This window comes from Actinoplanes sp. NPDC049548 (assembly GCF_040676695.1).
GTDB lineage: Bacteria > Actinomycetota > Actinomycetes > Mycobacteriales > Micromonosporaceae > Actinoplanes.
Window position 1 is genome coordinate 225833 of the sequence record NZ_JBFAPM010000007.1, and the last position, 56107, is coordinate 281939.

The window sequence follows — 56107 nt, forward strand, 5'->3', positions numbered from 1 at the left end:
GCTTGTAGATGCCGCCGGGGTGCTGCGCGGCGAGGTCGGCGAAGAACCGGTGGGTGCCTTCGACCGGGATCTGCAGTCCATTGCCGACGATCGGCAGCCCGCGGGGCGCGGGGATGGGGGCAGACATGGCGGGACCTCCTCAACCATACGGTGTATGGCTGCTACCGTACGGCGTATGGGCGAGCGCGCAAGGCCGCGAGACGTCCGTCTCACCCGTGAACTGATCATGAATACAGCGCTGAACATCGTCGATACGCAGGGTGTCGAGGCGCTGAGCATGCGCAAGCTCGCGGCGGAGCTCGGCGTCAACCCGATGTCGCTTTATCACCATGTGGAGAACAAGGCGGCGGTCCTCGCGGGCATCGTGGCCCTCGTGACAGAGGGTGCACGTGACGTCGTGGTCGGCGAGGGCACGTGGCAGGTGAATCTTTACAAGCTCGCGTACGAGTTCCGCGAGCTGACCCTGCGGCACCGCAACCTGGTCCGGCACGCCTTCACCAGCGAGGAGTTCATCCAGCGTGAGGGTCCGATGTGGCACTCGCTGTGCGCGATCCTGCGCCACGCCGGCCTGCCTGAGGCCGAGGTGCCCAAGGTGGGCGCGGTCGTCTCCGCGCTCATCGGCGGCCTGCTGCTCACCGAGGTCAACGGGACCATGCGCCGGCTGCTCGGCGACGACGACGCCGAGGACACCGGGTTCGCCCTGGCCGTGTGGCTGCTGATCGACGGCGTGGCCGCCCGTGTCTGAGGGCGTACCCGTGCTTTGATGGCAGCGATCAGGGGGAGGTCCCTTTGTTCCTCAGTCAGCACGAGCAGGAACGGCTGCTCATCCACGTCGCGGCGGACGTGGCCCGGCGGCGGCGCGAGCGCGGCCTGCGGCTCAACCATCCCGAGGCGACCGCGGTCATCACCGCGTTCCTGCTCGAGGGGGCGCGCGACGGGCGCACGGTGGCCGAGCTGATGGACGCCGGGCGGCGGGTGCTGACCCGCGACGACGTCATGGAGGGTGTGCCCGAGATGCTCGCCGAGGTGCAGGTGGAGGCGACGTTCCCGGACGGCACCAAGCTGGTCACCGTGCACGGGCCGATCTCGTGATCCCGGGCGAGATCATCCCGGGCGACGGCGACATCGAGATCAACCCCGGTCGGCCGGTGCGGAGCCTGACCGTGCGCAACACCGGCGACCGGCCTGTCCAGGTGGGGTCGCACTACCACTTCGCCGAGTCGAACGCCGCCCTGGACTTCGACCGGGACGCCGCGTGGGGCCACCGGCTGGCCGTGCCGGCGGGCACCTCCGTACGGTTCGAGCCCGGCATGCCGCGCGACGTCACGCTGGTGCCGCTGGCCGGCAGACGGATCGTGCCCGGCCTGCGGGGCCTGGCGGGCGGGCCGCTCGACCCGTCGCCGCGCGAGGACATCGAGCCCGCGGGCGCCCTCGACGAGGAGCTGCCCGAGAACGGAAGCGCCCGGTGAGCAGCCTCGACCGCGGCCGGTACGCCGCCCTCTACGGTCCGACCGCCGGCGACCGGATCCGGCTCGCCGACACCAACCTGCTGATCGAGGTCGAGGAGGACCGCAGCGCCGGACCGGTCCCGGGCGACGAGGTGGTCTTCGGCGGCGGCAAGGTCATCCGCGAGTCGATGGGCCAGTCGCGGGCCACCCGGGCCGAGGGCACCCCGGACACGGTCGTCACCGGCGCCGTCGTGCTGGACCACTGGGGCGTCGTCAAGGCCGACGTCGGCATCCGTGACGGGCGGATCGTGGCGCTGGGCAAGGCCGGCAACCCGGACACCATGGACGGCGTGCACCCGGATCTGGTGATCGGTCCCGGCACGGAGGTCATCGCGGGCAACGGCAAGATCCTCACCGCCGGCGCCGTCGACAGCCACGTGCACCTGATCAGCCCCACCATCCTCGACACAGCGCTCACGAGCGGCATCACCACGATCATCGGCGGCGGCACCGGCCCGGCCGAGGGCACGAAGGCCACCACGGTCACCCCCAACGCCTGGCACCTGGCCCGGATGCTGGAGGCGCTCGACACCTGGCCGGTCAACGTGCTGCTGCTCGGCAAGGGCAACACGATGAGCGAGGAGTCGCTCTGGGAGCAGCTGCGCGGCGGGGCCGGCGGCTTCAAGCTGCACGAGGACTGGGGCACCACGCCGGCGGTCATCGACGCGGCGCTCAAGGTCGCCGACGCGTCCGGCGTGCAGGTCGCCATCCACACCGACACGCTCAACGAGGCCGGGTTCGTCGAGGAGACCGTACGCGCCATCGCCGGGCGGTCGATCCACGCGTACCACACCGAGGGCGCGGGCGGCGGGCACGCGCCGGACATCATCACCGTGGCTTCGCACCCCAACGTGCTGCCGTCGTCGACCAACCCGACCCGGCCGTACACCCGCAACACCCTCAGCGAGCACCTCGACATGCTGATGGTCTGCCACCACCTCAACCCGGCGGTACCCGAGGACCTGGCATTCGCGGAGAGCCGCATCCGGCCGTCCACCATGGCCGCCGAGGACCTGCTGCACGACCTCGGCGCGATCTCGATGATCGGCTCGGACTCGCAGGCCATGGGGCGCATCGGGGAGGTCGTCATGCGCACCTGGCAGACCGCCCACGTCATGAAGGCACGCCGCGGCGCCCTGCCCGGCGACGGCGCCGCCGACAACCTGCGCGCCCGGCGCTACGTCGCCAAGTACACGATCAACCCGGCGATCGCGCACGGCATCGCGGATCAGGTCGGCTCGGTGGAGGCCGGCAAGCTCGCCGATCTCGTGCTCTGGGACCCCGCGTTCTTCGGCGTACGCCCGGCGCTGGTCATCAAGGGCGGCATGATCGCGTACGCGCAGATGGGCGACGCCAACGCCTCGATCCCCACGCCCCAGCCGATGCTGCCCCGCCCGATGTTCGGCGCGTACGGGATCGTGCCGGCGGTGACGTCGCTGGCGTTCGTCGCCCCGGCCGCCATCGACGCCCTGCTCGGCGACCGCATCGGCCTCAAGCGGGCGCTCGCGCCGGTGGCGGACACGCGCTCGGTCGGCAAGGCGGACCTGCCGCTCAACGACGCGACGCCGCGGATCGAGGTCGAGCCGGACACGTTCACGGTTCGTGTCGACGGAGAGGTCGTCGAGCCGGAGCCGGTGGACGAGCTTCCCATGGCCCAGCGTTACCACCTGTTCTGATGTCCCTCGCAACGCTGCTGGTGCTCGCCGACGGACGGCTCCCCGCGGGCGGCCACGCGCACTCCGGCGGCCTCGAGGCGGCGGTGTCCGCCGGGCGAATCCATGATATTTCCGACTTGCGTTGCTTCCTCCGGGGTCGGCTGCACACCGCCGGGCTCGTCGCCGCCGCGTTCACCGCCGCAGCCTGTGCGGCGCCGCACCGCTGGGCCGAGCTCGACGCCGGCCTGGACGCGCGGACCCCGTCGCCCGCCTTACGCCGCGCGTCCCGGGCACAGGGACGTGCGCTGCTGCGGGCCGGGCGCGCGATGTGGCAGCCGGCGCCGGTCGGCCGGGAACCGCACCAGCCCGTCGCGCTGGGGGTCCTGGCGGCGGCGGCCGGCCTCGGACCCACGGAGGCAGCCGTTGCCGCCGCGCACGGCACCATCGCCGGTCCCGCCGGCGCGGCCGTCCGGCTGCTGGGCCTCGACCCGTACGCGGTGCACGCCGTGATCGCCCGGCTTGCGCCCGACTGCGACCGGATCGCGGCCGACGCGGCGATCCGGATCGACGACCCGGCCGACGCCCTGCCGGCCGCGGGAGCGCCCCTGCTCGACATCGGCGCCGAGCTGCACGCCACCTGGGAGGTGCGTCTCTTTGCATCCTGACAACCACACCCATCCCCATCCGTCGGCGGACCCGCACGCCCCGCTCGCCGCCGGTCCGCGCGCGCTGAGGATCGGCATCGGCGGCCCTGTCGGCTCCGGCAAGACCGCGCTGGTCGCGGCCCTGTGCCGGACGCTCGGCGACGAGCTGCGGCTCGCGGTGGTGACCAACGACATCTACACCACCGAGGACGCCGACTTCCTGCTGCGCAACGGCGTGCTGCCGGCCGACCGGATCCGCGCGGTGGAGACCGGCTGCTGCCCGCACACGGCGATCCGCGACGACATCTCCGCCAACCTGGACGCGGTCGAGGACCTCGAGGCCGTCCTCGGCCCGCTGGACCTCGTGCTGGTCGAGAGCGGCGGCGACAACCTGACCGCCACGTTCAGCAAGGGCCTCATCGACCGGCAGATCTTCGTCGTCGACGTGGCGGGCGGCGACAAGGTGCCCCGCAAGGGCGGACCGGGCGTGACCACCGCGGACCTGCTGGTCATCAACAAGACCGACCTGGCCCCCCTGGTCGGCGCCGACCTGTCGGTGATGGACCGCGACGCCCGGGCGCGCCGCGGCGACCTGCCCACGGTCTTCCTGTCGCTGACCGAGGACCGGGCGGCCACGCCGGTCGCGCAGTGGATCCGCGAGCTGGTCGCGGTCCGCGCCGGCTGACGGAATGCGCGCCGAGGCGTCGATCGTCGCGGAGGCCGACGGAACCGGTCGCACCCGGCTCGCCGTCCTGCGCGGGGAGTCGCCGTTGCTGCTGCGCCGCACCGGTGCGCGTAGTCCCGCCGGCGTCACCGTCCACCTGGTCGGCGGGGCGGCGGGGCCGTTACGCGGCGACGATCTGCGCCTCGACATCGCGGTCGGCGAGGGAGCGAGGCTGACGGTGCACAGCGTCGCCGCCCAGCTCGCCCTGCCCGGACGGCCCGGGCCGCCGTCGAGGCTCACGGTCTCGGCGACGGTGGCGGCGGGCGGATCCCTGCTGTGGTCGCCCGAGCCGTTGATCGCGGCGGCCGGATGCCATCACCTCGCGATCACGGACGTGACGGTCGACGAGGGCGGCACCCTGGTGTGGCGCGACGACCTGGTCTGCGGCCGGCACGCGGAGGAGTCCGGCGACGCCCTTGCGAACGTGACGATCCGCTACGCCGGCCGGACGCTGTACCGGCACGAGCTGGCCGTCGGCCCGCGAGCCCCGGGCTGGTCCGGCGCGGCGGTTCTCGGTGGCGGCCGGTCGGTCGGTGCGCTGGTGCTCGCCGGGGCGTCGCTTCCCGCGCCCGGCCCGCTGGGCGGCGACGCGATGCTGATGCCGCTGGCCGGGCCGGGAATGCTGGCGACCGCGGTGGGGGGCGACATCCGTGCGGTGCAGGCGGCGCTGAATCCGCTCACCGCCCTGCCCGCGGAAAAGGGCTGATCAAGGGCCGGTGTAGAGGATCGCGTCGATCTCGATGTCGAAGCCGACCAGCGGTACGGGCAGCGTCGTGCGTACCGGAAGGTGGTCGCCCTTGATGTACTGCGGGTAGATCTCGTTCAGCTCGGCGAAGTCGGCGAAGTCGCGCAGGTAGACGCCGACCCGGACGGCCTGGTCGAGGCTCGCCCCCGCCGCCTCGGCGACCGCCGCCAGGTTGCGGAACGCCGCGTGTGCCTGGTCGGCGAAGGTGCCCGTCACGCGTGTGCCGTCCGGCAGGGCGGGGATCGCGCCGGCCAGGTAGACGGTGTCGCCGGCGACAACCGCGTGCGAGTACGGGCCGCCCGCCGGGGCCGCCTTGTCGGTGATGATCGCGCGCTTGGGCATGTCAGGTGCTCCTTGTCGTCGGTCTGGGGAACTGTTCGGCCAGGCCGTCCACGCCCACCAGGGGCGTGGCCAGCAGGGCGCGGACGGCGTGCTCGCGGCGGGCCAGGGCGGCGCGCTGGGCGTCGGTGAGCGGGATCCACGGCGGTGAGGGCGCCGGCAGGCGGGCGGGCAGCCGGCGGCCGCCGACGTACGTGGCCTCGTTGGCGAGCCGCAGCGGCGCCTGCCGGACCTGACGGTGGGCGTCCACCACCTCGAAGCGGCCCTCCTCGACCCGGAACACCGCGATGTCGGCGGGCGCGCCCGGGTCGAGGGTGCCGCCCGGCAGCCCCAGCGCCCGGGCGGGGTGCACGGTGACCGCGGCGAGCGCGTCGGTGAGGGGGAGTCCGACGGCGACCAGCTTGGCGATCGTCGTGGGCAGGTCGAAGACCGGGCCGTGCACCGAGCGCGCGTGCAGGTCCGTGGAGATCGTGTACGCCCGCAGCCCCGCCTCCAGCTGCGCCTGCGCCACGTCGAACGCGAACCCGCCCGAGCCGTGGCCGATGTCGAGCAGCACCCCGCGCTCGTAGGCGTCGCGTACCGCCGGCCCCAGCGGCGACGCGATCCCGCTCGCGCAGTGCGTCACGATGTCGCCCGGCCGCAGCAGGTCGAGGACCTCGTCCAGCGTGGGCGGGGTCGTACCGATGTGGACCATGACCGGGATCCCGCAGGCCTCCGCGGCGGCGAGGCCGCGCCGCAGCGGTTCCACGCCGTTGGCGCCGACCGTCTCGTGGTCGATGCGGACCTTGATGCCGCGGATGAGGTCGCGGTGGGCGAGGACCGTGTCGACGGCCAGGCCCACGTCACAGTTGGCCAGGTCGCGGCTCTCGCCGGTGCGCCCCGCCAGCCCCACCGCGGAGATGTTGAGCAGCGCCGGGACGCGCACGCCCACCTGCGCGACCGTGCGGCGCAGACCGTCCATTGTGTACGCTCCCGCCGATCCGGCGTCGACCCACGTGGTGACGCCGGTGCACCAGGCGACGGGATCGGGGTCGATGCCCCAGTATCCGGGGCCGACGTGGGTGTGCAGGTCGATCAGGCCGGGTGTCACCAGGCGGCCGGTGACGTCGTGGACGACCGCGCCGGTGAGTCCGGGGCCGATCGCGGCGATGCGGCCGGCTCGGACGGCGACGTCGGTGGTGCCGTGGCCGAGGACGTCCCCGCCGGTCAGGACCAGGTCGTGGGTCATCGGTCGCCCTTCAGGGCCGCGGTGATCGCCAGCCGGTAGAGCCGCGTCGGCCGGCCCTTGCGATGCACCTGGGAGCTGCCGTCGCCGACGGCCAGGTCGGACTCGCTGAGCTTGCGGATCAGCCGGCGGCCGCTCGGGTCGGTGATGCCCAGCGAGCGGGCCAGGTCGCTGGGGGAGACCGGCCGGCCGGCGAGGGCGCGTTCGATCGCGGCGAGGCGCGACAGCGTCGCCGGGCTCAGCCCGACGCGGCCGGCGAGCGTCTCGATGTCGCCGTGCTCGCGGTAGGTGTAGGTCAGCGGTACGCCGGAGGCACCCATGGGGCCGATCATCATGCCGTTGTCGGAGATCAGGTACGCGCCCGGGTCGGCGTCCTGCTCGGCCCGGGCGGCGGCGCGCTCAGCGAGAGCCACGCAGATCCGCGCGGACCCGCCGAGGCCGAAGCCGGCGACCGCGCGTACCCCGAGGGTGTCGCGGGCCTCGGCGAGCACCGGCAGGCCGACCCAGTGGTGGGTGACCGACTCGAAGAGAGCGGCGTGGGCGAAGACGACCACGCCGCGCCGGCCGCGGTTGTCGATCCACGCGTCGGCGAGCTCGGGGGTGTTGAGCAGCAGGTGCAGCAGCCCCGCCCGGGCACGGTCCAGGTCGGCGATCCGGTCCGGCCGGGCGATGAGGAAGACGGCGGCGGCGAAGCGTTGCCCGTCGGCCTTCTTGTTGCGGACGCGCAGTGCCAGCTCGTGCAGGTCGGCGCGGATCGTGCCCGGGGTGGCCAGCGCGTGGAGCACGGCGACCTCCCCGTCGAGGGCCGCCGCGACGCCGGTGCGGACGCTGATGACGTACGGTGCGCCGGTCGCGGCGACCCGCTCGCGGTGGAAGGCCACCACGTCGGCCACAGGTTGCTCGGGGTCGAAAGGCAGGCAGGCGATCGCGTCGCGGTCGAGGTCGAGCGCCGTCGCCACCTCGTCGACGGTCTCCTGGGTGAAGGTGTCGATGCTGACCGGGGTCGCGGGCCAGCCGTTGCCCCGGGCCCGGGACCAGGCCAGGGCCAGGTCGAGCGCGGCCGAGCGGGTGACCGTCACCGGCAGGGCGGCGGGCAGCAGGTCGCGGCAGCGGGCGTACGGGACGACGCCCAGCAGGATCCCGTCGAGGTGGCCGGCGTCCAGCAGCTCGGCGACGCGCTCGCGGATCTGATCCTCGCGCTCGTAGACGGCCCAGGCGAACGTGACGCCGTTGAGAGTGCGCGTGGCCTGTTCGAACCGCGGGCGATGACCGGCGTGCAACACCAGTCCGATCGTCGTCGCCGCGGGCACGGGTGCCGCCTCCCTTGCAGAACCTGTCGGTTCGTAAGTGGTTCGTAGTAGCTTCCACACCATGCGCGTTGGCGCTCCGGCGGTCAAGGGAGGACTTCCGTGATTCTCGATGTCCCCGACGAGCTGCTCGACTGGCGGGCCAAGGGGTTCTGGCTGCCGCAGGGGGAAATTCCGGTCCGCGCCTTCGCCGCGGCGGGCCACTCCCTCTTCGACGGTTCCTTCACCTGGCCGCTGCTCGTGGTGCGTGATTCCGCGGTACGCGCCAACATCGCCACCATGGCCGGTTACGCGGACCGGCACGGGTTCTCGTTCGCCCCGCACGCCAAGACGACGATGGCCCCGAGCCTGCTGGACGCCCAGCTCGCCGCGGGCGCATGGGCGCTGACCGTGGCGACGCCCAGCCAGGCCCTCGTCCTGCGCCGCCTCGGGGTGCCCCGCGTCCTGATCGCCAACGAGGTCCTCGACCCGACGGCGCTCGGCTGGCTGGCGGCCGAGTCGGCGGCCGGCTGGGAGGTGGTCGTCCAGGTCGACTCCGCGGCCGGCGTGGCGGCGGTGGCCGCGGCGGGTGGGTTGCCCGTGCTGGTCGAACTCGGACATGCGGGTGGGCGCACGGGGTGCCGTACCGTCGCGGAGGTGGTCGAGGTGTCCCGGGCCGCCGCGGCCGCGCCGGGCGTGACCCTCGCCGGGGTGACCGCCTACGAGGGCGCCCTGCCGGACGCCGCGGCGGTCGACGCCTTCCTCGCGACCCTGGTGGAAGCGGTCCGTGCGGTCGCGGACCTGCTGCCCGCGGAGGTGATCGTCTCCGCCGGCGGCAGCGCCTGGTTCGACCGCGTGATCACGGCGCTGGAGGGGCAGTGGCTCGACGGGCACACCGTCCGGGCGGTCCTGCGCAGCGGGGCCTCGGTGACGCACGACGAGGGCTTCTACCGGGAGCGGACGCCGTTCAACCGGGAGCCCGGCGAGGGGTCGCTGGCGTCGGCCCTCGAGATGTACGCCCAGGTCCTGTCCACTCCGGAGCGCGGCCTGGCGATCGTCGGCATGGGCAAGCGCGACGCGCCGTTCGACGAGGGGCTGCCGGTCACCGAGGCCGGCGAGGTGACGCGGATGAACGACCACCACACGTACGTCCACGGCACGTCGGCCGCGGTCGGCGACGTGATCCGTTTCGGACTGTCACACCCGTGCACGGCGTTCGACAAGTGGCGCTTCATCCCCGTCGCGAACGACGACGACGTGGTGGTCGACGTGCTGCACACGTACTTCTGAAAGCGGTGACCGTGATTCCCCGGCCGGGTCTGGTCCGCGAGACGGGCGGCTCCTTCCCCTTGACCGAGCCCGCCGTCTCCCTCGATCCGGCGCTTCCCGCGGAGGGTTACGTGCTGGATGTGGGCGACGGCGGCGTCTCCCTCCGCGGCGGCTCCCCGGCCGGCGTCTTCTACGGGACCCGGACGCTGCGTCAACTCCTGCCGCCGGACTGCAGCACCGGAACCGTGCCGGGCGTGCACATCGAGGACGCGCCGCGCTTCGGGTGGCGCGGTGTGCTGCTCGACGTCGCCCGGCACTTCATGCCCGTGGCAGCCGTCCTGCGCTTCATCGACCTCGCCGCCTACCACAAGCTCAACGTGCTGCACCTGCACCTCACCGACGACCAGGGCTGGCGCATCGAGGTGCCGGGGTGGCCGCGCCTGACCTCGGTCGGCGCCCGGCGACCCCGCACCATGCTCGGCGCCCGGCAGCACGGTCTCTACGACGACCGCCCCCATGCCGGTCACTACACCGACGACGACCTGCGCCGGATCGTCGCGTACGCGGCGCAGCGGCACGTCACCGTGGTGCCGGAGATCGACATGCCCGGCCACATGCAGGCGGCGATCGCGGCGTACCCGCAGCTCGGCAACGGCTTCACCGGCGGCGTCCGGACATCCTGGGGCATCTCGCCGCACGTACTCAACATGCAACCGTCCACGCTGGACTTCTGCCGCCAGGTGCTGGACCACGTCTGCGCCCTCTTCCCGTCACCGCTGGTCAGCATCGGCGGCGACGAGTGCCCGGTCGACGAATGGGCGGCCCACTCGGACGACCCCCACGCGATCCAGCCCCGCTTCACGGCGGAGATGGCCGCCCACCTCGCCACCCACGGCCGTCGCGTGCTCGGCTGGGACGAGATCCTCGCCGGCGGCGCACCACCGGACGCCGTGATCGCGGCCTGGCGCGGCTTCGCCCCGATCGCCGCCGCGGCGGCCGCCGGTCACGACGTGGTGGCCTGCCCCGACGTCGCGCTCTACCTCGACTACCGGCAGTCGGACGACCCGGGCGAGCCGACTCCGGTGGGCCCCCCGCTCACCCTCGCCGACGTGTACGCCTTCGAACCCCCGCCATCGGACCGGCTGCTGGGCGCCCAGGCGAACGTCTGGACGGAGCACATGGAGTCCGCGCAACGCGTCGACTACATGGTGTATCCGCGGCTGTGCGCGTTCGCGGAGGTGGTGTGGAGCCCGCCGGAGCGGGACTTCACGGAGTTCCGCAAGCGGCTCCAACCGCATCTCAGGCGGCTCGACGCGCTCGGCGTGAACTACCGGCCGCTGTCCGGACCGCGCCCGGGCGACGCGCGGCCGGGGGCGCCGGGAAACCCGAGGACCCTCGCGGACCGGCTGGCCGAGCTGCACGAGATGACCGCAGACCTGCGCCGGACGCGGTGAAGGCCGTCATCGTCGGCGGCGCCCAGCCGACGGCGGATCCGGCCCACCCGGGACGCGTCGGTGGGTTGTCGAGCCGGGTGGGCATCGCTGGTTCTGGCAGCAGAGCGACAGCCCGGAGGCCTGGACCAATGCCCGGCCGGGCCGCGGTCCTAGGGCATTTACAAGTAGCCGAGATGAGTGCGCCGGATCCACCATCGACAGTTCTGCGGAGGGCTGCGTTCGCCTTTCCAGGGCGGCCGGCGGCCATTTCGGTGGTCCGGCACGGAAAAGCGTGGAGATGGGATTTCGCCACCATGTTCGGGCGGGTGGAATTGGTGGACAGGCCTTGTCCGCGCCCGTTCGCTGGTCGCAGGGGACGTCCCGCGCAATTCGCGGCTGTCGCTCCCAGTGGGACGTGGCGGGCCGCCCGCCCGCGCCTGCTTCGTCACCACCGCCTCGGGCAAATGATCATCCGCGCCGTCGCCGTGCGCGCTGCCCTTCTGAGGTACGGTGCCTTGCCCCAGCTCGTCGTCCTGGGCTGGGATTTCCGGCCGCACGGGATGATCGGTTGTGTCAGCCGCAGGCGCCATTGTGGACAGCGCCTCGGGGTGGAGGTCACCGTGGCAGCGATTGCCGAGGCGGGCATCGCCAGGGCGGATGTCATCAGGACAGGGGTCAAGGCCGGAATGCGGGTCCGGGGGTTGATCCGCGGACTCGCGCAGCCGACGCAAGCGCCGGGAATGACGTCGTACCAAGCCCCACGCCGCTCATGCTCGCGCCTGAACTCTTCGGCCGCCGGCGAATAATTGCGACGCAGCGCCCGGTCCCGCACATTCTTCGTGGGGAACAATGCGAGCTGCGTCATTACCCTATTGTCCCAGACGCCTCCCGGACTCAACGATGACGACCGCGGATATTTCATATCCAGAAATGGTCCGCGGCCGACTGGACAATCAGCATGTCCGGCATGACGAAAACAGCGACGCGCGGTCGGTGCTACCCCGCACCGGCCCGTGCACCGGCACACGCCGTAGTCGCCCTTGGTGACCGCGCGAGCTGCTCCGTAGCGACGCCGGGCGGGCGGCGGAGGTCGAGCGACGAGGTGACACGCCCCCGGTGTAACGGAATCCGGCTCTGCGGCGCTTGGTCTGGTGGCGGCGGAATGCCGCCGGGGGACATCGTGCGCAGAAAGGGTGCTTCGGGCGGGGATGGAGCAGTCGAAGTGGGACCGGGAAGCACGGTCGCGAGGGACGGAACGGGCGGCATGGGCCGATCTGCTTCCGCACGGCGGCATGGAACGTACGGGAACCGGCTCCGGCCCCCGTCAGCCGGGGACGGCCGAACCGGTGGGTCGCCCCGGCTCGCTCAGGGTGCGGATGGTCACGATCGCCGTGGCCGCTGTCGGCACCCTGACGTTGCTGGCGATCGGTTCGGTGTCCGGCTGGGGTTCCGGCGCCGAAGGGTCGACGTCCCCGCTGGCCGGCTACCAGCCCGCTCCGACCATCGCCTACGCCGGGCCGAGCGCAGCCGCCACGCCATCGGCCCCTGTTCGCCGGTCGAGCGTCGCCGCGGCCGGCTCGTCCGCGCCGACGAAGGTGCCTGCGGTCCTGCCGGCGCGACGGACGAAGGCTGCGCCGACGTCGAAACCGAGCCCCGCGCCGGAGCCGTTCTCCGCCCTGGCGGGCTTCCGCTGCCCGGAGACCTCGAGCAGCGGGTACGCCGAACGCGTCGGCACCGACGGCTGGTACCTGGTCACGGGCGGCGGCTTCACCGGCAACGGCTGCCGGGGCCACATGGTCGCCATGCCGATGTCCGGCGACCGCGATGACGACGACCTGAGCAACATGATGCTGTGGTGGTTCCGGATGTCACCCCGCGCGGACTGCGCCGTCGAGGTGTACGTGCCCCGTACCGGCAATGTGCGGGACGCGGCGGGCGAACCGGCGACCTACCAGGTGTACGCCACCGTGGACGGCAGCGGCTCGCGGACCGGCCGGTTCGTCGTCGACCAGGTCCGCAACCAGGGACGTTGGGTGCCTGCCGGCCGCTTCCCGGCGACCCGCGGGCAGCTGTCGGTACGCCTGATGACCCGGGGCTCGTCGGACATTCGCGGCGCCCGGCTCGGTGGCTCCGCCGTCCGGGTCTCCTGCTGACCGCGTGTCTCAGGCGTCGGGCCTCTCCGGTGCCACGAGCAGGCGGGCGTACGCGGCCATCGAGCGCTGGTAGCGGGGCAGATGCGGGGCCAGCGCGCCGACGGCGATGGAGACAGCCTCCCGTTCCCGGCCGACGTCGGTCAGCGCCAGGGCGAGCACCGTCTTGACCGCGTCGTCGAGCTCGTCGGAGGGCGCCCGCAGCTCCTCGGTCAGCAGGTTCACGCTGCGCTGCGAGTCGCCGACGTTGCGCAGCGAGCTGGCCATCTGGATCACCGCCCGGCGGCGCCGGATCCCGGTGAGGCCGGACCGCAGGGCCTGCTCGTAGAGCGGGACGGCGAGGTCGCTGCGGCCGGTCGAGTCGAGGGAGCAGGCCCGCTCGAAGAGACCCGCCGGGTCTCCGGGCGGAAGCTCCGCGGCGAGCTGCTCGATGCGCTCGACGAACTCGTCCCCGGGCGTGTCCTCGAGGGACGCCCATGCCTGCGCCAGCCGCTGTTCCCACTCCTGCGTGATCATGCGTTGGAGCGTCGCACATCGTCGCGATGCTGGATGTCCCTGGACACTTCCGTGGGATTGACCGGGCTCGAGGAGACCGTAGTCTTTCAGTAGCTTTCGCCCCATACATCCTTTGCCTCGGCGTGAGGAGCCCGCGTGGGTGCTGCTGATCTTCGCGATGTGGTCGTGACCCGGCAACGGGAGCTGGCCTCCCGCCACGACGTGCTGGGGCGCGCCGGGCGGGATCCGAGCCGGTACGAGGACCTGCTGCTGCGTGTCTTCGACGCCACCAACGACCTGATGCGCGACCTCGACCGCATGCGCGCCCGGTCCGCCCGCCGCCGGCGCCTGCTGGCCGCGGTCCTCGCCGCGGTGTCCGTGGTGCCGGGGGTGCTGGTCGCGACGGGTCGCCTCGGGCCCTTCTGGCTCATCCCCGCCGCCGCTTTGCTGGCCGCGGCGATCACGGTGTGGGCCGTGACCGGCGCCGGCTCCCCCCGCCTGGGGCGGACCCGCCGAGGTCCCGCAAAGCCTCCCGCGGTGCCCGGTGCTTCCGCGGTGCCCGGCGCTTCCGCGGTGCCCGGCGCTTCCGCGGTGCCCGGCGCCTCCGGCGCTCCGGCCGCGCCCGATGCCCCGGGCCGGGACGGGGAGGCGCCCGCCGCAGCCCGGCCTCGCCCCGGACCACCCCAGCTCGCCGCCTCGGGCCCGCGGCGGCACGACTCGGAGGCGGGCGCATGAGCAGCAGCACCGACACCTCCACCGACCTCGTCCGCGTCGCCGAGGCGCTGCGGACCGAGTTCAAGCGCAAGCTCACCGCCCTGCGCCTGCAGCTCACCGAGGAGCTTCGCGACGTCGCCCGTACCGCTGAGGAGCGCACCGGTCACCTCGCGGTCCGCGTGGACGAGACCTGTGAGCGGGTCGCCACCCTCGCCCGGGACCACGACGCCCTGCGCCGGCAGACCGAGATCGAGCTGCGGGCGGCGCGGCAGGCGAACGCGCGGCTCACCGGGGAGATCCAGCTCATCGAGGGGCGGCTGCGGCTGGAACACGGCGTCCAGCCGGTCGACCTCGACGCCGTGCCCGAGGAATGGGCCGGGCTCGTCGCCGAGGTGCGCGAGGCCGAGGAGATCCGGTCCGGGATGCTCGACGACCGGACCCGCGAGGAGCACCATGCCGTGCTGGACGCGTACGCGGAGCTGCGACGTCTCGCCGCGGAGAGCCGGTCGCGGGCCCTCGACGCCAGCGCGGTCCTGGCGAACGCCAAGGTCGGAAGCCGGGACTTCCGCAAGGCCGCCTCCTCCTACCGGCGCCACTGGGAGCAGCTGTGTGCGCGCAACGCGGACCTGACCGGGATGCGGGAGGCCGTCGTCGTGGCCGAGCTGGCGCTCGAACGGGACCTGCGCCGGCAGGAGGAGTACCGCACGCACAGCGGCTCGACGGCCGTGGCCGAGCTCACCGCACACCTGCGCCGCCGCATCGACGCCGCCGTGGAGTCGCATGCGTTGTTCCCGCCCTGGTTCACCATCACCGAGCTGGGTCACCGGCCGAGCGCGGTGCTCGCCGGGGTGTGGCGGGACGTGGCCACCCGGGTCGTCCTCTACCGGATCACGTACGCGGTGACCGACGGCGTCTCGGCGCTCGGCGAGCCACCCACCGGCGGCCATCGCGCCCAGCGGTACGCCGAAGTGCGGGAGGCCCTGGCGGAACTGGCCGTCTGATGACACGAAGATGGCGGATCACGACGTCGACCGGCCGATGGCTGGCGGACAGCTGAGAACACGGCGCACCTGATGCGCAGCAGCCACGACGTCGTTCCCGGCAGACGCTCGGGGTCGGCTTCGCCGAAGACGCGCACGAGGCCGTGGGTCCGCATCCGCTGGTAGCGCCGCGCCGCCGTCTGCTCGCCAGACGCCGAGCACCGCGGCCAGCCGGGCGAAGGGGACTCGCGGCGCGAGCTGCATGCCGTGGAGGATCTGCCGGTCCAGCCGGTCAGCGACGGCGGATTGCGCCGTGGAGGGGCCGGGCATGCGCGGATCCTATCCGGCGAGGCGGATGCTCAGCTGCGACCCGAGGTCGCGGAAGCCGAGCGCGGCGGCCACCCGGCGGGAGGCGGCCGGCCGGGCCCGCCACTGGGGGAGCAGACCCTGAGCCAGTGCGTCCCGGACGGCGGCGGAGGCGGCGGCGCGACCGTCACCACGGCCGCGCGCCCCGGTCGCGGTCAGCACGCTGAGGTGCGCTACCCGCGACGGCCAGCGCCGGTATCCGGCGGCGGCGATCACCCGGCCGCCGCCCGGGGCGCGGACCACGAAAGCGGCGGAGTCGATGTCGTCGAGGCCGCTCTCGCCGGCGTCGCTCGCAGGGACGCCCGCGATCAGGGCGCGGACGTCCCGGTGGCCGGCGGGGAGCCGTTCGGCCGGTGGGCCGGAGGCCGGGCGGAACGCGGACACGTCCAGGTAGGCGAGGACCGCGGGACCCAGGATCTCCTCGACCGGCAGCTCTCGGCGTACCCGATCGGGATCGGCGATCTCCGCGACCGGAATGCGCCGCAGCGCCTCGGCCACCGACTCGGCCGGCGCGGGCAGGGTCGCGATCGCGGCGTCGCCCAGGGCGACGATGCCGGCCCATCCCGGCGGGCACAGCTCCGAAGCCGGGGCGGTGACGACAGTGACCTCGCCGGGAGTGAAGTAGACCGGTACGCCGGCCAGCCCGGCCCACAACGCGCGGGCACGTTCCTCGATCCGTGTCATCCGAGGCATGATGCCCGGTCATCCGCGACGGTGATCTCCCTTATCGGGGGATGGGCCGCGAACCACCGGGTCTCGTAGGGTCGATCAGGCCGATCTGCGGTGTTTCGCGCCGATCGTCGGTCCTGCCGCCGCTTGCTGCGAGTGGAGTCGTCCATGCCGGTCTTCCGCGCCTCGAACTCGTCCATCGCCTGGCCCGAGGGCGCCGACCCGATCCCGGACGGGCCCACCGAGCGGCTCGGCGGGGGCGAGGCCGGACCGCCGCCGGCACCGCCGCGCCGCGGAGTCGTGCTGGCCGTCTCCCTCGCCATGCTGGCGCTGCTGGCGGCCGCGGCGTCGGGGCTGCTCGCCTGGCGGGCGCTGGACCGCGCCGAGCAGGCGTACGCGCGGCCGCTGCCCGCCGCCGTGCCCGCGCCCGTGGCCGAGGGCACGTACGGCGAGGAGATCCTCCGGATCCAGGCCGGCTGCACCGGCGTGACCTTCCTCGACCTGGACGAGCCGCGGGTCGACGCCGACGGCTCGATCAGCGATTTGCGCTACGACAGCCGCTGCGGCGACGAGCCACCGCAGGTCACTCTCGCCCCCGGAGCGGTCGGGGGCAGCGACGTCGGCGACGCGGACGTGGACGGTCCCGGGTGCGCCAAGGCGATCCGGACCAGCCCGCTGGGCGGCGGCGTCATCGTGCCCGTCCGCAAGGGGCTCGTCCTGTGCGTGCTCACCGGCACGGGAACGCCGCCGACCACCGGGGTGCGGCTGGTCCGGGTGGAGGTGACCGAGACGGTCGCGGACGGCCGGGCCACCGTACGGGCGACCTCCTGGCCCGCGGCCTGAGCGCCGGGCCACTCCTGACAGAATGGCGGGTGCGCCCCGTGAACCTGTGTGAGGAGACGTTTCCGTGATCCGTACCCATGACGCCGGCAGCCTGCGGGCCGACCACGCCGGCCAGTCGGTGACGCTCGCCGGGTGGGTGGCCCGCCGGCGCGACCACGGCGGCGTGATCTTCGTCGACCTCCGGGACGGCTCCGGCGTCGTGCAGGTCGTCTTCCGCGAGGAGGACGCGCACGCGCTGCGCAACGAGTTCTGCGTCAAGGTGACCGGCGAGGTCACCGCCCGCCCTGAGGGCAACGAGAACCCGGAGCTGGCCACCGGCGCGATCGAGGTCGTGGCGAGCGAGCTGGTCGTGCTCTCCGAGGCCGCGCCGCTGCCGCTGCCGGTCGACGACAACATCGAGGCCGGCGACGACCTGCGCCTCAAGTACCGCTACCTCGACCTGCGGCGCTCCGGCCCGGCCAAGGCGCTCAAGCTGCGCAGCCGGGCCAACCAGATCGCCCGCGAGGTGCTGCACGCCCGCGACTTCAACGAGATCGAGACGCCGACCCTCACCCGGTCCACTCCCGAGGGCGCCCGCGACTTCCTCGTTCCCGTGCGCCTGCAGCCCGGCACCTGGTACGCCCTCCCGCAGTCCCCGCAGCTGTTCAAGCAGCTCCTGATGGTCGCGGGCATGGAGCGCTACTACCAGATCGCCCGCTGCTACCGCGACGAGGACTTCCGCGCCGACCGGCAGCCCGAGTTCACCCAGCTCGACATCGAGATGTCCTTCGTCACCCAGGACGACATCATCGAGCTGGGCGAGGAGCTCGTCAGCAAGCTGTGGGGCGAGCTGGCCGGCTACACCGTGCCGACCCCGATCCCGCGGATCACCTGGCACGACGCGATGAACCGGTACGGCTCCGACAAGCCCGACCTGCGCTACGGCGTCGAGCTGACCGAGCTCACCGACTACCTGCGCGGCACCGAGTTCCGGGTGTTCGCCGGCGCCATCGACGCCGGCGGCTACGTGGGCGCGGTGGTCATGCCCGGCGGCGCCTCGCAGACCCGCAAGGAGCTGGACGGCTGGCAGGACTGGGCCAAGGCGCGCGGCGCCCGCGGCCTGGCCTACGTGGTCCTCGACGAGTCGACCGGGGAGCCGCGCGGCCCGGTCGCGAAGAACCTCTCCGCCGACCACCTGTCCGGTCTGGCCGACGTGGTCGGTGCCAAGCCCGGTGACGCGATCTTCTTCGCGGCGGCGACCGAGCGCCGGGAGGCACAGGAGCTGCTCGGCGCGGCCCGCATCGAGATCGCCAAGCGCGCCGGCCTGATCGACGAGTCGGCGTGGGCGTTCTGCTGGGTGGTCGACGCGCCCATGTTCGAGAAGACCGACGAGGGCGGCTGGACGGCCGTGCACCACCCGTTCACCTCGCCGAACGCGGAGTGGCTGGACCGCTTCGAGGAGGCGCCGGACCGCGCGCTGGCGTATGCGTACGACATCGTGGTCAACGGCAACGAGATCGGCGGCGGCAGCGTCCGTATCCACCAGGCGGACGTGCAGAGCCGGGTCTTCGCCCTGCTCGGCATCACGCCGGAGGAGGCCCAGGACAAGTTCGGCTTCCTGCTGGAGGCGTTCAAGTACGGCCCGCCGCCGCACGCCGGCATCGCGCTGGGCTGGGACCGCACCTGCATGCTGCTGTCCGGCAACGACTCCATCCGCGAGGTCATCGCCTTCCCGAAGACCCGCGGCGGCTTCGACCCGCTGACCGGCGCGCCCACCGCGATCACCGCCGACCAGCGCAAGGAGGCCGGGATCGACGCCAAGCCCAAGGCCGCCACGGCGACTCCGGGCACCGACGGACAGGCCGTACCGGTCGAACGCTCGAACTGATGCGCACGCTGGTCGTCGGCGCGAGCGGCCACCTCGGCGGCGAGGTGGCCCGGCTCGCGTCGGCGGCCGGCGACGACGTCACCGGCACGACGACAACCCCGGCAACGGGCTGGTCACCCTTGGACATCACCGACCGCGCCGCGGTCCACACCCTGATCTCATCGGTACGCCCAGAGCTGATCGTCAACACGGCATACCGGGCCGACAGCTGGACCACCTGCGCCGACGGGGCGGCGAACGTGGCCACGGCGGCGTCCACAGTGGGCGCCCGCCTCGTGCACGTCTCCACGGACGCGGTGCACGCGGGACGCCCCTCCCCGTACGGCGACGACGAACCCCCGACCCCGGTCTCCTTCTACGGGGCGGCCAAAGCAGCCGCAGAGACAGCCGTCAGGGCGATCGACCCGGACGCCGTCCTGGTCCGCACCTCCCTGATCGTCGGCGACGAGCGCAGCAAGCAGGTCCAGCTGGCCCTGGCCCTGGCCACCGGCCGCACCCGGGGCGCCCTCTTCACCGACGAGTACCGCTGCCCGATCGACGCGACGGACCTGGCCGCGGCGATCCTCGAGCTGGCCACCTCCGGCTACGCCGGCATCATCAACGTGGCAGGCCCCGAGCGGATGAGCCGCGCCGACCTGGGCCGCCTCGTGGCCGCAGCCCACAACGTGGACCCGGCAGCGGTCCCCACCTGCACCGCCGCCGAGGGCGGCCTGGGCCCCCGGCCGGCCAACGTGGTGCTCGACTCGTCCCGCGCCACCACGCTCCTCAGGACCCCGCTGCGCCCGGTCGCCGACGCGCTCTCGAAGAGCTGTGTGGACTGAGCGGAACGGACCATCGCCTTTTCGGCCACGGCCCCACCTGGATGGCCAGTCACGAACGGAGCTCTGCCGCCGCTGGTTGAGCGCGTACCGATTGCGGGTGCGGTGAAAGCCGTCATGATGGTTCGCATGCTGGCGGAACCCACCATCGTGGAGCGGCCCGAGCAGGTTTATGTCGGGCGGCGGGAGTCGATCACCATGACCGAGTTCGCCCGGGTCGCCGATCATCTACCGACGATGTTCGGGTGGCTGGGGGAGCGGGGGGTCACGCCCGTGGGGGCGCCCTTCTTCCGTTACCGGGTCATCGACATGTCGGCCGAGCTGGTGGTCGAGGCCGGGATTCCGGTGGCGGCGCCGATCGACGTGGCGGAGCCGATGTTCGTGGACGTGCTGCCGGCGGGGCGGTATGCGACCGTCACGCATGTCGGGCATCCCGACGAGCTCATGGGCGTCACCGCGCGCCTGCTCGACTGGGCGCAGCATCGGGGCCTCGAGTGGGACCGGACGCCGACGCCCGAGGGTGAGGTGTGGGGTGCGCGGCTGGAGGTGCTCATGACCGATCCGGCCCAGGAGCCCGACATGCACAAGTGGGAGACGGTGCTGCTGTTCAAGCTGGCCGGCTGATCAGGTCCGTGGCGTGGCGCCCGGCGACGAGCAGGGCCGGGTCGCCGGTGCCCGTCCAGGACTCGATCGCCGCGTCCGCGAACTTGATCGCGTGGGCGTCGGCCGAGCGGACCGCGGCGTCGATCACGGCGTCCGGGTCCGGCTCCTCGGTGTCCACCGGTACGGGCGCAGCCGTGCGCGGTGAGTAGGCCGCGGTGACCGCCGCGCTCGCCGCCCATGCCGCGGCCAGGCTCGCCGGGTGCAGCGCCGGTGGCAGCGCCGGAAGGGTTCGCAGGACGGCTGCGGGTGCCGTCGCGGCGTGGACGAGCATCACCGGGTTCCCGTACCCGTGGGTGGTGTGCCTGCGGACCGCGGCGGCGACGATCGCCGCGAGCCGGGGTGCCGGGTCGCCGTCGCCGGGCACCGCGCCGGCTGCCCGCGGCCAGTCCGGCAGGTGGGCGAGCTGGGCGAGCCGGTTGCGGATGCCGAACCGCTGATCGGGTACGCGGGGGACGGCGTCGAGTGCCGCCCGGGGGTCCGCGCGGCGGTACGGGCCCTGCCCGGCCGGGGCCAGCGGCTGCCAGCGGGCCGCCCAGTACGCCAGCCCGTCGCCCAGCTCGGCGACGCGCTCGGGCGTCTCCGCGTCGAGCAGGGTGCGGACGGCGTGGCCGACCCGGATCACCCCGTGGGTGGCGCCGGCGGCGATGCCGGGGAGCAGGCGCGGCCACCAGGTGGCGAGCACGTCGCGCCACGGTGCCAGCGCGGTCTCCCGCTCGAAGAACGTGAGCCAGTCGCCGGTGCGTACGGGGTCACCCAGCGGGTCGCGCCACTCCTGGGCCGGGATCGGTGCGACGCCGCGGGGCCGTTCCTCGAGCCGGGACCCGTAGCGGTCCAGCCAGCGGTGGACGGCGCCGGCCCGGTTCCGGCGGACGAGCGCCTCCGCCGCCATCGGGGCGTGGTTGGACAGCCAGCCGTCGCGTTCGGGGCCGGTGTGGTGCAGGCGCTGGAGGGCTTCGTCGAGGACCATGGCGGCACTCTGCGCCTTGAAGCTCAGTTGAGGTCAAGGCGTAGTCGCATCGCCGGGTCGTTCGTGCGGCGGAAGCCGAGGTCGGCGTACAGGGGTTCCCCGTCGCGGGAGGCCCGCAGGTCCACGGCGCGGATGCGGTGGGCCCTGAACCAGCCGATGAGGGCGGTCATGCAGGCCCGGGAGTAACCCCTCCGGCGGTACGCGGGGTCGGTCGCGACGTTGTACACGTACCCCCGCAGTCCGGTCGGGTCCCGCGGGTTCGGGAGCCGCTGGTCCACCGCGCCCACGACGCAGGCCGCGAGCCCGGGGCCGTCGGGGCGGTCGACGACGAAGGCGGCGAGCGTGCCGTCCGCCGCCGCGAGCTGTTTCTGGAGGATCGCGACGCCGGTGCGTTCCCATTCGCCGGAGGGTGCGGGGTCGTCGCCCATGGAGTCGATCATCACCTTGCGGAGGCGGATCAGTTCCGGCGCGTCCGCGGGCGCCGCCAGTCTCGCATCGATCATGACGCCCATGCTTGCACAGAAAGCTTGCACAATTTCTATGCACAAGTATTGTGCAAGGTATGGAGCAAAGGGAAGTGCACCTCGACGCCCGGCAGATCCGGGTGCTGGCCCATCCGTTGCGGTTCCGGCTGCTGGGCCGGCTGCGCCTGGACGGGCCGGCGACCGCCACGCGGCTGGCGCAGGCGCTCGGGACGAACACCGGGGCGACCAGCTACCACCTGCGGCAGCTCGCCGACGTCGGCCTGGTGCTGGAGGAGGAGCGGCCCGGCCGCGGCCGGGAACGCTGGTGGCGCTCGGCGCACGAGATGTCGAGCTGGCAGCGCGACGACTTCGCCGGCGACGCCGACGCCACCGCGGCGGCGGACTGGCTCGAAGGATCCCTGCTGCGCGGCTTCGTCGAACAGGTCCAGGCCTGGCACCGCACCCAGGGCGACGCGCCGCCGGAGTGGCGGGAGGCCGCCGAGTTCTCCGACTACTGGCTGCAGCTCTCCGCCGACCAGCTCAAGGCCCTCAACGCCGAGCTCGCCGAGGTCGTCGAGCGCTATCGCGGCGCGGGTCCGGGCCCGGACGCCCGGCAGATCATCTTCTACCTGTACGGCATGCCGAGAGTGGCCGAGTCGTGAGCGCGCTCACCCCCGCCCGCGTCCAGCGCCGGTTCCTGCTGCTGCTCGCGCTGCGCTGGCTGCCCGTGGGCCTGATGATCCCGGTGATCGTCCTGCTGCCCCTGGAACGCGGCCTGACTCTGGCCCAGTACGGTTCGGCCGCCGCCCTGCAGGGCATGACGGTCCTGCTGCTCGAGCTGCCGACCGGCGGCCTGTCCGACGCGATCGGCCGGCGGCCCGTGCTCCTGATCGCGAGCGTCGTCGACATCGTGGCGATGAGCCTGCTGACCGTCGCCCACTCGGTCGTGCTCTTCGTGCTCTTCTACCTCCTGCAGGGCGTCTACCGCGCCCTCGACAGTGGACCGCTCGAGGCCTGGTACGTGGACCAGACCCTCGCCGCCGACGAGCACGCCGACATCGAGACAGGGCTGAGCCGCAGCGGCGTGGTGATCGGCGTGGCCATCGCGGCCGGCGCCCTGCTCACCGGCGGCCTCGTCGCCCTCGGCCCGTTCGGACCGGTCAGCGCGCTCAGCTCACCGGTGTACGTGGCGCTCGGTCTGCAGGTCGTCTCGTTCGTCGCGGTGGCCGCGCTGATGGCCGAGCCGCGTACCCATCGGGGTGTCGCCGCGCTGACCGCCTCCGTCCGGGGCGTGCCGGCGGCGATCGGGGGCGCGCTCGGGCTCCTGCGCCGGTCGCGGATCGTCGTCGCGCTCATCGCCGTCGAGGTGTTCTGGGGCTTCGGCATGATCGCCTTCGAGAGCCTCACGCCCGTACGCCTGGCCGACGTGCTGGGCGACCCCGACCGGGCGTCGGCGCTGATGGGCCCGGTCGGCTCGGTCGCCTGGCTGGCGTCCGCGGCCGGCGCCGCCCTGGTCCCGGTTCTGGCCCGCCGCATCGGTGCTCCCTGGACCGGGTTCGCTCTGCGGATCCTGCAGGGTGTCACCGTCGCCGGGATGGCGCTGTTCGCCGGGCCGGTCGGGGTGGTCGCTGCGTTCCTGCTCTGCTACACGGTGCACGGCGCCTCCGACCCGGTGCACAGAGGACTGCTGCATCGGCAGGTGCAGGGGCCGTACCGGGCGAGCCTGGTCTCTCTGAACTCGATGGTCGCCCAGCCCGCGGCGTCCCTCGGCCTGATCGTGCTCACCGCCGTCGCCACCCGGGTGAGCCTGGTGGCGTCGCTGCTGCTCGGCGCCGCCGTGCTGGCCGCCGCGGCGCCGCTGTACCTGGTGGCCCGGCGGGCGGTGCCGGAGACCGTACCGTCCACACCGGCCGAGGTGGTCCCGGCGCCCTGACCGGGGGTTTGCGCGCGACCACCCCCGGGGTAACAGCACGCGCAAGTGCTCTCACCCCCCACTGGAGGCCCACCATGCTCGCGATCGCCGCGGCCGTCGTCTTCGGCATCTACCTGCTCCTCGACCTGCTCGACGTGAAGACCACGGACCTGTTCAACTTCCCGACGTTCGCCTCCCTCGGCCTGCTGCTGCTGTCGCTCTACCTGGCCGGCGTCGGCAGCGGCCCGCGCTCCGGCACCGGCAGCGGCCGACGCTTCTACGGCCGTCGGCCCGGACGCGGCTGACTTTCTGTTGTTGCCCGCGTACGCGGGGTCACGACCCGGCCCGCCCGCATTGGTGCATTTCCGGCACCGGAGGGCGGGCCGGTACTGTCGTTGCCGATGGAATTCGACGGACTCTTTCCCCTGACCGGGCCGGGTGGCGTGGGCACCGCGGCACCGGCCGGCGCGGAGTCCGGCTTCACCCGGCCCGCGGCCGACTCGCCGCTGCCCGTGCGCATGCGCCCGGCCACCCTCGACGAGCTCGTCGGCCAGCAGCACCTGCTGGCCCCCGGCGCGCCGCTGCGCCAGCTCGTCACCGGCACCACCCCGATGTCGGTGATCCTGTGGGGCCCGCCCGGCACCGGCAAGACCACGATCGCCCACCTGGTCGCCGCCGCCACCGATCGCAAGTTCGTCGCCATGTCCGCGCTGACGGCCGGCGTCAAGGACGTCCGCGCGGTCATCGACACGGCCCGCCGCGAACGTCGCGCCGGAGGACCCCCGACCGTCCTGTTCATCGACGAGGTGCACCGCTTCAGCAAGACCCAGCAGGACTCGCTGCTCGCCGCCGTCGAGGACCGCACCGTCACCCTGCTCGCCGCCACCACGGAGAACCCGTACTTCTCGGTCATCTCCCCGCTGCTGTCCCGCTGCGTGCTGCTCACCCTCCAGGCCCTCGACGAGAACGACGTCCGCCGCCTCATCCGCCGCGCGGTCACCGACGAGCGCGGCCTCGGCGGTGCCGTCACCCTCAGCGCGGAGGCCGAGGACCATCTCGTACGCCTGGCAGCAGGCGACGTCCGTAAGGCCCTGACGGCGCTGGAGGCCGCAGCCGGGTCCGCGGCGGCCCAGGGCGTCACCGAGATCGACCTGGCCACGGCGGAGAAGGCCGTCGACGTGGCCGCCGTCCGCTACGACCGCGACGGCGACGCCCACTACGACGTGACCAGCGCCTTCATCAAGAGCATGCGCGGCTCCGACCCGGACGCGGCCCTGCACTGGCTGGCCCGGATGCTGGTGGCCGGTGAGGACCCCCGCTTCATCGCCCGGCGCATCGTCATCTTCGCCAGCGAGGACGTCGGCATGGCGGACCCGCAGGCACTGCTTGTGGCGACGGCGGCCGCCCAGGCCGTGCAGTCGGTCGGCCTGCCCGAGGCCCAGCTCAACTTGGCCCAGGCGGTCGTACACCTGGCCACCGCCCCCAAGTCCAACAGCGTCACCACCGCGATCTCGGCCGCGATCGCCGACGTCCGCGCCGGCCGCGGCGGCGCCGTCCCCGCCCACCTGCGCGACGCCCACTACCCGGGATCGCGTGGCCTGGGTCACGGCAAGGGCTACCGCTATCCACATGACGACCCCAAGGGTGTTGTTAGGCAGCAGTACGTGCCGGATGATCTGATCGGCGCCGACTACTACACCCCGACCGACCACGGCGCCGAGCGAGCGGTGGCGGACCGCTTGCCCCGGCTGCGCAGAATCGTCCGGGGCACGGCACCCGCCACGAGCCCGCAGGCCCCGACGACCTCGCAGCAAGACGACAGCGGCGCCGCCGCCGGAGAGGACCAGCCGTGAGCAGGCGCGGTGCCGAAAGGCCCGACGACTACGACGACCGCAGCGAACAGACCGGCCGCGGCCGCCGGCTGTTCGGTCGCGGCCGCCCGGAGCCGGTCGAGCCCGAAGAGGTACCCCGCGAGGAGACCGGCTGGCTCGACGACCTGCGCACGGCCAAGGAACAGGGCGGCGCCATCGGCCCCGGCGCGGCCCCGGGCGAGGCCCGCACCAGCAAGAGCGGCCGGCGCGCCCCGGGCCCGGACGACGCACCCGACGCAGACCCGTTCCCACCCCTGCCGGCGTCCGCCCCGCCCGCCCCGGGCCCACCTCCGCCTGCGCGCGGTGGCGGTCCTGCTTCGGGTGCGCGCGGTGGCGGTCCTGATTCGGCTGCTCACGGGGGTGTTCCCGCCTCGGCGCCGCGGTCGCCCGCTCGTCCGCCGTTCGCCGGGGGGCCGGCTGCGCCGTCCGGCCGCCGGGCCGCCCCCGAGCCGGACGCGGCCGATCCCGGTCACGGACGTCGCCACATCGCCCCGGGTTACGACCGTGGCCCGTCCGGCTCGTTCCCGGCCCTGGGTTCGCCCTCCGGCGGTCACCCGTCGATCGGCGGTCCGTCCGGCGGGCATCCCGTCGTCGGGCATCCCTCCGGTGGTTACCCACCCGTGCGTCCCGCGTCCGGCGTGCCGGCCTCCGGCAACGCGCCCGAGGTTCCGGCATCGCGCCCCGTCTCTCCGGGCAGGCCCCCGCAGGGTGGGTTGCCCGGCCGGCCCGTCTCGCCCACCGGGCGTCCCGTGTCACCGCCGGGACGTCCCGTGTCGCCCACCGGACGTCCGGTGTCTCCGTCCGGCCGCGGCGCCCGGCATCAGCAGCCGGAGGCGTCCGGGCACGGCTACCCCGAACAGGCCGGTCCGGGCAGCCCCGCAGGGCCTGGCCGCCCGGGGCCGGGGCAGCCACGCCACGGCGGTCCGGCACCCTCGGGTCCGGGCGCTGCCGGGGCCGCGCGGCACGGCAGCCATGCCGTGCCCGACCGGGACGCCGGCTACGCCGCGCCGGGCGGCCACGCCGCTTCCGACCGCGTGGGCGGTCACGCCGCGCCTGATCAGGCGGGCGGTCACGCTGCGCCTGACCGGGTGGGCGGTCACGCCGCGCCGGACCGTGCCGGGCATGCGGCTCAGGACCGGTCCGCTGGTCAGGCCGTACCCGATCCCGGTGCGGCCGAGCGCACGGGCGCCTTCCCGCGCGGCGGTCGCCGGAGCGCGCCGGACGAACGAGGCCGGCCCGGGTTCGCTCCCGGCGCACCGGCCGGCCGTCACGAAGGCGGCGGCGCCGCACGCCCGAGCAGCGGTGCCGCCCGGCCCGTCTCCGCCGTACCCGGCGCGGACGGACAATCCTTCGGCGCCCGCAACACAGCCGCCTCCGCCCGCGTGCGCCCGGGCAACCCGCCGGTCGAGCAGGGCGGCCGCCACGGTCGCCCCGACCCCGACGAGCCCTCCGGCCCGATCGGCCGCGGCACCGGAGCGATCCGGCCCGCCGGGCAACGCGGCCCGGACGCCGGAAACATGCCCACCGGCAGGCGCGGACGTGGCGCCCCGGACGGCGGTCCGACCGGGCCGGCCCAACCGGCCCGCGCATCGGCGTCCGTGGTCCCGCCGGTGGTACCGGGCCGGGAAGGCGTCCGAACCCCTCCGGTGCCCGGCCGTGCGGGAGCCATGGCGGGCAGCACATCCGGCGTCATCGGCACCACGGGGCAGATCGCACAGTCCGGAGGCCGCCCGCCGGGTGCGCCGACCCGGGGCACCGGCCGGGTGCCGCGCCCCGGCCAGCCGGGTCGTGCCGCCCCCGCCCAGCAGCCGCCCGGTCAGCAGCGTCCGGGTGCCGCCCAGCCGGGTGGCGCTCCCGGTCAGCAGCCTCCGGGTGCCGCCCAGCCGGGTCGTGCTCCCGGCCAGCAGCATCTCGGTCAGCAGCCGCCCGGTCAGTCTCGGGCGGGCGTCGCGCGGCCGGGTCGTGCCACTCCCGGCCCGCAGCCGCCCGGCCAGCCCGTTCCGGGTGTCGTTCCGCCAGGACCGGGTGCAGCTCCCGGCCGCGCCGGCGCACCCGGACGCCCGTCCGCGCCGCAGGGCCGGGCGGCTTCGGCTCCGGTCCGCCCGCCGGCAGCTCCCGACGGCACGGGTCCGGTGCCGCACGGCACGGGCCCGATTCCGCGCGGTCCGGGAGTCGACGGCACGGGCCCGATTCCGCGCGGTCCCGGAGTCGACGGCACGGGCCCGATCCCGTCCGGCACGGGTCCGATCCCGCGCCGCGCCGGATCAGGTCCGGGCTTCGCCGCCGGCGCTCCGCGCCCGGTCTCGGGCGCCCCCGCTCCGGTCTCGGGCGCTCCACGACCGGTCTCCGGTGGCCCGGTCGCGGGTGGCCCGCGCCCCGTATCGGGAGGTGCGAACCCGACCCTGGGCGCGCCCGGCCCGGCCTCCGGCGGCGCACGCCCGGCCTCCGGCAGCGCGAGCCCGACCTCCGGTGGTGTTCGTCCGACGTCGGGTGCGCCATATCCGTCTACGGGCCAGGCCCGTCCCACCTCGGGTGCTCCGTACCCGACCTCGGGTGGCGTTCGCCCGACGTCCGGGGCGCCATATCCCACTGCGGGGGGCGTCCGTCCCACGTCGGGTGCTCCGTACCCGTCCGGGGGTGGCATCCGTCCCACCTCGGGTGCTCCGCGCCCGGTCTCCGGTGCGCCGAGTGCGGGCCCAGCCGTGCCCGGCGCGGGACCGATGAGCGGGGGCGTTCCCGCCGCGGGTGACCTTCCGAGCCGGGCAGCCGCCGCCGTGCCGCCTGTGCGTGCCGCCGCGAACGTGCCGCCGGGCCGGGCCACCGCCCAGGTTTCCTCGGCGGTCGCCGTGCCGGGCCGGGCCACCGCCCAGGTTTCCTCGGCGGTCGCCGTGCCGGGCCAGGGCACCGCCCGGGTTCCCGGTCAGGAGCCGGCCGACGTCCCCGGCGACGAGCCGTCCGGGCGGGTCACCGGCGCCGTTCGTGCCGCGGCCGCCGCGCGTGTGTCCGTACCGTCGAACGATGATGACCACGACGCGCCCGGCAGCGAAGGTGGTCCGCTGGGTGGTCTTCGGGGTGCCCGGTCGGAGCTGCGCCGGCAGATGCGGGCCAAGCGGCGCCTCCGCGTCCTGACGCTGGTCTCGCTGAGTGTGCTCGTGCTCGGTCTGCTGCCGCTGATCTTCGGGATCCGGTCGGCCACCCGCGACCCGGTCTTCAACTCCCTGGACGCGCTCGATGTGCCTGCGTGGGCCGGCAAGGACGCCGACGACCGGATCAGCGGGAGCCGGTGGTGCTTCTTCGACTGCCGGTTCCGGGAGCGGGAGGCCCAGTCCGAGCGGCCGTTCGAGGAGACCAACCAGGCCTATTCGGCCGCGTTGCGGTCCGCCGGGTGGACGGTACGCGGCGGGCAGTGCACCGACCAGCCGGGCACCGGGGGCAAGTACACCTGCTGGACGCGGGACGAGTTCACTCTGGACCTGTGGGTACGCCAGCCGGAGTGCGCCGTGGACGCCGTCGCCGCGCAGGATCCGGCGACGCTGCCGTCCGCCGGGCCGGACGGGACCGTGCCCACCGCCGATCCCGCGAAGTGTGTCGGGTCGACCGTCACGATCAAGGTGCAGAACGCCGTGATGGACGAGCGGGGCAAGCCGCAGCCCGCCGTCGACCCCTCGCTGATCGGCGAGACGCCGGACCCCGTGCTGACGAATGATCCCCTGCTGGAGCCGACACCCTCGGCGTCGTGACGCGGACCGCAGTGACGGACGGTAGGGTCTGCACGTTGTCACGCTTAGCGGCCCGTCGGTAGAGGAGACGCGTGTAATGAACGCCGGAGAAATCGCAGGCCTGATCGCGGCGGGCGCGTTCCTGATGCTCGTGGTCGTGCTGGCCTTCCCGATTCTGAAGTTGCGGCACACCGTGGACGCGGCGACGCAGGCCATCAACGACCTGAACGACCGCACCGGGCCGCTGCTCAGCGGCGTCACCGAGACGGTGGAGAACGTGAACACGGCGCTCGGTCAGGTGCAGGTCTCTTTGGACGGTGTCAACGTCCAGCTCGCGAAGATCGACACGATGACCGAGCACGCTCAGAACGTCACGGCGAACGTCGCCAACCTGGCCACCGTCGTGTCCGCCGCCGCCGCCAACCCGCTGGTCAAGGTGGCCTCGTTCGGGTACGGGCTGCGCAAGGCCGCCGCCGCCCGCCGGCACGCCGAGGAGGAGCGCGACGTCCGCGCCAGCCTCAAGCAGCGGCGCAAGGCGGCCCGCGCGGCCCGCTGACGCCTGGAGCGCGTACGAAAAGCCGAAGAACCGGAGAGAAGACTCATGAAGCGGTTGCTCTGGCTGGGCGTGGGCCTGGCCGTCGGCGCCATCGTCGTCCGCAAGGTCACCCGGAAGGCCAACGAGTTCACCCCGTCCGGCATCGCCACGTCGCTGTCGGAATCGGCTGGCGGTCTCGTCGAGTCGCTGCGTAGCTTCGTGGAAGACGTGCGCGAGGGTATGGCCGAGCGCGAGCGGGAGATCCACGCGGCCTTCGCCGCTGGGGAGCTCTACGAGGACAAGTTCGCCGAGCTGCGGGACGACGCGCAGGGCGGTTCACACGGGCGGCACGCCCAGGAGGGTCAGCGATGAAGACGGCGGAGATCAAGCGGCGCTATCTGGCGCATTTCGAGGCCAACGGGCACACGGTCGTGCCGAGTGCCCCGCTGCCCGCCATCGACGACCCGAACCTGCTGTTCATCAACGCCGGCATGGTCCAGTTCGTGCCGTTCTTCCTGGGCCAGCGCACCCCGCCGTACCAGCGGGCGGTCAGCGTGCAGAAGTGCATCCGCACGCCGGACATCGACGAGGTCGGCAAGACGTCGCGGCACGGCACGTTCTTCCAGATGAACGGCAACTTCTCGTTCGGCGACTACTTCAAGGCGGGGGCCATCCCGCTGGCGTGGGAGCTGTCCACCAAACCGGTCGAGCAGGGTGGCTTCGGCCTGGACCCGGAGCGGATCTGGGCGACCGTCTACCTCGACGACGACGAGGCCATCGACATCTGGCGGCAGACGGGCATGCCCGCCGACCGGATCGTGCGCCGCGGCAAGAAGGACAACTTCTGGTCGATGGGCATCCCCGGCCCGGCCGGTCCGTGCTCCGAGCTCTACTACGACCGCGGTCCGGCGTACGGGCAGGAGGGCGGTCCGGAGGTCGACGAGGACCGGTACCTGGAGTTCTGGAACCTGGTCTTCATGCAGTACGAGATCGCCGACGTGAAGAGCAAGGAAGAGTTCCGGATCGTCGGGGACCTGCCCAAGCAGAACATCGACACCGGCATGGGCCTGGAGCGCATCGCGTCGATCCTGCAGGGCGTCGACAACCTGTACGAGATCGACGAGGTGCGGCCGATCCTGGCGCGGGCGGCGGACCTGACCGGCAAGCAGTACGGCGTGCACTCGGGCCACGCGGCCAACCAGTCGCACCCCGACGACGTGCGGTTGCGCGTGATCGCCGACCACGTCCGCACGTCGCTCATGCTCATCGCCGACGGTGTGACGCCGTCCAACGAGGGGCGCGGCTACGTGCTGCGCCGCATCATGCGCCGGGCGATCCGGGCGATGCGGCTGCTGGGCTGGCAGGCTCCGGCGCTGCCCGAGCTGCTGCCGGTGGCGCGCGACTGCATGTCCCCGTCGTACCCGGAGGTCGCGGAGGAGTTCGAGCGGATCTCCTCGTACGCGTACGCGGAGGAGGACGCGTTCCTGTCCACGCTGCGCGCGGGCACCACGATCCTCGACACGGCGATCACCGACACGAAGTCCAAGGGCGGCCGGGCGCTCTCCGGTGACAAGGCGTTCCAGCTGCACGACACGTACGGCTTCCCGATCGACCTGACCCTGGAGATCGCGGCCGAGCAGGGCCTCAGCGTGGACCAGGAGGGCTTCCGCCGGCTGATGGCGGACCAGCGGTCCCGCGCGAAGGCGGACGCGGCCGCGCGCAAGACGGGGCACGCGGACCTCTCGTCGTACCGTTCGGTGCTGGACGCGGGCGGCCCGGTCGAGTTCACCGGCTACGCGGAGGTCTCGCGGGAGTCGCGGGTGCGGGCGCTGCTGGGCAGCGGCGGCGCGCGCGTCGAGGCGGCCGGCGAGGGCGACTACGTCGAGCTGGTCCTCGACAGCACCCCGTTCTACGCCGAGGGCGGTGGCCAGCAGGCGGACACCGGACTGATCAACGTCGGCGGCGGCCAGGTCGAGGTCGTGGACGTGCAGCAGCCGATCCCGGGTCTGATCGTGCACAAGGCCAGGGTGCTCCGGGGCGAAGTTCGTTCGGGTGAGGCCGGCTTCGCCGAGATCGACGTGACGCGGCGCAAGGCGATCTCGCGGTCGCACACCGCGACGCACCTGATCCACCAGACGATGCGGGCGTTCCTCGGCGAGTCGGCGACCCAGGCGGGCTCGCTGAACGCGCCGGGCCGGCTGCGCTTCGACTTCAACACCCCGGGCGCGGTGCCGGGCAGCGTGCTGCACGACGTCGAGCAGCAGGTCAACGAGGTGCTGCTGCGGGACCTCGAAGTGCATGCCTTCATCACCTCGCAGGAGGAAGCGCGCCGGCTCGGCGCGATGGCCCTGTTCGGGGAGAAGTACGGCGATGAGGTCCGAGTGGTTGAAGTCGGCGACTACGCGCGTGAACTCTGTGGCGGCACGCACGTCGCCCGCTCGGGCCAGCTGGGCCTGGTGAAGATCCTCACCGAGTCCTCGATCGGCTCGGGCGTACGCCGGGTCGAGGCGCTCGTCGGCATCGACGCGTTCGGGTTCCTCGCCAAGGAGCACCTGCTGGTCACCCGCCTCGCGGAGCTGTTCCGGGTGCCGGGCGACCAGGTCGCGGAGCGGGTCGAGCAGACCGTCACCGCGCTGCGCGACGCGGAGAAGGAGCTCGAGAAGATGCGCGCGCAGATGGTGCTCGGTGGGGCTGGTGCGCTGGCCGCGCAGGCGAGGGATCTGCGGGGTGTGGCGTTCGTGGGCACCGAAGCACCCGAGGGCGCCGCGACCAACGATGTGCGTACCCTTGCGCAGGAGATCCGCGGCAAGATCGACGGTGGTCGACCCGCGGTGGTCGCGGTGGCGGCCCGGTCGAACGGCAAGGCGTCACTGATCGTAGCGGTCAACGCGACGGCGAAGAGTCGCGGCCTGTCCGCGGCGGATCTGGTGAAGGGTGCCCTGTCGGGCCGGGGCGGCGGTAACGCCGACCTCGCGCAGGGCGGCGGAGTGCCCGCTGACCAGGTCCCGGCGCTGCTGGCGGCGGTGGAGAAGGCGGTCGGCGAGGCTGCCTGAGAGGAAGGGCGGCCCGATGAACGCACTGCCGCGGGGTAGGCGGCTGGGCGTCGATGTGGGTAAGGTGCGCGTCGGGGTTGCACTGTGTGACCCCGACGGGATCCTGGCCACCCCCCTGGTCACGGTGCCCCGTGACATGGCGGCGGCGCCCGGCGCCGTCCCCGGCGACATTGCCGAGCTCGTCCGCCTCGTGGGGGAGCACGAGGTGGTGCAGATCGTGGTCGGTCTCCCCGTGCGCCTCAATGGTGCCGAGGGGGATGCCGCCATCGACATTCGTGCGTACGCTGAGCGGCTGGAACGGGCGGTCGGGCCGGTACCGGTCGTGCTGGCGGACGAGAGGATGTCGACCGTGGTCGCAACCCGTAGGCTTGCCGAGCGAGGAGTCCGGGGCAAGCGACAACGGGCGGTCGTCGACCAGGCGGCCGCGGTGGAGATCCTGCAGAGCTGGCTGGACGCACAGCGGAGGCAGACGAGATGATCGACGAGCTGGACCTGGCGTTCGACGAACAGATCGAACGCGGCAAACCCCGCCACCGGCGGGGAGCCCGCGGTGCCAAGGGCGGCAAGGGTAAGTCCGCCGTCGCGTTCCTCATGGTGTTCATCCTGCTCGGCGTCCTGGGCGTCGGCGGATATCTCGGCTACGAGAAGGTCAAGGGCTTCTTCACGGCAGCCGACTACGACGGTTCGGGCTCGGACCCGGTCGAGGTGTCGCTCAGTGAAGGATCGCTGACGGAGATCGGCAACACGCTGGTCGACGCGGACGTCGTGAAGAGCACCGCCGCGTTCACGAAGGCGGCCGAGGAGAATCCGCGCGGCAAGAACATCCAGCCGGGCACGTACAACCTGCGCAAGCAGATGTCGGCCAAGGACGCGGTCGCGCTGCTGCTGGACCCGAAGGCCCGGGTGAACAAGGGCATCACCATTCCCGAGGGCAAGACCGCGCTCGAGATCTACGCGATCCTGTCGCAGAAGACCGGCGTACCGGTCAAGGATTTCGAAACCGCCGCCAAGAACCCGAAAGCGCTCGGCGTACCCGATTTCTGGTTCAACCGGCGCGACGACAAGAAGGCCTCGGGAACCATCGAGGGCTTCCTGTTCCCGGACACCTACGAGTTCAAGCCCAAGGCGACCGCCGAGGACATGCTGCGCGTCATGGTCGGCAAGTTCATCGCCACGACGACGGACATGGACTTCGTGAAATCGGTCGAGCAGAACCTGTCGGTCTCGCCGTACGAGGCCTTGATCGTGGCGTCGTTGTCGCAGGCCGAGGCCGGCATCGCGGCGGATCTGCCCAAGGTGTCCCGGGTCGCTTACAACCGGGCGTACAAGAAGAAGATGCCGTTGCAGTTCGACGTGACGACGAACTATTGGCTGCAGCTTCAGAACAAGGGCAAGAAGCATTCCGGCAAGATGACCGACGCCGAGCTGCAGGACCCGAGGAACCCGTACACCACGGAGCTGAAGGTCGGCCTTCCGCTGGGTCCCATCAACAACCCCGGCAAGGCCGCGCTGGAGGGTGCGCAGAAGCCGGCGACCGGCGACTGGCTGTTCTTCGTCGCCGTCGACAAGACCGGCAAGTCGGCGTTCGCGGTCACCAACGCGGAGCACGACGCGAACATTCAGAAGGCGTGCAAGAACGGCATTCCGCTCTGCTGATCGGCGCGATCGGTGGCGCCCGTACGCTATGACGCATGACCGTCCACCGCCGCGCCGCTGTTTGCGGGAAGCCGATCGAGCATTCGCTGTCGCCGGTTGTTCACGCCGCCGGTTTCGCCGCCGTGGGACTGCTCGACTGGACCTATACCGCCATCGAATGCGGTGAGGATGAGCTGCCCGGCCTGGTGGCGGGCCTCGGCCCGGAATGGGCCGGCCTGTCGCTGACCATGCCGCTCAAGGAGGCGGCTCTGACGCTGGCCGCGGAGGCGTCGCCCGTCGCGGTCGCGACCGGCGCGGCCAACACTCTGGTACGGCGGGACGACGGCACCTGGTTCGCGGACAACACCGACGTGCCGGGCATGGTCCGGGTGCTCAGCGACGCCGGTCTGCGGTCCGCGCCCTCGGTCACCGTGCTGGGCGGCGGTGGCACCGCACGGGCGGCGCTGGCCGCCGCCGCTTCGCTCGGTGCTGCGGCGGTGACCGTGGTGACCCGCCGGCCCGAGGCGCGCGATGAGCTTGCCCCTGCCGCCGAAGCGCTCGGGCTGTCCATCGCGGGGGTCGACTGGGCCGACGCGGCCTCCGTGTTCGACGCCGACGCCGTCGTCTCCACCGTGCCGAAAGGCGCCGCGGACAGCCTCGCGCTTCAGGTCTCCTGGCGGCCGGACACGGTGTTGTTCGACGCCATCTACGATCCGTGGCCGACGCCGCTGGCCGCCTCGGCGGCCGCGCACGGCGTCCGTGTGGTGTCCGGCCTGGATCTGCTCCTGGCCCAGGCGCTGGGGCAGTTCGAGCAGTTCACGGGCATCGCGCCGGCCCCGGAGAACGCTATGCGAGAGGCTCTGGCTGCCGCCGCCGGCGTGAAGTGAGCAGCAGCACCGCCAGCAGCGCGACGACGGCGCACGCGAGGATCGCGACGCCCATCGGCACGCCCTTGCCGGGGTCGCCGAAGCCCACCAGGGGTGTGGCGAGCGCCGCCACCACCGCCTGGATGCCGCCCATCAGCGCCGCCGCCGTGCCGGCTCGTTCCGGGTGCCGGTCGAGCGCGAGGGCGGTCGCGTTGGGCGTGACCATGCCGATGGTTCCCACCAGCACGAACAGGCCGGCGATGAGGCCCGGGAGGCTGCCCGCGGTGGCGGCCGCGAGCACCACACCACCGGCGAGTGCCTGGGCGGCCAGCGTCGCCAGCAGGAGCCGCCGGGGTGCGACGCGGTCGAGGAGCCTGCTGTTCGCCTGGCTCAGCACGATGAGTCCGCACGCGTTGACCCCGAACACGATGCTGTAGACCGTGGAGGACATGCCGTACCCGTCCTGGAGCACGAACGACGAGCCGGAGATGTAGGCGAACAGGGCGGCGAAGGCGAAGGACTGGGCCAGGGTGTAGCCGGCGTACGCGCGGTCGGTGGCCAGGACGCGGGCGGTGCGGGCGATGTCGCGCAGGCTGCCGGGGCTGCGCTTGTCCGTCGGCAGGGTTTCCGGGATCCGCCACGCGAGCAGGGCGGTCAGCAGGGCCGCGATGACGCCCAGCGCGACGAAGATGCCGTGCCAGGACGTCACCTTCAGCACGGCGCTGCCCAGGCTCGGTGCCGCGATCGGCGCCACGCCGAAGATCAACGTGAGGCGGGAGAAGAACTTGGCGGCCGCCACTCCGGCGTACAGGTCGCGGACGACGGCCCGGGCCACGACGACTCCCGCGCCGCCGGCGAAGCCCTGCAGCAGCCGGACCGCCGCCAGCAGCGGCGCGCTCGGGGCCAGGGCACAGAGCACGGACAGGATCGCGTACGCGCCCACGCCGACGAGCATCGGCCGGCGCCGCCCCCACCGGTCGGTGAGCGGCCCGCAGACCAGCTGCCCGAGGGCCAGCCCGATCAGGCACGTGGTGAGCGACAGCTGCACCTCCGCGGCCGGCACACCGAGGTCGTCGGCCACCGCGGGGAACGCCGGCAAATACATGTCCAGCGACAGCGGCCCGACGGCGGTGACGAGGCCGAGCATGACCACCAGCAGCGGGCCCGGCGCCGTTGCGGTGGCAGTGGCGGTGGGCGGGGCGGACACCCGAGGACCATACCGGCTGGCGGGACGGCGGTGGCCTGGCGGCGCGGCGGGGCGTCCGCATGCCAGACTGTGACTCGTGTTGCGCTGGCTTACCGCAGGTGAATCTCATGGTCCGGCGCTCGTCGCCCTGCTGGAGGGCGTGCCCGCCGGGGTGCGGGTGACGAGCGAGGACATCGGCCGTGATCTCGCCCGCCGCCGTCTGGGGTACGGCCGGGGCGCGCGGATGAAGTTCGAGCAGGACGTCGTCGAGATCATCGGCGGGGTCCGGCACGGCGTCACCCTCGGCAGCCCGGTCGCGATCCGGGTCGGCAACTCGGAGTGGCCGAAGTGGGAGACGGTGATGGCCGCCGACCCGGTCGACCCCGAGGAGCTCGCCGCGCAGGCCCGCAATGCGCCGCTGACCCGCCCCCGGCCCGGTCACGCCGACCTGGCCGGCATGCAGAAGTACGGCCACACCGACGCCCGGCCGATCCTCGAGCGCGCCAGCGCCCGGGAGACCGCGGCCCGCGTCGCCGTCGGCGTGGTGGGCAAGGCGCTCATCAAGCAGGCCCTGGGCATCGACGTCGTCTCGCACGTCATCGAGCTGGGTTCGGTCGCCGCGAAGGCCGGGCTGATCCCGTCGCCCGAGGACGCCGAGCGCATCGACGCCGACCCGCTGCGCTGCCTCGACCCGGAGGCCAGTGCGCGCATGGTGGCCGAGGTGGATGCGGCGAAGAAGGAGGCGGACACCCTCGGCGGCATCGTGGAGGTGCTTGCTTACGGCGTACCCCCGGGTCTGGGGTCGCATGTGCAGTGGGACCGCAAGCTGGACGCCCGGCTGGCCACCGCCCTGATGTCCATCCAGTCGGTGAAGGGGGTGGAGATCGGCGACGGCTTCACCCAGGCCCGGTCGCGCGGCTCGGTCGCGCATGACGAGATCGTCCCGACGCCCGAGGGCGTCAAGCGGGTCACCGACCGGGCGGGCGGCCTGGAGGGTGGGATCACCAACGGCGAGAACCTCCGGGTACGCGCGGCGCTGAAGCCGATCTCCTCGCTGAACCGGGCGTTGCAGACGGTGGACGTGACCACGGGCGAGCCGGCCACGGCGATCAACCAGCGCTCGGACGTCTGCGCGGTGCCGGCCGGCGCGGTGGTCGCCGAGGCGATGGTGGCTCTCGTGCTGGCCGAGGCGGCCACGGAGAAGTTCGGCGGCGACTCGGTCGCGGAGATCCGCCGTAACCTCGCCGGTTACCTCGACAGTCTGCTGATCCGCTGATGGCGCCGGCGGCCGTCCTGGTGGGCCCGCCCGGCGCCGGTAAGACGACGGTCGGGCAGGCCGTCGCGGCGCTGCTCGGCGTGCCGTTCGCCGACACCGACCATCTGGTCGAGGAGCGGGCGGGCAAACCCATCCCGGAGATCTTCTTCGACGACGGCGAGGACGAGTTCCGCCGCCTGGAGCGGGAGACGATCGCCGCGTCGCTCGGGTCGTTCGGCGGGGTGCTCGCGCTGGGCGGCGGGGCCATCCTCGACTCCGGCACCCGTGACGCGCTGCGCGCGCACACGGTGGTGTTCCTGTCGGTGGAGCTCTCCGACGCGGTCAAGCGGGTGGGGCTCGGCGCCGGCCGCCCGCTGCTGAGCGTCAATCCGCGGGCGACGCTGAAGTATCTGATGGACCAGCGCCGCCCGCTCTACGCATCGGTGGCCACGCACACGGTGAAGACCGACGGGCGCGAGCCCCAGGAGATCGCCGCGGAGCTCGCGGGACTGCTCAAGCCCGGCTGACCTCCAGCGCCTCGATGCGCTTGATCAACGGCGCCAGCTCCGCGCGTACGGCGGTCAGCACCTCCGGTGCGGGGGTGCTCGCGCGCAGGTGGGCGTAGCCGGCCGTCGCGGCGGCCACGGCGCGCCGGGTCGCGCGGGCGTCGGCTCCCACGTCTCGTAGGGCGCGGCCGCCCAGGCCGTCCGGCTCGGCGGCGAGACCGATGAGCAGGTGCTCGCACCCGACGTAGTTGTGGCCCAGCCCGGTCGCCTCCGTGGCGGCCAGCTCGACGGCGTTCGCGGCGGCGGCGCTGAACCGCAGCCCGGGGCCGTCGCTGCCGGGCTCGGCGCCGTCCGGCACGGTGATCGAGGCCGGGTCGATCTCCATCGCGCCGAGGATCTGCAGGGCCAGGTTGCCGCCCTCGGCGATCATTCCGTGCAGCAGATCCGCGCTGGTCACGGTCGATGCGCCGGTGGTGCGGGCCCGTTCGGTGGCCAGGGACAGCACGGTCACGGTCCGGGCGGTGAAGTGCGGGAGCCGGTTCGCCAGCTGCTCGGGATCCAGGTCGCCGAGCACCGTCTGGCGGATCGCGGAGATGCGGCGTACGGCCTGCTCCAGCGCGCGCTGACAGATAGCCGACACCGGTACGCCGGCATCTCGGACGGCGCCGGCCAGGTCATCGGGCAGGTACACGTTGATTTTCGGCATGCGGCCATGTAACCCCGTATGGGGTTAGCTGTCTATAACCCCATGTCGGCGCGACTAGCATCCTCAAGCGATGAACCACGTGACCCGAATCCCCGTGCCCGGCGAACGGCCGTACGACGTGCTGGTCGGCCGCGGCCTGCTGGGTGCCGTGCCGGGGCTGCTCGAGGGCGCCGTGCGCGCCGCGGTCCTGCACGCCCCGCCGCTGAAGCAGCGCGCCGAGGCCGTCGCCGAGGCACTGGAGGCCGCCGGCCTGCGCCCGCTGCCCATCGAGGTGCCCGACGCCGAGGCCGGCAAGACGGTGGAGGTCGCCGCCCGGTGCTGGGACGAGCTGGGGGCGGCCGGCTTCACGCGTACCGATGCGGTGGTGGGCGTCGGCGGGGGAGCGGTCACCGACCTTGCCGGTTACGTCGCGGCCAGCTGGTTGCGCGGAGTGCGCTGGGTGCCCGTCTCGTCGTCGCTGCTCGGCATGGTCGACGCCGCCGTCGGCGGCAAGACCGGCATCAACACCGCCGCGGGCAAGAACCTGGTGGGGGCGTTCCACCCGCCGGCCGGGGTGCTGTGCGACCTCGACCTGCTCGCCACGCTGCCGCACGACGACCTGGTCGCCGGGCTCGCCGAGGTCGTCAAGTGCGGCTTCATCGCCGACCCCGCCATCCTCGACCTGGTCGAGGGGGACCCCGCGGCGGCCGCCGACCCCGGCAGCGCCGTGCTGCGCGAGCTGGTCGAGCGGGCCATCCGGGTCAAGGCCCACGTCGTCGGCACCGACCTGCGCGAGTCCGGGCTGCGCGAGATCCTCAACTACGGCCACACGCTCGGCCACGCGATCGAGAAGCATGAACGGTACGGCTGGAAGCACGGTCACGCCGTCGCGGTCGGCCTGGCGTACGCGGCCGAGCTGGGCCGCCTCACCGGTCGCCTCGACGACGCCACCGCCGCCCGGCACCGCGCCGTGTTGTCGCTGCTCGGACTGCCGCAGTCGTACCGGGCCGACGCGTGGGACGACCTGCTCGCCGCCATGCGCGTGGACAAGAAGGCGCGGGCCGACACGCTGCGCTTCGTCGTCCTGGACGGCCTCGCGAAGCCGGGCATCCTCACGGTGTCCGACGAGTCGGTGCTGGCGCGGGCGTACGAGGCGGTGGCCGCGTGACCCGGGTGTATGTGCTCAACGGGCCCAACCTCGGACGGCTCGGCACCCGTCAGGTCGACGTCTACGGCGTCACCTCGTACGCCGACCTGGTGGGGCTGTGCGAGGAGGCCGGGAAGGAGCTCGGCCTGGACGTGGTGGTCCGGCAGACCGACGCCGAGCACGAGATGCTGGGCTGGCTGCACGCCGCCGCCGACGAGCAGGCGCCCGTGGTGCTCAACCCGGGTGCGTGGTCGCACTACTCGTACGCGGTCCGCGACGCCTGCGCGATCCTGCGCGCGCCGCTGGTGGAGGTGCACATCTCCAACATCCACGCCCGTGAGGAGTTCCGGCACCACTCAGTGGTGTCCGCGGTCGCCACCGGGGTGATCGCCGGCCTCGGCGTCGACGGCTACCGCCTCGCCCTGCGGCACGTCGCGGGACGGCTCTGACCCGATTCGCCGGGTGACGTCGCGCGCCGGTAAACTCCAGCGGTCACCTCTACGTTTCAAGATCAAGGCAGGACATGGCTTCCACCAACGACCTGAAGAACGGCCTCGTGCTCAACCTCGACGGCGAGCTGTGGGCCGTGGTCGAGTTCCAGCACGTCAAGCCGGGCAAGGGTGGGGCGTTCGTGCGCACCACGCTCAAGAACGTCCTCTCCGGCAAGGTCGTGGACAAGACCTTCAACGCCGGCACCAAGGTCGACACCGCGACGGTCGACAAGCGCACGATGCAGTACCTGTACCAGGACGGTGAGGACTTCGTCTTCATGGACCTGGACACGTTCGACCAGATCACGGTGCCCGGCGGCACGGTCGGCGAGGCGGCCAACTACCTGCTCCCCGAGGCCGAGGCCACGGTGGCGACCCACGAGGGCGTCCCGCTCTACATCGAGCTGCCCACCAGCGTGTTCCTCGAGGTGACCTACACCGAGCCGGGCCTGCAGGGCGACCGCTCGACCGGCGGCACCAAGCCGGCCACCGTGGAGACCGGCGCGACGGTGCAGGTCCCGCTCTTCATCACCACCGGCGAGAAGATCAAGGTCGACACCCGCGACGGCCGTTACCTCGGCCGCAGCTGATGGCCGAGGGCCCCAAGACGCAGATGCCTGCGCGCCGTAAGGCGCGCAAGCGCGCGCTCGACGTCCTCTACGAGGCCGACCTGCGCGACCTGCCGCCGAGCCAGGTCCTCGCCACCTACCTGGACCGGATCGCCAAGCCTCACCCCGAGCACCTGGACTACACGGTCGGCCTGGTCGAAGGGGTCGCCAAGCACCTGGACCGGATCGACGAGTTGATCGCCAGCTACGCCGAGGGCTGGACCCTGGAACGCATGCCGGTGGTGGACCGCAACCTGGCCCGCATCGCGGTGTACGAGCTGCTCTACCTGCCGGAGATCGACGACCCGGTCGCGATCACCGAAGCGGTCGAGCTCGCCAAGCAGATGTCCACGGACGACAGCCCGCGCTTCCTCAACGGCATCCTCGGCCGCATCGCCGAGTTCGCCACCCGCTGAACGCGCACGCAAAAGCCCGCATCGCATCGCGATGCGGGCTTTCTGTTAACCGGCCTGCCCACCACCTGGTGTAACCGCGACCAGGGTCGGATCGCGCCCGTCGTTGTCGAGGGCGCCGAAACGGTGTCCTCGACAACGACCTCTCGCGGCGCGAGCCCGCCGAGCGGCAGTTAAGGCCGAATCAACTCGCGAAGAAGGCCCGGGGGTCGGCTACGAGGACGCCGGCCTCGGTCAGGCGCTCGATCAAGCCCGACGGGGAGATGTCGTACACGATCGCGAGGGCGCGCAGGTCGTCCGCGCGGATCGAGAGGACGCGGCCGTTGTAGTCGCCGCGCTGCTGCTGGATGGCCCGGGCGTAGCGCGCGACGTAGGCCAGGTCCTCGCCGGCCGCGTCGTACAGCTTCTCCAGGTCCAGCACGATCTTGTTGGTGGCCTCGAGCCGGACACCGCTGCCGTCGGGCAGCAGCTCCGAGACGGGCACGCGGTAGAAGTCGGCCAGTTCGGCCAGACGCGAGACGGTGACGGCACGGTCGCCGCGCTCGTACGAGCCCACCACGACGGCTTTCCAGCGGCCGTTCGACTTCTCTTCCACGCCCTGCAGGGACAGGCCCTGCTGCTGGCGGATGGAGCGCAGGCGGGCGCCCAACGACTTGGCGTACTCAGACGGCATTCGGACACTCCAGTACTGTGCTGGCCCGGAGGGTTCTTCCTCCGGATCGCTACGCTGCGTGACGGTACGGAGTTTGCAAGCCCTGGTCAAGTGTCGGTTACCGATGAGTCGCTGAGCCAGGAGGGGACTTGCCCGCATTCGTCCGTCTGGTCCGTGGGTCGGCCACGTCACCATGGTCATCGCCGCGCTCACTGGTAACGTAGCGTCAGCCATCGGGCGGCCCCGGACCGGGGTCGGCCGACCGACATCCTTTAACGACCCGTCCCGTGAGGCGGGGAAGGAGGTCAGCCGTGGCATACCCACGCGCCGACACAGGGTCCACCAAGATCATTCTTTCGGGGTCCGACCTGCAACGGGTCGTCGACCGGATCGCCCACCAGATCCTCGAGAAGACGTCCGGCGCCACGGACACCGTCCTGCTCGGCATCCCGACCCGCGGCGTCCCGCTGGCGCGCCGCCTCGCCTCCCGGATCCACGCCTTCGAAGGCATCGACATCCCGGTGGGCGCTCTCGACATCACGCTCTACCGCGACGACCTGCGGCTGCACGCCACGCGGGCGCTGGGGAAGACCGACATCCCCGGCGGCGGCCTCGACGGGCGCCGCGTGATCCTCGTCGACGACGTGCTCTTCTCCGGGCGCACGGTGCGGGCCGCGCTGGACGCGCTCAGCGACGTCGGCCGGCCCAGCTCGGTGCAGCTCGCCGTCCTGGTCGACCGCGGGCATCGCGAGCTGCCGATCCGGGCCGACTACGTCGGCAAGAACATCCCCACCGCGCTGGCCGAGAAGGTGCGCGTGTCGCTGGCCGAGATCGACGACGGCGTCGACGAGGTCAAGCTGTACGGAGGAGCCGCATGATCAAGCACCTGCGTTCCGCCGCGGACCTGGACGCGGACACCGCCACGCTGATCCTCGACACCGCCGCCGAGATGGCAGCCCTGGCCGGCCGCGAGGTCAAGAAGCTGCCGACCCTGCGCGGGCGTACGGTCGTGAACCTCTTCTACGAGGACTCCACGCGTACCCGGATCTCGTTCGAGGCCGCTGCCAAGCGGCTCTCCGCGGACGTCATCAACTTCTCCGCGAAGGGCTCCAGCGTCTCGAAGGGCGAGAGCCTCAAGGACACGGCGCTGACCCTGCAGGCGATGGGGGCCGACGCGGTCGTGATCCGGCACCCGGCCTCGGGCGCACCGCACCGGCTCGCGTCCTGGGTGGACGGTTCGGTGATCAACGCCGGTGACGGCACTCACGAGCATCCGACGCAGGCGCTGCTGGACGCGTACACGATGCGCTCCAGGCTCGGGAAGATCGACGGCCTGACCGTCGCGATCGTGGGTGACGTCCTTCACAGCCGGGTCGCGCGCTCCAACGTTCTGCTGCTCAGCACCCTCGGCGCCAAGGTCACCCTGGTCGGCCCGCCGACCCTCATCCCGGTCGACATCGCCGCGGCGCTCTCGCCGCAAACGAAAGTATCGTACGACCTCGATAGCGTCCTGCCCGAGATGGACGTGGTGATGATGTTGCGGGTGCAGACAGAGCGGATGCAGGACTCTTACTTCCCCTCCGCGCGGGAATACAGCCGCCGCTACGGACTCGACGCTCCGCGCATGAGGAAGCTGCCGGAGCACGCGATCGTCATGCACCCGGGTCCGATGAACCGGGGCATGGAGATCGCGCCCGAGGTGGCCGACTCGTCGCGCTCCACGATCGTCGAACAGGTCGCCAACGGCGTCAGCGCCCGGATGGCGGTTCTCTACCTCTTGCTGGGAGGCAAGGCGTGACCTCGTACCTGATCAAGGGTGTCTCCGTCCTGGGCGGCGCCCCGACCGACCTGCTGATCCGCGACGGGGTGATCGCCGAGGGCGGCGGCAAGGCCGACGAGACGATCGACGCCGAGGGCCTGGTCGCGCTGCCCGGGCTGGTCGACCTGCACACGCACCTGCGCGAGCCCGGCCGCGAGGACGCCGAGACGGTCGAGACGGGCTCGCGCGCGGCGGCCCTGGGCGGCTACACCGCGGTCTTCGCGATGGCGAACACCTCGCCGGTCGCCGACACCGCCGGCGTCGTCGAGCAGGTGTGGCGGCTCGGTCGCGAGGCCGGCCTGGTGGACGTGCAGCCGATCGGCGCCGTCACCGTCGGGCTGGCCGGCAAGCAGCTCGCGGAGCTCGGTGCGATGGCGACCTCGGCTGCGAACGTGCGGATCTTCTCCGACGACGGCCACTGCGTCGCCGACCCGCGCCTCATGCGCCGCGCCCTCGAGTACGTGAAGGCGTTCGACGGCATCATCGCCCAGCATGCCGAGGAGCCGCGGCTCACCGAGGGCGCCCAGATGCACGAGGGCGAGGTGTCGACGCGGCTGGGTCTCACCGGCTGGCCCGCGGTCGCCGAGGAGGCGATCATCGCGCGGGACGTGCTCCTCGCCGAGCACGTCGGCAGCCGCCTGCACGTCTGCCACGTCTCGACGGCCGGCTCGGTCGAGGTGCTGCGGCACGCCAAGGCCCGGGGCGTGCGGGTGACCGCCGAGGTGACGCCGCACCACCTGCTGCTCACCGACGAGCTCGCCGCCAGCTACGACCCGGTCTACAAGGTCAACCCGCCGCTGCGCACCGAAGCCGACGTGCGGGCGCTGCGGCAGGCCCTCGTCGACGGGGTGATCGACATCGTCGCCACCGACCACGCCCCGCACGCCGTGGAGGACAAGGAGTGCGAATGGGCGTACGCGCGCCCCGGCATGGTCGGCCTCGAGACCGCCCTGCCGGTCGTCCTCAGTGTCCTCGGTGAGCAGTGGGAGCTGATCGCCGAGCGCATGTCGCGGGCCCCGGCCCGGATCGCGGGCCTCACCGGGCACGGCACCGACCTCTCGGCCGGCTCGCCGGCCAACCTCACGCTGGTGGACCCGTCCGCCCGCCGGGTCGTGGACCCGGCGGAGCTGGCGAGCCGCAGCCGCAACACACCGTACGCGGGCACCACCCTGCCGGGTCGCATCGTCGCGACCTTCCTCCGGGGAGAGCCGACAGTCCTGGACGGGAAGGCCGTCAAGTGAAACCAGCCATTCTTGTGCTCGAAGACGGGCGCACTTTCAGCGGAACGTCATACGGCGCCGAGGGGGAGACCTTCGGCGAGGCCGTGTTCACCACCGGCATGACCGGTTACCAGGAGACGCTCACCGACCCCTCGTACCACCGCCAGGTGGTGATCCAGACAGCGCCGCAGATCGGGAACACCGGCGTCAACGACGAGGACGACGAGTCCAGCAGGATCTGGGTCGCCGGCTACGTCGTCCGCGACCCGGCACGCCGGCCCTCCAACTGGCGCGCCACCGGTGACCTGGGGGAGCGGCTCGCCGCCGAGGGCGTGGTCGGCATCAGCGGCGTCGACACCCGCGCCCTGACCCGGCACCTGCGCTCGCGCGGTGCCATGCGGGTCGGCATCTCGACGGTCGACCTCGACCCGGCCTCGCTGCTGCAGCGGGTCAAGGCGGCTCCCGAGATGCTCGGCGCCGACCTGTCCACCGAGGTCACCACCGGTGAGCGCTACACCGTCGAGGCGGTCGGCGAGCACCGCTACACGGTCGCCGCCCTCGACCTCGGCATCAAGCGCAACGTCTCGCGCCGGCTGGCCGAGCGGGGCGTTACCATGCACGTCTTCCCCGCCACGTCGTCCATCGAGGACCTGCTCGCGGTCGGCCCCGATGCGGTCTTCCTCTCGCCGGGCCCGGGTGACCCGGCTACCGCGGACGGGCCGGTCTCGCTGGCCCGCGCCGTGCTGTCGCGCCGGGTGCCGCTGTTCGGCATCTGCTTCGGCAGCCAGATCCTGGGCCGGGCGCTCGGCTTCGGCACCTACAAACTCGGGTACGGCCACCGCGGCATCAACCAGCCGGTGTTCGACAAGACCACCGGCAAGGTCGAGGTGACCAGCCACAACCACGGGTTCGCGGTCGACGCGCCGCTCAACACCGTGATCGACACCGACTTCGGCGGGGTCGAGGTCTCGCACGTCTGCCTCAACGACAACGTGGTCGAGGGCTTGCGGGCGCTCGAGGTGCCCGCTTTCACCGTCCAGTACCACCCCGAGGCGGCCGCGGGCCCGCACGACGCGGACTACCTGTTCGACCGGTTCGTGGAGCTCGTCGAGAAGGTGGATGCCTGATGCCGAAGCGCACTGATCTGCAGCACGTCATGGTGATCGGCTCCGGCCCGATCGTCATCGGCCAGGCCTGCGAGTTCGACTACTCCGGCACCCAGGCGTGCCGGGTCCTGCGCGCCGAGGGGCTGCGCGTCTCGCTGGTCAACTCCAACCCGGCGACGATCATGACGGACCCCGAGTTCGCCGACGCCACGTACGTCGAGCCGATCACCCCGGAGTTCGTCGAGCTGGTCATCGCCAAGGAGCGCCCCGACGCGATCCTGCCCACGCTGGGCGGCCAGACCGCGCTCAACACGGCGGTCGCCCTGCACGAGAACGGCGTGCTGGACAAGTACGGCGTCGAGCTCATCGGCGCCAACATCGACGCGATCCGCCGCGGCGAGGACCGGCAGCTGTTCAAGGACATCGTCGCCAAGGCCGGCGGCGAGACCCCGCGCAGCCGGGTCTGCCACTCGATGGACGAGGTCAAGGCAACGGTCGCCGAGCTCGGCCTGCCGGTCGTCATCCGGCCGTCGTTCACCATGGGCGGCCTCGGCTCCGGCATGGCGCACACCGACGAGGACCTGGAGCGCATCGCGGGCGCCGGCCTCGCCGCCTCCCCGGTGCACGAGGTTCTCATCGAGGAGAGCGTGCTCGGCTGGAAGGAGTACGAGCTCGAGCTGATGCGCGACAGGAACGACAACGTCGTGGTCGTCTGCTCGATCGAGAACCTCGACCCGATGGGCGTGCACACCGGCGACAGCGTCACCGTGGCGCCGGCCATGACGCTCACCGACCGTGAGTACCAGCGCCTGCGCGACCTGGGCATCGCGGTGCTGCGCGAGGTCGGCGTCGACACCGGCGGCTGCAACATCCAGTTCGCGATCAACCCGGACAACGGGCGCCTGGTCGTCATCGAGATGAACCCGCGGGTCTCGCGCTCGTCGGCGCTGGCCTCCAAGGCCACCGGCTTCCCGATCGCGAAGATCGCGGCGAAGCTCGCCATCGGTTACACGCTCGACGAGATCCCGAACGACATCACGCTCAAGACGCCCGCCGCCTTCGAGCCCGCGCTGGACTACGTGGTCGTGAAGATCCCGCGGTTCGCCTTCGAGAAGTTCCCCGCCGCCGACGGCGAGCTGACCACCACGATGAAGTCGGTCGGCGAGGCGATGAGCCTGGGCCGCAACTTCGCCGAGGCGCTCAACAAGGCGATGCGCTCGATGGAGACCAAGGCCGCCGGCTTCTGGACGGCGCCGTCCTTCACCGACCGCGACGAGGCGCTGGCGGCGTTGCGTGTCCCGCACGACGGCCGCCTCTACACCGTCGAGGCCGCGCTGCGCCTCGGTGCGACGGTCGAGCAGGTGCACGAGGCGAGCGGCCGGATCGACCCCTGGTTCCTCGACGAGATCAAGGCCCTGGTGGACCTGCGCGAGGAGATCCTCGCGGCGCCGGTGCTCGACGAGGCCCTGCTGCGCCGGGCCAAGCGGTCCGGGCTCTCCGACCGTCAGCTCGCCGCACTGCGCCCCGAGCTGGCCGGCGAGGACGGCGTACGCTCGCTGCGCCACCGGCTGGGGATCCGGCCGGTGTACAAGACCGTGGACACCTGCGCGGCCGAGTTCGAGGCGCAGACGCCGTACCACTACTCGTCGTACGACGAGGAGACCGAGGTAGCGCCCTCGGACCGGCCCAAGGTGCTCATCCTGGGCTCCGGCCCCAACCGCATCGGCCAGGGCATCGAGTTCGACTACTCGTGCGTGCACGCGGTCATGGCGCTCAAGGGCCAGCACGAGACCGTCATGGTCAACTGCAACCCGGAGACCGTCTCCACCGACTACGACACCGCCGACCGGCTCTACTTCGAGCCGCTGACCTTCGAGGACGTGCTGGAGGTCTTCCACTCCGAGGACGCGTCCGGCAAGGCCGCGGGCGGTCCGGGCGTCGTCGGCGTGATCGTGCAGCTCGGCGGCCAGACCCCGCTCGGCCTCGCCCGGCGGCTCAAGGCGGCCGGGGTACCGATCGTCGGCACGTCGCCCGAGTCGATCGACCTCGCCGAGGACCGCGGAGCGTTCGGCGCGGTGCTCGCCAAGGCGGGGCTGCGCTCGCCCGCCCACGGCACGGCGACCTCCTTCGAGGAGGCCAAGGCGATCGCCGACGAGATCGGCTACCCGGTCCTGGTCCGGCCGTCGTACGTGCTCGGCGGCCGCGGCATGGAGATCGTGTACGACGAGCCGACGCTGGCCGACTACATCGCCCGCGCCACCGAGATCTCGCCGGACCACCCGGTCCTGGTCGACAGCTTCCTCGACGACGCGATCGAGATCGACGTCGACGCGCTCTGCGACGCCACCGGCGAGGTGTACATCGGTGGCGTCATGGAGCACATCGAGGAGGCCGGCATCCACTCCGGCGACTCCTCCTGCTCGCTGCCGCCGGTCACCCTGGCCGGCTCGCACCTGGCCGAGGTACGCCGCTACACCGAGGCGATCGCCCGCGGCGTCGGAGTGCGTGGCCTGCTCAACGTCCAGTACGCGCTCAAGGACGACGCGCTGTACGTCCTCGAGGCCAACCCGCGCGCCTCGCGGACCGTGCCGTTCGTCTCCAAGGCCACCGCGGTGCCGCTGGCCAAGGCGGCCGCGCGGATCATGCTCGGCGCCACGGTCAAGGAGCTGCGCGACGAGGGTGTGCTGCTGCGCACCCGGGACGGCGGGGATACCCCGGCGAACGCGCCCATCGCCATCAAGGAGGCGGTGCTGCCCTTCAAGCGGTTCCGCACCCCGGCCGGCAAGGGCGTGGACAGCCTGCTCGGCCCCGAGATGAAGTCGACCGGCGAGGTCATGGGCATCGACCCCGGCTTCGGCCCGGCGTTCGCCAAGTCGCAGGCGGCCGCCTACGGTTCGCTGCCGACCAGCGGCAAGGTCTTCGTCTCCGTGGCCAACCGCGACAAGCGCTCGATGATCTTCCCGATCAAGCGCCTCGCCGACCTGGGCTTCGCCATCGTCACGACCGCGGGGACGGGCGAGGTGCTGCGCCGGCACGGCATCGAGTGCGAGATCGTGCCGAAGCACTTCGAGAGCCCGGGCCGCAACGCGGTGGCGCTGATCGGCGCGGGCGAGATCGCGCTGATCATCAACACCCCGCAGGGCTCCGGGGCGAGTGCCCGCTCGGACGGCTACGAGATCCGCAGCGCGGCGGTCACGTACGACATCCCGAGCATCACGACGGTGCCGGGTGCGGCCGCCGCGGTGATGGGCATCGAGGCGCTCATGCGCGGCGACATGTCCGTACGCCCGCTGCAGGAGCTGCACGCCGCGCTGCGGGAGACCGAGTGACGATCTTCGAGACCGCCGTCCGCCCGGTGCTGTTCCGGGTGGGCGGCGGCGACGCGGAGAAGGCACACGAGTTCACCCTGCACCGGCTCGCCGGGCTCGGTGCCGGCACCCGCGCCCTGCTGCGCCGCCGGTACGCGGTCAGCTCCCCGGTCGAGGTCTTCGGCGTCCGCTTCCCCAACCCGGTCGGGCTGGCCGCGGGAATGGACAAGAACGGGGTGGCGCTGCCCGCGTGGCCGGCGCTCGGATTCGGCTTCGTCGAGGTCGGCACGGTCACCGCCAAGGCGCAGCCCGGCAACGACAAGCCCCGGTTGTTCCGGCTGCGCGACAGCGAGGCCGTGATCAACCGGATGGGCTTCAACAACGCGGGTGCGGCGGCGCTCGCCGAGCGGCTGCAGGCGCTGGGCCCGCTGGGGATCCCGCTCGGGATCTCGCTCGGCAAGTCCAAGGTGACGCCGCTCGAGGAGGCGGTCCAGGACTACCTGACCTCGTACGAGCTGCTCCACCCGTACGCGGACTACATCGCGGTCAACGTGTCGTCGCCGAACACGCCCGGCCTGCGGACGCTGCAGGACAAGTCGGCGATCGCCGCGCTGCTCGGGGCGCTCGTCGGCAAGACGCCGGTGCTCGTGAAGATCGCCCCCGACCTGTCCGAGTCCGCCATCGCCGAGCTGCTCGAGGTCTGTCTCGCGTACGGGGCCGCCGGGGTGATCGCCACCAACACGACGCTGAGCCGCGACGGGCTCGCCGCGGGTGACCAGCCGCGGGCCGCCGAGGCCGGCGGGCTGTCCGGGCGGCCGCTCACCGAGCGCGCGCGCAAGATCGTCCACTTCGTCCACGAGGAGACCGGCGGGCGGCTGCCGATCATCGGGGTGGGCGGCATCGTGGAGGCAGACGACGCCGCCCGGATGTTCGACGCGGGCGCCTCGCTGGTCCAGCTCTACACCGGGTTCATCTACCGGGGCCCGGCGCTGGTCAGGGCGGCGGCCCGGGCCCGCAGATGAACCTCCTGGCGCTCGACCGGGCGCACGTCTGGCATCCGTACGGACCCATGCCCGGCCGCTCGGAGCCATACGTCGTCCAGAGCGCCGAAGGGGTGCGGCTCAAGCTGGACGACGGCCGGGAGCTGGTCGACGGCATGTCGTCGTGGTGGGCGGCCATCCACGGCTACCGCCACCCCGTCCTCGACGCCGCGCTCGCGGACCAGGCGGGCCGGATGAGCCACGTGATGTTCGGCGGCCTGACCCACGCCCCCGCGGTCGAGCTCTGCCGCACGCTGGTGGAGCTCACCCCGGAAGGGCTGGAGCACGTCTTCCTCGCCGACTCCGGCTCGGTCGGGGTCGAGGTGGCGATAAAGATGGCGCTGCAGGCTCAGCTGGCCGGCGGTCGTCCCGGCCGGCGCCGCCTCGCCACCTGGCGGGGCGGCTACCACGGCGACACGTTCCACCCGATGAGCGTCTGCGACCCGGTCGGCGGCATGCACTCGCTGTGGACCGGCGTCCTGCCCGCGCAGGTCTTCGCGGGGCCGCCGCCCGCCGCTTACGACGAGGCGTACGCCGCGGAGCTCGCGGAGACGGTGGTCCGGCACGCGGACGAGCTCGCCGCGGTGATCGTGGAGCCGGTCGTGCAGGGTGCCGGCGGGATGCGGTTCCACCACCCGGGCTACCTGCGGGTGCTGCGGGAGGTGACCGAGGCGCACGGCGTACTGCTGATCTTCGACGAGATCGCGACGGGCTTCGGGCGTACCGGGGAGCTGTTCGCCGCCGGCCACGCCGGGGTGACGCCGGACATCATGTGCCTCGGCAAGGCCCTGACCGGGGGTTATCTGACCCTTGCCGCGACGCTGTGCACCACCGCCGTCGCCCGGGCCGTCAGCTCCAGCAGCGCCGGCGGGCTGGCACACGGCCCTACGTTCATGGGCAACCCGCTCGCCTGTGCCGTCGCCAACGCCTCCATCGGCCTCCTGACGGCCGCGGACTGGCAGGGCCGGGTGCGGGGCATCGAACGGGCCCTCTCCGCAGGCCTGGAGCCGCTCAGGGGCGCTCCCGGCGTCGCTGACGTGCGGGTCCTGGGCGCGATCGGGGTCGTCCAGCTCGACCACGACGTCGACCTGCCGAAAGCGACCGCAGCGGCCGTGGACGCCGGCGTGTGGCTGCGGCCGTTCCGCGACCTCATCTACACCATGCCGCCATACGTGACGGGCGACGCCGACGTCGCCCTCATTACCCGGGGAATCGCCGCGGCGGTGTCCGCCACCTGACAGAAAGGGAATCACCCCCTATGGAGACCTTCGGACACCGGCTGCGTGCCGCCATGGACGCCAAGGGCCCGCTGTGCGTCGGCATCGATCCCCACGCCGCTCTGCTGGCGCAGTGGGGCCTCTCGGACGACGTCGCCGGCCTGGAACGCTTCAGCTTTACGGTTGTCGAAGCACTGGCCGATCGGGTCGCCGTACTGAAGCCGCAGTCGGCCTTTTTCGAGAGATTTGGATCACGTGGCGTCGCGATCCTTGAGTCAATTATCCGACAGTCACGGGAGGCCGGTGGGCTCGTGCTTCTCGACGTGAAACGGGGCGACATCGGGTCCACGATGGCCGCGTACGCGAGCGCCTACCTGGATCCGGACAGTGCACTCTGTGCCGACGCGATTACTGTGAGTCCCTATCTCGGAGTCGGTTCTCTGCGGCCGGCTTTCGACGCGGCGGCCGCGAACGGTGGCGGCGTCTTCGTCCTCGCGCTGACGTCCAACCCGGAGGGACCGGCCGTCCAGCACGCCCGCGCGGCCGGCGGCCGGACCGTCGCCCAGACGGTGATCGACGAGATTTCCCAGCTCAACAGGGGTGTGGACGGCCTCGGAAGTTTCGGCCTCGTGGTCGGGGCGACCATCGGGGAGACCGGCCACGACCTCTCGGAGGTCAACGGGCCGCTGCTCGCTCCGGGCCTCGGCGCGCAGGGCGGAGACCCCGCGGGGCTCAAAGCGATCTTCGGCGAGAGCCTGCGGAACGTGCTGCCGTCGTACTCACGCGAGGTTCTGTCCGCGGGCCCGGACCCGGTCGCTCTGCGGGCCGCCGCGGACCGTGCGGAGGCCGCCTGCCGGGCGGTGATCGGGTGAAACGGCCTGCTTACCAGGCCCGGTGGCACGCGGGTGGGGGGTACCCCCACGTTGCCGAAAGCGCCGTTGACCGCTAGTTTTCCCGGCGCCGGGAACCACATGCCCCTTTGGTTCCCTGGCACACCACGTTTCACAGATGCGCCGGTATTGGACTACCAGCGCGATAGGGACCTGAGGAGAACTGGTGCCGCTCCCGTCACTGAGCCCCGAGCAGCGTGCAGCCGCGTTGGAGAAGGCCGCGGAGATTCGCAAGGCCCGGGCCGAGCTGAAGGATCAGCTCAAGTCTGGCAAGACCACCCTCGCCGCCGTGCTCGACCGGGCCGAGGGCGACGACGTCGTCGGCAAGCTGAAGGTCTCGGCCGTGCTCCAGGCGCTGCCGGGCATCGGCAAGATCCGGGCCACCCAGATCATGGAGAAGCTCAAGATCGCCGACAGCCGTCGCCTTCGTGGCCTCGGCGAGCAGCAGCGTAAGGCCCTCCTGGGGGAGTTCGCTGCGAACTGACTCACCGGCTCGTGTAGGAATGAGCCGTGAGCATGGATGACGACGCGCGCCCGGCAGCCCGACTCACCGTCCTGTCCGGCCCCTCGGGGGTGGGCAAGGACAGCGTGATCGAGCTGATCCGGGCGCGCTCGCCATGGATCAAGCTGTCGGTGTCGGTGACGACCCGCAAGAAGCGCGACTACGAGACCGACGGTGAGCACTACCACTTCGTCACCCGTTCGGAGTTCCAGCGTCTGGTGGACGGTGACCAGCTCCTCGAATGGGCGGAGTTCGCCGGCAACCTCTACGGCACGCCGCGCGCCCAGGTCGAGGGCTGGCTGTCGCAGGGCCGGCCCGTGCTGCTGAAGATCGACCTGCAGGGCGCCCGCCAGGTCCGCGCCTCGATGCCCGACGCCCAGCTTGTGTTCCTGGCCCCGCCCAGTGTCGAGGAGCTGCGTCGCCGCCTGATCGGCCGCGGCACCGACGACGAGGAGACCATCCGCCGCCGGCTGGCCCACGCGGACGAGGAGCTGGCCGCCGAGAAGGAGTTCGACCGTACGGTCGTCAACGACTTCGTCGAGCGCGCCGCGGACGAGCTGGTAGGATTGCTCGGTTCGTTATATCTGACCCCTGCCCAGGCGCCGGAGTCGTAGCGAACCGCAGGCTCAGCTCCCGAATCGTGAGGAAATCAATTCCGTGGGAACCATCGCCAACCCCGAAGGCATCACCAACCCGCCGATCGACGAGCTGCTCGACAAGACCTCGTCGAAGTACTCGCTGGTGATCTTCGCGGCCAAGCGCGCCCGCCAGGTCAACGCCTACTACAGCCAGCTCGGTGAGGGTCTCCTCGAGTACGTCGGCCCCCTCGTGGAGACGACGCCGCAGGAGAAGCCGCTGTCGATCGCTATGCGCGAGATCAACGCCGGCCTGCTCACCGCCGAGGCCACCGACCAGCCCTGACGCTCTCGCTTCGCCGACCCGCGTCCCGCTCTGCGGGCGCGGGTCTTCTCGTTTCGACAGGAGTGGCTCATGACCGAGGTCGTGCTCGGGGTCTGCGGCGGGATCGCCGCGTACAAGGCGTGTGAGCTGCTGCGGCTCTTCACCGAGTCGGGGCACGGGGTGCGGGTCGTCCCCACCGCCTCGGCACTCAAGTTCGTGGGGGAGCCGACCTGGGCGGCGCTGTCCGGGCGGCCGGTGACCACCGACGTCTGGGACGACGTCCACGAGGTGCCCCACGTGCGGATCGGACGGCACGCCGACCTCGTCGTGGTCGCTCCCGCAACGGCCGACATGCTCGCGAAGGCCGCTCACGGCCTCGCCGACGACCTGCTGACCAACACCCTGCTGACCGCGACCTGCCCGGTGATCTACGCGCCGGCCATGCACACCGAGATGTGGGAGAACGCCGCCACGCGGGCGAACGTCGCGACGCTGCGTGAGAGAGGTCACATCGTCATCGAGCCGGCCGTCGGACGCTTGACCGGCGCCGACACCGGCAAGGGGCGGCTGCCCGATCCCGAGGCGATCTTCGCGACCGCGTTGCGGGTGCTGCGCAGGGGTGCCGCCAAGGCCGACCTCGCTGGGCGGCACGTCGTGGTGACGGCGGGTGGCACGCGGGAGCCGCTCGATCCCGTACGGTTCCTCGGCAACCGCTCGTCCGGTAAGCAGGGGTACGCCCTCGCGCGGGCCGCCGTGGCCCGCGGAGCCCGGGTGACGCTGATTGCGGCGAACGTCACTCTGCCCGTCCCGGCGGGCGCGGACCTGGTGACGGTCGCCACAACAGAAGAGCTCCGCAAGGCCGCCGTCGCGGCCGCGGCCGGCGCCGACGTCGTGGTCATGGCCGCCGCGCCCGCCGACTTCCGGCCCGCCGACGTGGCCGGTCACAAGATCAAGAAGTCCGACGACGGTGCGGCGCCCAGCATCGCGCTGGTGACCAACCCGGACATCGCCGCCGAGATCGGGTCCGCCAAACGCCCTGGTCAGCTCCTCGTGGCGTTCGCCGCCGAGACCCGCGACGCGCTCGAGAACGCCCGGACCAAGCTCAGCCGGAAACGTGCCGACCTCATCGTCGTTAACGAGGTGGGCGCCGACCTGGTCTTCGGAGCCGACCGCAACACGGTGACGATCCTGGGCGCCGACGGCTCGACCGTGCCGCTCGAGGAACTCCCCAAAGACGATGTGGCGGATGCGATATGGGACGAGGTCGCCTCGCGCCTCGAGCCGCAGGCCAGGCAGGATGGGACGGCGTGAGACCGGACCTGCACCCCCGCCGCGACGGTGACTACACTGCCGCGGAACGAACCTTCGACGAAATCTGAGGAGCACCGTGGCACGCCGCCTGTTCACTTCCGAGTCGGTCACGGAAGGCCACCCGGACAAGATCGCTGACCAGATCAGCGACGGTATTCTCGACGCCCTGCTCCGGCAGGACCCCCGCAGCCGTGTCGCGGTGGAGACCCTGATCACCACCGGCCAGGTGCACGTCGCCGGTGAGGTCACGACCCAGGCGTACGCCGACATTCCCAGCATCGTGCGCGAGACGATCCTCGGCATCGGCTACGACTCGTCGAAGAAGGGCTTCGACGGCGCCTCGTGCGGCGTCAGCGTCTCCATCGGATCCCAGTCGCCCGACATCGCCCAGGGCGTCGACACCGCGATCGAGCAGCGGGTCGGTGAGGCCGGTGAC

General features: G+C 72.5%; 58 protein-coding genes (2 of these 58 cut by a window edge). 46 read left to right on the plus strand and 12 right to left on the minus strand.

Annotation, left to right across the window (positions count from 1 at the left end; genetic code table 11):
- On the minus strand, positions 1-127 hold the 5' portion of the coding sequence (locus tag AB0J80_RS16645; protein WP_364705427.1) for a cytochrome P450. It extends 3038 nt beyond the left edge of the window; only the first 127 of its 3165 coding nucleotides appear in the window; the start codon lies at positions 125-127; its stop codon lies beyond the left edge, outside the window.
- A 99-nt stretch (positions 128-226) separates the two neighbouring features.
- Here AB0J80_RS16645 and AB0J80_RS16650 point away from each other — a divergent pair, with 99 nt between their 5' ends.
- Genes AB0J80_RS16650 through AB0J80_RS16680 form a run of 7 tightly spaced genes read left to right on the plus strand, consistent with a single transcriptional unit; the run spans position 227 to position 5237 of the window.
- Entirely contained in the window at positions 227-745 is a 519-nt protein-coding gene (locus AB0J80_RS16650; RefSeq protein WP_364705429.1) for a TetR family transcriptional regulator, read from the plus strand.
- A gap of 44 nt (positions 746-789) precedes the next feature.
- Positions 790-1092, plus strand: coding sequence for an urease subunit gamma (locus AB0J80_RS16655; RefSeq protein ID WP_071809665.1), 303 nt, complete (start codon positions 790-792; stop codon positions 1090-1092).
- Positions 1089-1469, plus strand: a complete 381-nt coding sequence (locus tag AB0J80_RS16660; RefSeq protein WP_364705431.1) for an urease subunit beta — start codon at positions 1089-1091, stop codon at positions 1467-1469. Before AB0J80_RS16655 ends, AB0J80_RS16660 begins: the two co-directional genes overlap by 4 nt.
- Positions 1466-3184, plus strand: coding sequence for an urease subunit alpha (locus AB0J80_RS16665; protein WP_364705433.1), 1719 nt, complete (start codon positions 1466-1468; stop codon positions 3182-3184). Before AB0J80_RS16660 ends, AB0J80_RS16665 begins: the two co-directional genes overlap by 4 nt.
- Positions 3184-3828, plus strand: coding sequence for an urease accessory UreF family protein (locus tag AB0J80_RS16670; protein ID WP_364705435.1), 645 nt, complete (start codon positions 3184-3186; stop codon positions 3826-3828). Before AB0J80_RS16665 ends, AB0J80_RS16670 begins: the two co-directional genes overlap by 1 nt.
- The gene (gene ureG, locus AB0J80_RS16675; RefSeq protein ID WP_364705437.1) at positions 3818-4492 is read left to right on the plus strand and encodes an urease accessory protein UreG; all 675 of its coding nucleotides are present in this window, start codon (positions 3818-3820) and stop codon (positions 4490-4492) included. The genes AB0J80_RS16670 and ureG overlap by 11 nt, the downstream gene beginning before the upstream one ends.
- Positions 4493-4496: 4 nt before the next feature.
- Positions 4497-5237 carry an urease accessory protein UreD gene (locus AB0J80_RS16680; RefSeq protein ID WP_364705438.1) on the plus strand — a complete coding sequence of 247 codons (741 nt, stop codon included), beginning with the start codon at positions 4497-4499 and terminating at the stop codon, positions 5235-5237.
- On the opposite strand, the gene AB0J80_RS16685 is transcribed toward AB0J80_RS16680, so the two are convergent.
- Genes AB0J80_RS16685 through AB0J80_RS16695 form a run of 3 tightly spaced genes read right to left on the minus strand, consistent with a single transcriptional unit; the run spans position 5238 to position 8150 of the window.
- Positions 5238-5618: a RidA family protein gene (locus tag AB0J80_RS16685; RefSeq protein WP_364705440.1), complete on the minus strand. Its 381-nt coding sequence runs from the start codon at positions 5616-5618 to the stop codon at positions 5238-5240.
- A gap of 1 nt (position 5619) precedes the next feature.
- A complete protein-coding gene (locus AB0J80_RS16690; RefSeq protein WP_364705441.1) occupies positions 5620-6843 on the minus strand; it encodes an amidohydrolase/deacetylase family metallohydrolase in 1224 nt (407 codons plus the stop codon).
- Positions 6840-8150: a transcriptional regulator gene (locus AB0J80_RS16695; protein ID WP_364705442.1), complete on the minus strand. Its 1311-nt coding sequence runs from the start codon at positions 8148-8150 to the stop codon at positions 6840-6842. The genes AB0J80_RS16690 and AB0J80_RS16695 overlap by 4 nt, the downstream gene beginning before the upstream one ends.
- Positions 8151-8249: 99 nt before the next feature.
- On the opposite strand from AB0J80_RS16695, the gene AB0J80_RS16700 reads away from it, so the two are divergent.
- The 3 genes from AB0J80_RS16700 (at position 8250) to AB0J80_RS16710 (ending at position 12981) form a co-directional block, all read left to right on the plus strand.
- On the plus strand, positions 8250-9416 hold the full coding sequence (locus tag AB0J80_RS16700) for an alanine racemase (RefSeq protein ID WP_364705444.1): 1167 nt from the start codon (positions 8250-8252) through the stop codon (positions 9414-9416).
- Positions 9417-9421: 5 nt separating this feature from the next.
- The gene (locus AB0J80_RS16705) at positions 9422-10849 is read left to right on the plus strand and encodes a beta-N-acetylhexosaminidase (RefSeq protein ID WP_364705446.1); all 1428 of its coding nucleotides are present in this window, start codon (positions 9422-9424) and stop codon (positions 10847-10849) included.
- Positions 10850-12204: 1355 nt separating this feature from the next.
- A complete protein-coding gene (locus tag AB0J80_RS16710; protein WP_364705448.1) occupies positions 12205-12981 on the plus strand; it encodes a hypothetical protein in 777 nt (258 codons plus the stop codon).
- A 9-nt stretch (positions 12982-12990) separates the two neighbouring features.
- Here the strand turns inward: AB0J80_RS16710 and AB0J80_RS16715 are convergent, their stop codons facing one another.
- The gene (locus AB0J80_RS16715; protein ID WP_364705450.1) at positions 12991-13494 is read right to left on the minus strand and encodes a tetratricopeptide repeat protein; all 504 of its coding nucleotides are present in this window, start codon (positions 13492-13494) and stop codon (positions 12991-12993) included.
- Between the two features lie 135 nt (positions 13495-13629).
- Between AB0J80_RS16715 and AB0J80_RS16720 the strand changes: the two genes are divergently transcribed.
- Both AB0J80_RS16720 and AB0J80_RS16725 read left to right on the plus strand, forming a co-directional pair.
- Positions 13630-14208 (plus strand): hypothetical protein, encoded by a 579-nt coding sequence (locus tag AB0J80_RS16720; RefSeq protein WP_364705452.1) that lies wholly within the window; start codon positions 13630-13632, stop codon positions 14206-14208.
- A complete protein-coding gene (locus AB0J80_RS16725) occupies positions 14205-15188 on the plus strand; it encodes a hypothetical protein (RefSeq protein ID WP_364705453.1) in 984 nt (327 codons plus the stop codon). The genes AB0J80_RS16720 and AB0J80_RS16725 overlap by 4 nt, the downstream gene beginning before the upstream one ends.
- Positions 15189-15506: 318 nt before the next feature.
- Here AB0J80_RS16725 and AB0J80_RS16730 read toward each other — a convergent pair whose 3' ends face one another.
- A complete protein-coding gene (locus AB0J80_RS16730; protein ID WP_364705455.1) occupies positions 15507-16217 on the minus strand; it encodes a GNAT family N-acetyltransferase in 711 nt (236 codons plus the stop codon).
- A gap of 153 nt (positions 16218-16370) precedes the next feature.
- On the opposite strand from AB0J80_RS16730, the gene AB0J80_RS16735 reads away from it, so the two are divergent.
- The 4 genes from AB0J80_RS16735 to AB0J80_RS16750 all read left to right on the plus strand — a co-directional run bounded on the left by AB0J80_RS16735 (position 16371) and on the right by AB0J80_RS16750 (position 20354).
- Positions 16371-17045, plus strand: coding sequence for a hypothetical protein (locus tag AB0J80_RS16735; protein WP_364705456.1), 675 nt, complete (start codon positions 16371-16373; stop codon positions 17043-17045).
- Positions 17046-17109: 64 nt separating this feature from the next.
- The gene (gene aspS / locus AB0J80_RS16740) at positions 17110-18912 is read left to right on the plus strand and encodes an aspartate--tRNA ligase (RefSeq protein ID WP_364705457.1); all 1803 of its coding nucleotides are present in this window, start codon (positions 17110-17112) and stop codon (positions 18910-18912) included.
- Positions 18912-19733 (plus strand): sugar nucleotide-binding protein, encoded by an 822-nt coding sequence (locus AB0J80_RS16745; protein ID WP_364705458.1) that lies wholly within the window; start codon positions 18912-18914, stop codon positions 19731-19733. The genes aspS and AB0J80_RS16745 overlap by 1 nt, the downstream gene beginning before the upstream one ends.
- A gap of 126 nt (positions 19734-19859) precedes the next feature.
- Positions 19860-20354: a GyrI-like domain-containing protein gene (locus AB0J80_RS16750; protein WP_364705460.1), complete on the plus strand. Its 495-nt coding sequence runs from the start codon at positions 19860-19862 to the stop codon at positions 20352-20354.
- Here the strand turns inward: AB0J80_RS16750 and AB0J80_RS16755 are convergent.
- Both AB0J80_RS16755 and AB0J80_RS16760 read right to left on the minus strand, forming a co-directional pair.
- Positions 20338-21360, minus strand: a complete 1023-nt coding sequence (locus tag AB0J80_RS16755) for a hypothetical protein (RefSeq protein ID WP_364705461.1) — start codon at positions 21358-21360, stop codon at positions 20338-20340. The two genes, AB0J80_RS16750 and AB0J80_RS16755, sit on opposite strands and share 17 nt — an antisense overlap.
- A gap of 23 nt (positions 21361-21383) precedes the next feature.
- A complete protein-coding gene (locus tag AB0J80_RS16760; RefSeq protein ID WP_364705463.1) occupies positions 21384-21863 on the minus strand; it encodes a GNAT family N-acetyltransferase in 480 nt (159 codons plus the stop codon).
- Between the two features lie 59 nt (positions 21864-21922).
- Here AB0J80_RS16760 and AB0J80_RS16765 point away from each other — a divergent pair, with 59 nt between their 5' ends.
- The 4 genes from AB0J80_RS16765 (at position 21923) to AB0J80_RS16780 (ending at position 25589) form a co-directional block, all read left to right on the plus strand.
- A complete protein-coding gene (locus tag AB0J80_RS16765; RefSeq protein WP_364705464.1) occupies positions 21923-22486 on the plus strand; it encodes a helix-turn-helix domain-containing protein in 564 nt (187 codons plus the stop codon).
- Positions 22483-23757, plus strand: a complete 1275-nt coding sequence (locus AB0J80_RS16770) for an MFS transporter (RefSeq protein ID WP_364705465.1) — start codon at positions 22483-22485, stop codon at positions 23755-23757. Before AB0J80_RS16765 ends, AB0J80_RS16770 begins: the two co-directional genes overlap by 4 nt.
- A 74-nt stretch (positions 23758-23831) precedes the next feature.
- Entirely contained in the window at positions 23832-24041 is a 210-nt protein-coding gene (locus AB0J80_RS16775) for a hypothetical protein (protein WP_364705467.1), read from the plus strand.
- 96 nt (positions 24042-24137) lie between these two features.
- Positions 24138-25589, plus strand: coding sequence for a replication-associated recombination protein A (locus tag AB0J80_RS16780; protein WP_364705468.1), 1452 nt, complete (start codon positions 24138-24140; stop codon positions 25587-25589).
- A 770-nt stretch (positions 25590-26359) separates the two neighbouring features.
- On the opposite strand, the gene AB0J80_RS16785 is transcribed toward AB0J80_RS16780, so the two are convergent.
- On the minus strand, positions 26360-27748 hold the full coding sequence (locus tag AB0J80_RS16785) for a hypothetical protein (RefSeq protein ID WP_364705469.1): 1389 nt from the start codon (positions 27746-27748) through the stop codon (positions 26360-26362).
- 633 nt (positions 27749-28381) lie between these two features.
- Here AB0J80_RS16785 and AB0J80_RS16790 point away from each other — a divergent pair.
- From AB0J80_RS16790 to AB0J80_RS16820, 7 genes are all read left to right on the plus strand, one after another.
- Positions 28382-29347, plus strand: coding sequence for a hypothetical protein (locus AB0J80_RS16790; protein WP_364705470.1), 966 nt, complete (start codon positions 28382-28384; stop codon positions 29345-29347).
- Between the two features lie 76 nt (positions 29348-29423).
- Positions 29424-29882 (plus strand): DUF948 domain-containing protein, encoded by a 459-nt coding sequence (locus AB0J80_RS16795; protein ID WP_364705472.1) that lies wholly within the window; start codon positions 29424-29426, stop codon positions 29880-29882.
- A gap of 45 nt (positions 29883-29927) precedes the next feature.
- Positions 29928-30233 (plus strand): hypothetical protein, encoded by a 306-nt coding sequence (locus AB0J80_RS16800; protein WP_364705474.1) that lies wholly within the window; start codon positions 29928-29930, stop codon positions 30231-30233.
- Entirely contained in the window at positions 30230-32914 is a 2685-nt protein-coding gene (gene alaS / locus AB0J80_RS16805; protein WP_364705476.1) for an alanine--tRNA ligase, read from the plus strand. The genes AB0J80_RS16800 and alaS overlap by 4 nt, the downstream gene beginning before the upstream one ends.
- A gap of 16 nt (positions 32915-32930) precedes the next feature.
- On the plus strand, positions 32931-33392 hold the full coding sequence (gene ruvX / locus AB0J80_RS16810) for a Holliday junction resolvase RuvX (RefSeq protein WP_364705477.1): 462 nt from the start codon (positions 32931-32933) through the stop codon (positions 33390-33392).
- The gene (gene mltG, locus AB0J80_RS16815) at positions 33389-34570 is read left to right on the plus strand and encodes an endolytic transglycosylase MltG (protein ID WP_364705479.1); all 1182 of its coding nucleotides are present in this window, start codon (positions 33389-33391) and stop codon (positions 34568-34570) included. The genes ruvX and mltG overlap by 4 nt, the downstream gene beginning before the upstream one ends.
- A 35-nt stretch (positions 34571-34605) precedes the next feature.
- Positions 34606-35436: a shikimate dehydrogenase gene (locus tag AB0J80_RS16820; protein ID WP_364705481.1), complete on the plus strand. Its 831-nt coding sequence runs from the start codon at positions 34606-34608 to the stop codon at positions 35434-35436.
- Here AB0J80_RS16820 and AB0J80_RS16825 read toward each other — a convergent pair.
- Positions 35396-36622, minus strand: a complete 1227-nt coding sequence (locus AB0J80_RS16825; protein ID WP_364705483.1) for a multidrug effflux MFS transporter — start codon at positions 36620-36622, stop codon at positions 35396-35398. The genes AB0J80_RS16820 and AB0J80_RS16825 overlap by 41 nt on opposite strands.
- A gap of 76 nt (positions 36623-36698) precedes the next feature.
- On the opposite strand from AB0J80_RS16825, the gene aroC reads away from it, so the two are divergent.
- Together aroC and AB0J80_RS16835 are read left to right on the plus strand one after the other, a co-directional pair.
- Positions 36699-37877 carry a chorismate synthase gene (gene aroC / locus AB0J80_RS16830; protein ID WP_364705485.1) on the plus strand — a complete coding sequence of 393 codons (1179 nt, stop codon included), beginning with the start codon at positions 36699-36701 and terminating at the stop codon, positions 37875-37877.
- Positions 37877-38383 carry a shikimate kinase gene (locus tag AB0J80_RS16835; RefSeq protein ID WP_364705486.1) on the plus strand — a complete coding sequence of 169 codons (507 nt, stop codon included), beginning with the start codon at positions 37877-37879 and terminating at the stop codon, positions 38381-38383. Before aroC ends, AB0J80_RS16835 begins: the two co-directional genes overlap by 1 nt.
- On the opposite strand, the gene AB0J80_RS16840 is transcribed toward AB0J80_RS16835, so the two are convergent.
- Positions 38370-39068: a Clp protease N-terminal domain-containing protein gene (locus tag AB0J80_RS16840; RefSeq protein WP_364705487.1), complete on the minus strand. Its 699-nt coding sequence runs from the start codon at positions 39066-39068 to the stop codon at positions 38370-38372. The two genes, AB0J80_RS16835 and AB0J80_RS16840, sit on opposite strands and share 14 nt — an antisense overlap.
- Positions 39069-39138: 70 nt before the next feature.
- Here AB0J80_RS16840 and aroB point away from each other — a divergent pair, with 70 nt between their 5' ends.
- The 4 genes from aroB (at position 39139) to nusB (ending at position 41709) form a co-directional block, all read left to right on the plus strand.
- Positions 39139-40215, plus strand: a complete 1077-nt coding sequence (gene aroB, locus AB0J80_RS16845) for a 3-dehydroquinate synthase (protein WP_364705488.1) — start codon at positions 39139-39141, stop codon at positions 40213-40215.
- The gene (aroQ, locus tag AB0J80_RS16850; protein WP_364705489.1) at positions 40212-40643 is read left to right on the plus strand and encodes a type II 3-dehydroquinate dehydratase; all 432 of its coding nucleotides are present in this window, start codon (positions 40212-40214) and stop codon (positions 40641-40643) included. Before aroB ends, aroQ begins: the two co-directional genes overlap by 4 nt.
- Positions 40644-40717: 74 nt before the next feature.
- Positions 40718-41275 carry an elongation factor P gene (gene efp, locus AB0J80_RS16855; RefSeq protein ID WP_249612403.1) on the plus strand — a complete coding sequence of 186 codons (558 nt, stop codon included), beginning with the start codon at positions 40718-40720 and terminating at the stop codon, positions 41273-41275.
- Positions 41276-41298: 23 nt separating this feature from the next.
- Positions 41299-41709, plus strand: coding sequence for a transcription antitermination factor NusB (gene nusB / locus AB0J80_RS16860; RefSeq protein WP_364705490.1), 411 nt, complete (start codon positions 41299-41301; stop codon positions 41707-41709).
- A gap of 181 nt (positions 41710-41890) precedes the next feature.
- Here the strand turns inward: nusB and AB0J80_RS16865 are convergent, their stop codons facing one another.
- Positions 41891-42379, minus strand: coding sequence for a transcriptional regulator (locus tag AB0J80_RS16865; RefSeq protein ID WP_071807762.1), 489 nt, complete (start codon positions 42377-42379; stop codon positions 41891-41893).
- Positions 42380-42669: 290 nt separating this feature from the next.
- Between AB0J80_RS16865 and pyrR the strand changes: the two genes are divergently transcribed.
- The 13 genes from pyrR to metK all read left to right on the plus strand — a co-directional run.
- Positions 42670-43236 carry a bifunctional pyr operon transcriptional regulator/uracil phosphoribosyltransferase PyrR gene (gene pyrR, locus AB0J80_RS16870; protein ID WP_364705491.1) on the plus strand — a complete coding sequence of 189 codons (567 nt, stop codon included), beginning with the start codon at positions 42670-42672 and terminating at the stop codon, positions 43234-43236.
- Positions 43233-44156: an aspartate carbamoyltransferase catalytic subunit gene (locus AB0J80_RS16875; protein WP_364705492.1), complete on the plus strand. Its 924-nt coding sequence runs from the start codon at positions 43233-43235 to the stop codon at positions 44154-44156. Before pyrR ends, AB0J80_RS16875 begins: the two co-directional genes overlap by 4 nt.
- Positions 44153-45418, plus strand: a complete 1266-nt coding sequence (locus AB0J80_RS16880; RefSeq protein ID WP_364705493.1) for a dihydroorotase — start codon at positions 44153-44155, stop codon at positions 45416-45418. The genes AB0J80_RS16875 and AB0J80_RS16880 overlap by 4 nt, the downstream gene beginning before the upstream one ends.
- Entirely contained in the window at positions 45415-46524 is a 1110-nt protein-coding gene (carA, locus tag AB0J80_RS16885) for a glutamine-hydrolyzing carbamoyl-phosphate synthase small subunit (protein ID WP_364705495.1), read from the plus strand. Before AB0J80_RS16880 ends, carA begins: the two co-directional genes overlap by 4 nt.
- Positions 46524-49832, plus strand: coding sequence for a carbamoyl-phosphate synthase large subunit (carB, locus tag AB0J80_RS16890; RefSeq protein WP_364705497.1), 3309 nt, complete (start codon positions 46524-46526; stop codon positions 49830-49832). The genes carA and carB overlap by 1 nt, the downstream gene beginning before the upstream one ends.
- The gene (locus AB0J80_RS16895; RefSeq protein WP_364705499.1) at positions 49829-50833 is read left to right on the plus strand and encodes a quinone-dependent dihydroorotate dehydrogenase; all 1005 of its coding nucleotides are present in this window, start codon (positions 49829-49831) and stop codon (positions 50831-50833) included. Before carB ends, AB0J80_RS16895 begins: the two co-directional genes overlap by 4 nt.
- The gene (locus AB0J80_RS16900) at positions 50830-52089 is read left to right on the plus strand and encodes an adenosylmethionine--8-amino-7-oxononanoate transaminase (RefSeq protein ID WP_364705500.1); all 1260 of its coding nucleotides are present in this window, start codon (positions 50830-50832) and stop codon (positions 52087-52089) included. Before AB0J80_RS16895 ends, AB0J80_RS16900 begins: the two co-directional genes overlap by 4 nt.
- A 20-nt stretch (positions 52090-52109) precedes the next feature.
- Positions 52110-52940 carry an orotidine-5'-phosphate decarboxylase gene (pyrF, locus tag AB0J80_RS16905; RefSeq protein ID WP_364705502.1) on the plus strand — a complete coding sequence of 277 codons (831 nt, stop codon included), beginning with the start codon at positions 52110-52112 and terminating at the stop codon, positions 52938-52940.
- Positions 52941-53124: 184 nt separating this feature from the next.
- Positions 53125-53442, plus strand: coding sequence for an integration host factor, actinobacterial type (gene mihF, locus AB0J80_RS16910; protein WP_071807771.1), 318 nt, complete (start codon positions 53125-53127; stop codon positions 53440-53442).
- A 32-nt stretch (positions 53443-53474) separates the two neighbouring features.
- Positions 53475-54074, plus strand: coding sequence for a guanylate kinase (gene gmk / locus AB0J80_RS16915; RefSeq protein WP_364705503.1), 600 nt, complete (start codon positions 53475-53477; stop codon positions 54072-54074).
- Positions 54075-54117: 43 nt separating this feature from the next.
- On the plus strand, positions 54118-54381 hold the full coding sequence (gene rpoZ / locus AB0J80_RS16920) for a DNA-directed RNA polymerase subunit omega (RefSeq protein WP_071807772.1): 264 nt from the start codon (positions 54118-54120) through the stop codon (positions 54379-54381).
- 69 nt (positions 54382-54450) lie between these two features.
- On the plus strand, positions 54451-55671 hold the full coding sequence (gene coaBC, locus AB0J80_RS16925; protein WP_364705505.1) for a bifunctional phosphopantothenoylcysteine decarboxylase/phosphopantothenate--cysteine ligase CoaBC: 1221 nt from the start codon (positions 54451-54453) through the stop codon (positions 55669-55671).
- Positions 55672-55747: 76 nt separating this feature from the next.
- A protein-coding gene (gene metK, locus AB0J80_RS16930; RefSeq protein WP_364705507.1) for a methionine adenosyltransferase crosses the window boundary here: on the plus strand, positions 55748-56107 show its 5' end (the start). It continues 831 nt past the right edge of the window; only the first 360 of its 1191 coding nucleotides appear in the window; its start codon is at positions 55748-55750; its stop codon lies beyond the right edge, outside the window.

Excerpts from the sequence above, each read along its gene's own strand:
- AB0J80_RS16650 (WP_364705429.1), top strand. The coding sequence starts at position 227 with ATGAATACAGCGCTGAACATCGTCGATACGCAGGGTGTCGAGGCGCTG.
- AB0J80_RS16670 (WP_364705435.1), top strand. The coding sequence starts at position 3,184 with ATGTCCCTCGCAACGCTGCTGGTGCTCGCCGACGGACGGCTCCCCGCG.
- AB0J80_RS16680 (WP_364705438.1), top strand. The coding sequence starts at position 4,497 with ATGCGCGCCGAGGCGTCGATCGTCGCGGAGGCCGACGGAACCGGTCGC.
- AB0J80_RS16685 (WP_364705440.1), bottom strand. The coding sequence starts at position 5,618 with ATGCCCAAGCGCGCGATCATCACCGACAAGGCGGCCCCGGCGGGCGGC.
- AB0J80_RS16690 (WP_364705441.1), bottom strand. The coding sequence starts at position 6,843 with ATGACCCACGACCTGGTCCTGACCGGCGGGGACGTCCTCGGCCACGGC.
- AB0J80_RS16710 (WP_364705448.1), top strand. The coding sequence starts at position 12,205 with ATGGTCACGATCGCCGTGGCCGCTGTCGGCACCCTGACGTTGCTGGCG.
- AB0J80_RS16715 (WP_364705450.1), bottom strand. The coding sequence starts at position 13,494 with ATGATCACGCAGGAGTGGGAACAGCGGCTGGCGCAGGCATGGGCGTCC.
- AB0J80_RS16725 (WP_364705453.1), top strand. The coding sequence starts at position 14,205 with ATGAGCAGCAGCACCGACACCTCCACCGACCTCGTCCGCGTCGCCGAG.
- AB0J80_RS16730 (WP_364705455.1), bottom strand. The coding sequence starts at position 16,217 with ATGACACGGATCGAGGAACGTGCCCGCGCGTTGTGGGCCGGGCTGGCC.
- AB0J80_RS16735 (WP_364705456.1), top strand. The coding sequence starts at position 16,371 with ATGCCGGTCTTCCGCGCCTCGAACTCGTCCATCGCCTGGCCCGAGGGC.
- AB0J80_RS16745 (WP_364705458.1), top strand. The coding sequence starts at position 18,912 with ATGCGCACGCTGGTCGTCGGCGCGAGCGGCCACCTCGGCGGCGAGGTG.
- AB0J80_RS16750 (WP_364705460.1), top strand. The coding sequence starts at position 19,860 with ATGCTGGCGGAACCCACCATCGTGGAGCGGCCCGAGCAGGTTTATGTC.
- AB0J80_RS16755 (WP_364705461.1), bottom strand. The coding sequence starts at position 21,360 with ATGGTCCTCGACGAAGCCCTCCAGCGCCTGCACCACACCGGCCCCGAA.
- AB0J80_RS16760 (WP_364705463.1), bottom strand. The coding sequence starts at position 21,863 with ATGATCGATGCGAGACTGGCGGCGCCCGCGGACGCGCCGGAACTGATC.
- AB0J80_RS16765 (WP_364705464.1), top strand. The coding sequence starts at position 21,923 with ATGGAGCAAAGGGAAGTGCACCTCGACGCCCGGCAGATCCGGGTGCTG.
- AB0J80_RS16775 (WP_364705467.1), top strand. The coding sequence starts at position 23,832 with ATGCTCGCGATCGCCGCGGCCGTCGTCTTCGGCATCTACCTGCTCCTC.
- AB0J80_RS16780 (WP_364705468.1), top strand. The coding sequence starts at position 24,138 with ATGGAATTCGACGGACTCTTTCCCCTGACCGGGCCGGGTGGCGTGGGC.
- AB0J80_RS16795 (WP_364705472.1), top strand. The coding sequence starts at position 29,424 with ATGAACGCCGGAGAAATCGCAGGCCTGATCGCGGCGGGCGCGTTCCTG.
- AB0J80_RS16800 (WP_364705474.1), top strand. The coding sequence starts at position 29,928 with ATGAAGCGGTTGCTCTGGCTGGGCGTGGGCCTGGCCGTCGGCGCCATC.
- alaS (WP_364705476.1), top strand. The coding sequence starts at position 30,230 with ATGAAGACGGCGGAGATCAAGCGGCGCTATCTGGCGCATTTCGAGGCC.
- ruvX (WP_364705477.1), top strand. The coding sequence starts at position 32,931 with ATGAACGCACTGCCGCGGGGTAGGCGGCTGGGCGTCGATGTGGGTAAG.
- mltG (WP_364705479.1), top strand. The coding sequence starts at position 33,389 with ATGATCGACGAGCTGGACCTGGCGTTCGACGAACAGATCGAACGCGGC.
- AB0J80_RS16820 (WP_364705481.1), top strand. The coding sequence starts at position 34,606 with ATGACCGTCCACCGCCGCGCCGCTGTTTGCGGGAAGCCGATCGAGCAT.
- AB0J80_RS16835 (WP_364705486.1), top strand. The coding sequence starts at position 37,877 with ATGGCGCCGGCGGCCGTCCTGGTGGGCCCGCCCGGCGCCGGTAAGACG.
- AB0J80_RS16840 (WP_364705487.1), bottom strand. The coding sequence starts at position 39,068 with ATGCCGAAAATCAACGTGTACCTGCCCGATGACCTGGCCGGCGCCGTC.
- aroB (WP_364705488.1), top strand. The coding sequence starts at position 39,139 with ATGAACCACGTGACCCGAATCCCCGTGCCCGGCGAACGGCCGTACGAC.
- efp (WP_249612403.1), top strand. The coding sequence starts at position 40,718 with ATGGCTTCCACCAACGACCTGAAGAACGGCCTCGTGCTCAACCTCGAC.
- nusB (WP_364705490.1), top strand. The coding sequence starts at position 41,299 with ATGCCTGCGCGCCGTAAGGCGCGCAAGCGCGCGCTCGACGTCCTCTAC.
- AB0J80_RS16865 (WP_071807762.1), bottom strand. The coding sequence starts at position 42,379 with ATGCCGTCTGAGTACGCCAAGTCGTTGGGCGCCCGCCTGCGCTCCATC.
- AB0J80_RS16875 (WP_364705492.1), top strand. The coding sequence starts at position 43,233 with ATGATCAAGCACCTGCGTTCCGCCGCGGACCTGGACGCGGACACCGCC.
- carB (WP_364705497.1), top strand. The coding sequence starts at position 46,524 with ATGCCGAAGCGCACTGATCTGCAGCACGTCATGGTGATCGGCTCCGGC.
- AB0J80_RS16900 (WP_364705500.1), top strand. The coding sequence starts at position 50,830 with ATGAACCTCCTGGCGCTCGACCGGGCGCACGTCTGGCATCCGTACGGA.
- pyrF (WP_364705502.1), top strand. The coding sequence starts at position 52,110 with ATGGAGACCTTCGGACACCGGCTGCGTGCCGCCATGGACGCCAAGGGC.
- gmk (WP_364705503.1), top strand. The coding sequence starts at position 53,475 with ATGGATGACGACGCGCGCCCGGCAGCCCGACTCACCGTCCTGTCCGGC.
- coaBC (WP_364705505.1), top strand. The coding sequence starts at position 54,451 with ATGACCGAGGTCGTGCTCGGGGTCTGCGGCGGGATCGCCGCGTACAAG.